Source organism: Methylobacterium sp. V23 (genome assembly GCF_002917135.1).
Classification (GTDB): Bacteria; Pseudomonadota; Alphaproteobacteria; order Rhizobiales; family Beijerinckiaceae; genus Methylobacterium.
In genome coordinates, this window is sequence record NZ_PDHT01000033.1 from 1 (window position 1) to 49,310 (window position 49,310).

General features: G+C 72.0%; 50 protein-coding genes and 1 pseudogene. 27 read left to right on the top strand and 24 right to left on the bottom strand.

The window, feature by feature from the left end:
- Positions 1 to 167 precede the first annotated feature (167 nt).
- Entirely contained in the window at positions 168 to 731 is a 564-nt protein-coding gene (locus CRT23_RS22600; RefSeq protein WP_055951411.1) for a superoxide dismutase family protein, read from the bottom strand.
- Between the two features lie 329 nt (positions 732 to 1,060).
- On the opposite strand from CRT23_RS22600, the gene CRT23_RS22605 reads away from it, so the two are divergent.
- Positions 1,061 to 1,654 carry a hypothetical protein gene (locus CRT23_RS22605; protein ID WP_103711885.1) on the top strand — a complete coding sequence of 198 codons (594 nt, stop codon included), beginning with the start codon at positions 1,061 to 1,063 and terminating at the stop codon, positions 1,652 to 1,654.
- 81 nt (positions 1,655 to 1,735) lie between these two features.
- On the opposite strand, the gene CRT23_RS22610 is transcribed toward CRT23_RS22605, so the two are convergent.
- Positions 1,736 to 1,969 carry a GcrA family cell cycle regulator gene (locus CRT23_RS22610; RefSeq protein ID WP_055951417.1) on the bottom strand — a complete coding sequence of 78 codons (234 nt, stop codon included), beginning with the start codon at positions 1,967 to 1,969 and terminating at the stop codon, positions 1,736 to 1,738.
- Positions 1,970 to 2,425: 456 nt separating this feature from the next.
- Between CRT23_RS22610 and CRT23_RS22615 the strand changes: the two genes are divergently transcribed.
- From CRT23_RS22615 to CRT23_RS22635, 6 genes are all read left to right on the top strand, one after another.
- The gene (locus CRT23_RS22615; RefSeq protein ID WP_245436492.1) at positions 2,426 to 4,078 is read left to right on the top strand and encodes an inorganic phosphate transporter; all 1,653 of its coding nucleotides are present in this window, start codon (positions 2,426 to 2,428) and stop codon (positions 4,076 to 4,078) included.
- A 257-nt stretch (positions 4,079 to 4,335) separates the two neighbouring features.
- Complete coding sequence (locus tag CRT23_RS27970; RefSeq protein WP_146056463.1) at positions 4,336 to 4,641, top strand: hypothetical protein; 306 nt, start codon at positions 4,336 to 4,338, stop codon at positions 4,639 to 4,641.
- A 169-nt stretch (positions 4,642 to 4,810) separates the two neighbouring features.
- The gene (locus tag CRT23_RS22620; protein WP_055951423.1) at positions 4,811 to 5,563 is read left to right on the top strand and encodes an ABC transporter permease; all 753 of its coding nucleotides are present in this window, start codon (positions 4,811 to 4,813) and stop codon (positions 5,561 to 5,563) included.
- Position 5,564: 1 nt separating this feature from the next.
- On the top strand, positions 5,565 to 6,323 hold the full coding sequence (locus tag CRT23_RS22625; RefSeq protein WP_103711886.1) for an ABC transporter ATP-binding protein: 759 nt from the start codon (positions 5,565 to 5,567) through the stop codon (positions 6,321 to 6,323).
- 112 nt (positions 6,324 to 6,435) lie between these two features.
- Positions 6,436 to 6,654, top strand: coding sequence for a DUF2842 domain-containing protein (locus CRT23_RS22630; protein WP_055951430.1), 219 nt, complete (start codon positions 6,436 to 6,438; stop codon positions 6,652 to 6,654).
- 123 nt (positions 6,655 to 6,777) lie between these two features.
- Positions 6,778 to 7,194: a hypothetical protein gene (locus CRT23_RS22635; protein WP_103711887.1), complete on the top strand. Its 417-nt coding sequence runs from the start codon at positions 6,778 to 6,780 to the stop codon at positions 7,192 to 7,194.
- A 50-nt stretch (positions 7,195 to 7,244) separates the two neighbouring features.
- Here the strand turns inward: CRT23_RS22635 and CRT23_RS22640 are convergent, their stop codons facing one another.
- Positions 7,245 to 8,348 carry a polysaccharide deacetylase family protein gene (locus tag CRT23_RS22640; RefSeq protein WP_103711888.1) on the bottom strand — a complete coding sequence of 368 codons (1,104 nt, stop codon included), beginning with the start codon at positions 8,346 to 8,348 and terminating at the stop codon, positions 7,245 to 7,247.
- A 191-nt stretch (positions 8,349 to 8,539) separates the two neighbouring features.
- Here CRT23_RS22640 and CRT23_RS22645 point away from each other — a divergent pair, with 191 nt between their 5' ends.
- Positions 8,540 to 9,733, top strand: a complete 1,194-nt coding sequence (locus CRT23_RS22645) for a GNAT family N-acetyltransferase (protein ID WP_055951439.1) — start codon at positions 8,540 to 8,542, stop codon at positions 9,731 to 9,733.
- Between the two features lie 82 nt (positions 9,734 to 9,815).
- Here CRT23_RS22645 and CRT23_RS22650 read toward each other — a convergent pair whose 3' ends face one another.
- Positions 9,816 to 12,182, bottom strand: a complete 2,367-nt coding sequence (locus CRT23_RS22650; protein ID WP_103711889.1) for an exopolysaccharide transport family protein — start codon at positions 12,180 to 12,182, stop codon at positions 9,816 to 9,818.
- A 186-nt stretch (positions 12,183 to 12,368) separates the two neighbouring features.
- Here CRT23_RS22650 and CRT23_RS22655 point away from each other — a divergent pair, with 186 nt between their 5' ends.
- The 3 genes from CRT23_RS22655 (at position 12,369) to CRT23_RS22665 (ending at position 16,023) form a co-directional block, all read left to right on the top strand.
- On the top strand, positions 12,369 to 12,941 hold the full coding sequence (locus CRT23_RS22655; protein WP_055951446.1) for a polysaccharide biosynthesis/export family protein: 573 nt from the start codon (positions 12,369 to 12,371) through the stop codon (positions 12,939 to 12,941).
- Between the two features lie 298 nt (positions 12,942 to 13,239).
- Positions 13,240 to 14,388: a glycosyltransferase gene (locus CRT23_RS22660; RefSeq protein ID WP_245436495.1), complete on the top strand. Its 1,149-nt coding sequence runs from the start codon at positions 13,240 to 13,242 to the stop codon at positions 14,386 to 14,388.
- Positions 14,389 to 14,496: 108 nt separating this feature from the next.
- Entirely contained in the window at positions 14,497 to 16,023 is a 1,527-nt protein-coding gene (locus CRT23_RS22665) for an undecaprenyl-phosphate glucose phosphotransferase (protein WP_103711891.1), read from the top strand.
- Positions 16,024 to 16,130: 107 nt separating this feature from the next.
- On the opposite strand, the gene CRT23_RS22670 is transcribed toward CRT23_RS22665, so the two are convergent.
- The 9 genes from CRT23_RS22670 to CRT23_RS22710 form a co-directional block, all read right to left on the bottom strand.
- On the bottom strand, positions 16,131 to 16,490 hold the full coding sequence (locus CRT23_RS22670) for a hypothetical protein (protein ID WP_055951457.1): 360 nt from the start codon (positions 16,488 to 16,490) through the stop codon (positions 16,131 to 16,133).
- A gap of 260 nt (positions 16,491 to 16,750) precedes the next feature.
- Entirely contained in the window at positions 16,751 to 19,183 is a 2,433-nt protein-coding gene (locus CRT23_RS22675; protein WP_103711892.1) for a TonB-dependent receptor, read from the bottom strand.
- Between the two features lie 264 nt (positions 19,184 to 19,447).
- On the bottom strand, positions 19,448 to 20,083 hold the full coding sequence (locus tag CRT23_RS22680) for a hypothetical protein (RefSeq protein ID WP_103711893.1): 636 nt from the start codon (positions 20,081 to 20,083) through the stop codon (positions 19,448 to 19,450).
- Positions 20,083 to 21,018 (bottom strand): ABC transporter permease, encoded by a 936-nt coding sequence (locus CRT23_RS22685; protein WP_244477274.1) that lies wholly within the window; start codon positions 21,016 to 21,018, stop codon positions 20,083 to 20,085. Before CRT23_RS22685 ends, CRT23_RS22680 begins: the two co-directional genes overlap by 1 nt.
- Positions 21,015 to 21,770 (bottom strand): ABC transporter ATP-binding protein, encoded by a 756-nt coding sequence (locus tag CRT23_RS22690; RefSeq protein WP_055951466.1) that lies wholly within the window; start codon positions 21,768 to 21,770, stop codon positions 21,015 to 21,017. The genes CRT23_RS22685 and CRT23_RS22690 overlap by 4 nt, the downstream gene beginning before the upstream one ends.
- Positions 21,767 to 22,018, bottom strand: a complete 252-nt coding sequence (locus tag CRT23_RS22695) for a hypothetical protein (protein ID WP_103711894.1) — start codon at positions 22,016 to 22,018, stop codon at positions 21,767 to 21,769. The genes CRT23_RS22690 and CRT23_RS22695 overlap by 4 nt, the downstream gene beginning before the upstream one ends.
- Positions 22,019 to 22,028: 10 nt before the next feature.
- Positions 22,029 to 22,478: a hypothetical protein gene (locus CRT23_RS22700; protein WP_103711895.1), complete on the bottom strand. Its 450-nt coding sequence runs from the start codon at positions 22,476 to 22,478 to the stop codon at positions 22,029 to 22,031.
- A gap of 102 nt (positions 22,479 to 22,580) precedes the next feature.
- The gene (locus CRT23_RS22705; RefSeq protein WP_181017434.1) at positions 22,581 to 23,591 is read right to left on the bottom strand and encodes a YVTN family beta-propeller repeat protein; all 1,011 of its coding nucleotides are present in this window, start codon (positions 23,589 to 23,591) and stop codon (positions 22,581 to 22,583) included.
- Between the two features lie 159 nt (positions 23,592 to 23,750).
- Entirely contained in the window at positions 23,751 to 24,992 is a 1,242-nt protein-coding gene (locus tag CRT23_RS22710) for an ABC transporter substrate-binding protein (protein ID WP_103711896.1), read from the bottom strand.
- A gap of 245 nt (positions 24,993 to 25,237) precedes the next feature.
- On the opposite strand from CRT23_RS22710, the gene CRT23_RS22715 reads away from it, so the two are divergent.
- The 7 genes from CRT23_RS22715 to CRT23_RS22745 all read left to right on the top strand — a co-directional run bounded on the left by CRT23_RS22715 (position 25,238) and on the right by CRT23_RS22745 (position 31,056).
- A complete protein-coding gene (locus CRT23_RS22715) occupies positions 25,238 to 25,768 on the top strand; it encodes a DUF3280 domain-containing protein (RefSeq protein WP_103711897.1) in 531 nt (176 codons plus the stop codon).
- Positions 25,769 to 25,955: 187 nt separating this feature from the next.
- Entirely contained in the window at positions 25,956 to 26,699 is a 744-nt protein-coding gene (locus CRT23_RS22720) for a (5-formylfuran-3-yl)methyl phosphate synthase (protein WP_103711898.1), read from the top strand.
- Positions 26,699 to 27,310 carry a uridylate kinase gene (locus CRT23_RS22725; RefSeq protein ID WP_103711899.1) on the top strand — a complete coding sequence of 204 codons (612 nt, stop codon included), beginning with the start codon at positions 26,699 to 26,701 and terminating at the stop codon, positions 27,308 to 27,310. Before CRT23_RS22720 ends, CRT23_RS22725 begins: the two co-directional genes overlap by 1 nt.
- A complete protein-coding gene (locus CRT23_RS22730; protein ID WP_103711900.1) occupies positions 27,307 to 28,899 on the top strand; it encodes a DUF6513 domain-containing protein in 1,593 nt (530 codons plus the stop codon). Before CRT23_RS22725 ends, CRT23_RS22730 begins: the two co-directional genes overlap by 4 nt.
- A 4-nt stretch (positions 28,900 to 28,903) precedes the next feature.
- Entirely contained in the window at positions 28,904 to 29,500 is a 597-nt protein-coding gene (locus CRT23_RS22735) for a DUF447 domain-containing protein (protein ID WP_055951487.1), read from the top strand.
- A 30-nt stretch (positions 29,501 to 29,530) separates the two neighbouring features.
- Complete coding sequence (locus tag CRT23_RS22740; protein WP_055951490.1) at positions 29,531 to 30,067, top strand: SRPBCC family protein; 537 nt, start codon at positions 29,531 to 29,533, stop codon at positions 30,065 to 30,067.
- A 74-nt stretch (positions 30,068 to 30,141) separates the two neighbouring features.
- The gene (locus CRT23_RS22745) at positions 30,142 to 31,056 is read left to right on the top strand and encodes a YncE family protein (RefSeq protein WP_103711914.1); all 915 of its coding nucleotides are present in this window, start codon (positions 30,142 to 30,144) and stop codon (positions 31,054 to 31,056) included.
- Between the two features lie 221 nt (positions 31,057 to 31,277).
- Here the strand turns inward: CRT23_RS22745 and CRT23_RS22750 are convergent, their stop codons facing one another.
- Positions 31,278 to 32,192 carry an alpha/beta hydrolase gene (locus tag CRT23_RS22750; protein WP_103711901.1) on the bottom strand — a complete coding sequence of 305 codons (915 nt, stop codon included), beginning with the start codon at positions 32,190 to 32,192 and terminating at the stop codon, positions 31,278 to 31,280.
- A gap of 128 nt (positions 32,193 to 32,320) precedes the next feature.
- Positions 32,321 to 33,241, bottom strand: a complete 921-nt coding sequence (locus CRT23_RS22755; RefSeq protein ID WP_103711902.1) for a LysR family transcriptional regulator — start codon at positions 33,239 to 33,241, stop codon at positions 32,321 to 32,323.
- Between the two features lie 102 nt (positions 33,242 to 33,343).
- On the opposite strand from CRT23_RS22755, the gene CRT23_RS22760 reads away from it, so the two are divergent.
- Positions 33,344 to 33,790, top strand: coding sequence for a cupin domain-containing protein (locus tag CRT23_RS22760; RefSeq protein ID WP_181017435.1), 447 nt, complete (start codon positions 33,344 to 33,346; stop codon positions 33,788 to 33,790).
- 187 nt (positions 33,791 to 33,977) lie between these two features.
- Here CRT23_RS22760 and CRT23_RS22765 read toward each other — a convergent pair whose 3' ends face one another.
- Positions 33,978 to 34,178, bottom strand: coding sequence for a hypothetical protein (locus tag CRT23_RS22765; protein ID WP_055951500.1), 201 nt, complete (start codon positions 34,176 to 34,178; stop codon positions 33,978 to 33,980).
- Between the two features lie 40 nt (positions 34,179 to 34,218).
- Positions 34,219 to 35,250, bottom strand: coding sequence for a hydantoinase/oxoprolinase family protein (locus tag CRT23_RS22770; RefSeq protein ID WP_103711904.1), 1,032 nt, complete (start codon positions 35,248 to 35,250; stop codon positions 34,219 to 34,221).
- Positions 35,251 to 35,318: 68 nt separating this feature from the next.
- On the opposite strand from CRT23_RS22770, the gene CRT23_RS22775 reads away from it, so the two are divergent.
- Complete coding sequence (locus tag CRT23_RS22775; RefSeq protein WP_103711905.1) at positions 35,319 to 36,002, top strand: HisA/HisF-related TIM barrel protein; 684 nt, start codon at positions 35,319 to 35,321, stop codon at positions 36,000 to 36,002.
- 246 nt (positions 36,003 to 36,248) lie between these two features.
- Here CRT23_RS22775 and fae read toward each other — a convergent pair whose 3' ends face one another.
- From fae to CRT23_RS22800, 5 genes are all read right to left on the bottom strand, one after another.
- On the bottom strand, positions 36,249 to 36,761 hold the full coding sequence (gene fae / locus CRT23_RS22780; protein ID WP_055951505.1) for a formaldehyde-activating enzyme: 513 nt from the start codon (positions 36,759 to 36,761) through the stop codon (positions 36,249 to 36,251).
- A gap of 247 nt (positions 36,762 to 37,008) precedes the next feature.
- Positions 37,009 to 37,854 (bottom strand): triphosphoribosyl-dephospho-CoA synthase, encoded by an 846-nt coding sequence (locus tag CRT23_RS22785; protein WP_103711906.1) that lies wholly within the window; start codon positions 37,852 to 37,854, stop codon positions 37,009 to 37,011.
- Positions 37,851 to 38,762 carry a RimK family alpha-L-glutamate ligase gene (locus tag CRT23_RS22790; protein WP_103711915.1) on the bottom strand — a complete coding sequence of 304 codons (912 nt, stop codon included), beginning with the start codon at positions 38,760 to 38,762 and terminating at the stop codon, positions 37,851 to 37,853. The genes CRT23_RS22785 and CRT23_RS22790 overlap by 4 nt, the downstream gene beginning before the upstream one ends.
- A 186-nt stretch (positions 38,763 to 38,948) precedes the next feature.
- Positions 38,949 to 39,935, bottom strand: a complete 987-nt coding sequence (gene mch, locus CRT23_RS22795) for a methenyltetrahydromethanopterin cyclohydrolase (RefSeq protein ID WP_103711907.1) — start codon at positions 39,933 to 39,935, stop codon at positions 38,949 to 38,951.
- Positions 39,932 to 40,801, bottom strand: a complete 870-nt coding sequence (locus CRT23_RS22800) for an ATP-grasp domain-containing protein (protein ID WP_348628885.1) — start codon at positions 40,799 to 40,801, stop codon at positions 39,932 to 39,934. The genes mch and CRT23_RS22800 overlap by 4 nt, the downstream gene beginning before the upstream one ends.
- Between CRT23_RS22800 and CRT23_RS29790 the strand changes: the two genes are divergently transcribed.
- Entirely contained in the window at positions 40,778 to 41,137 is a 360-nt protein-coding gene (locus CRT23_RS29790) for a hypothetical protein (RefSeq protein ID WP_348271584.1), read from the top strand. The genes CRT23_RS22800 and CRT23_RS29790 overlap by 24 nt on opposite strands.
- Here the strand turns inward: CRT23_RS29790 and CRT23_RS22805 are convergent.
- Positions 41,107 to 42,000 carry an NAD(P)-dependent methylenetetrahydromethanopterin dehydrogenase gene (locus CRT23_RS22805; protein WP_103711909.1) on the bottom strand — a complete coding sequence of 298 codons (894 nt, stop codon included), beginning with the start codon at positions 41,998 to 42,000 and terminating at the stop codon, positions 41,107 to 41,109. The two genes, CRT23_RS29790 and CRT23_RS22805, sit on opposite strands and share 31 nt — an antisense overlap.
- Before the next feature lie 110 nt (positions 42,001 to 42,110).
- Positions 42,111 to 43,097 (bottom strand): beta-ribofuranosylaminobenzene 5'-phosphate synthase family protein, encoded by a 987-nt coding sequence (locus tag CRT23_RS22810; RefSeq protein WP_245436494.1) that lies wholly within the window; start codon positions 43,095 to 43,097, stop codon positions 42,111 to 42,113.
- Between the two features lie 313 nt (positions 43,098 to 43,410).
- Between CRT23_RS22810 and CRT23_RS22815 the strand changes: the two genes are divergently transcribed.
- From CRT23_RS22815 to CRT23_RS22840, 6 genes and pseudogenes are all read left to right on the top strand, one after another.
- The gene (locus CRT23_RS22815; RefSeq protein ID WP_103711910.1) at positions 43,411 to 44,502 is read left to right on the top strand and encodes a formyltransferase; all 1,092 of its coding nucleotides are present in this window, start codon (positions 43,411 to 43,413) and stop codon (positions 44,500 to 44,502) included.
- Positions 44,496 to 46,139, top strand: coding sequence for a formylmethanofuran dehydrogenase subunit A (locus tag CRT23_RS22820; RefSeq protein ID WP_055951532.1), 1,644 nt, complete (start codon positions 44,496 to 44,498; stop codon positions 46,137 to 46,139). Before CRT23_RS22815 ends, CRT23_RS22820 begins: the two co-directional genes overlap by 7 nt.
- A gap of 102 nt (positions 46,140 to 46,241) precedes the next feature.
- Positions 46,242 to 47,198, top strand: a complete 957-nt coding sequence (gene fhcD, locus CRT23_RS22825) for a formylmethanofuran--tetrahydromethanopterin N-formyltransferase (RefSeq protein ID WP_055951535.1) — start codon at positions 46,242 to 46,244, stop codon at positions 47,196 to 47,198.
- A complete protein-coding gene (locus tag CRT23_RS22830) occupies positions 47,195 to 47,992 on the top strand; it encodes a formylmethanofuran dehydrogenase subunit C (protein WP_103711911.1) in 798 nt (265 codons plus the stop codon). Before fhcD ends, CRT23_RS22830 begins: the two co-directional genes overlap by 4 nt.
- 141 nt (positions 47,993 to 48,133) lie before the next feature.
- Positions 48,134 to 48,340, top strand: a complete 207-nt coding sequence (locus CRT23_RS22835) for a hypothetical protein (RefSeq protein WP_055951540.1) — start codon at positions 48,134 to 48,136, stop codon at positions 48,338 to 48,340.
- 313 nt (positions 48,341 to 48,653) lie between these two features.
- Positions 48,654 to 49,310 (top strand): annotated as a pseudogene (locus tag CRT23_RS22840) (two-component sensor histidine kinase); the annotation flags it as partial.

Genomic DNA, 49,310 nt, shown 5'->3' on the forward strand with positions numbered 1-49,310 from the left:
ACGCCATGTACGCCGAGGCCGGCCTCGACGCCGCCGGCATCCTCCAGACCGTCAAGGCCGCCCTGCCCGAACGGAAGGCGCGCGGCGCCAAGCTCGTCAGCGTCGTCCAGAAGTAGCGTCGTCCCGCACCCCGCGGAGCCCAGGGCTCCGCGGGGTCGAACCGAGGCTTACTTGATCACCGCGCAGGCGATGCGGGCGCCGGCACCGCCGATGGGCTGCGTGGTGTGATCGTCCTCGTTGGCGTGGATGATCAGGGCCGAGCCGTCGCCGTCCTTGAGAGCGCCCTCGCCGGTCAGCGGCGTCTCGCTCGACACCTCCGCGTTCACCGATCCGTCGGCATTGGCGAAGACGTTCGGCAGGTCACCCTCGTCCGGACCCTCCGGATTGAGCAGGCCGTGCTTGCTCTGGTCGTGGTTCACGTGGGCCTTCGACTTCTCGAACTTCGCGGTGTCCGAGCAATCGCCCACGGCGTGGAAGTGGATGCCGTGCCAGCCGGGGGGCAGGCCGCCGGGCTGGATCGTCACGCGCATGACCAGGGAACTCGCGCCGTCGCGGATCATGATCTTGCCGATGGGCTCGCCCTTCCCGTTCTGAATCGGGCTCTCGAAGGTCTGTGGGGCCGCGGGGGGCGCTGCCTCCGCGGGCGCCGCCGGGGCGGTCTGCGCGAGGGCCGCCTGGGCGGCGAAGGCCGTGCTGGCCGCGAGGGCAAGGACCGACGGAAGTCGTCTCATGAAATGGCTCTCCTCTCCACGCCGGGTACGCCGGTGGAGCGTCAACGAAGATGGTCGCGAGGCGCTCCACGGCAATGCCGGGCGGCCCGACCTTTCCCATGCCTGGACCGGTGAGGCCAGATGCCGGACCCCCGGGCCGGCGCGAACAGCTGTGTCCTGCGGCACCCCGATGGTTGCGGTCCGTGGACGAACTCTTAAGGTTTCGCTAAGTTTCCCGTCACGGGGCCAATCTCGGCGCCCGATTCACCAAGTCTCCGCTGGTGGATGGGCCGCAGATCTTGGCGCGGCATTAACATTGATTGCAGCGTTAGACTCGTTGGGAGGTTCCCATGACGTTCGCCGCCCCTCGCCGCCTCGGGTTCCTCGCTCTGGTGCTGGGTCTCCTGCCCGCCCTGGTCCACGCGCAGACGCCGCCGTCATCCGCATCCGGCCGGACCTGGACCGACCCACCCCCCCGGGGGACCGCCGAGTCCGCATCCCCGGTGCCCACGCCCGCGGCGACCCCGGAGGCGCCCAAGCCGTCGGCGGCGCCTGCCGAAACCCGGCGCTCGACGCATGCGGCGGTCCGGACGCCGAAGAGCGCGCGCGAGACGCGTGCGCGTGGGAATACCGAAGCCCGCGTGCGGGTCGCGCGCCCGGCGGCGTCCCCGTCGCGTCGTCCTGCCGTCCGGACGGTGGCGCGGGTCCAGGAGCACCGGGACCCCGCCGTCCGGCGCGTGACGACGCGGCCGCCGGTGATTCGCTACAGCTACGGCGTCGTCCCGGAATCGACCGGTCCGTTCGTGTACGAGGACGACCGGGCCCGCCGGATCCGCCAGGCCCAGGAGGCCGGCTACCTCGTGGTGCGGTCCCGCAGCGTCGAGTTCCCCGATGGCCGGCGCCTGCGCACCTATCGCCCCTACGAGGAGGAGAGCGAGGACTAGGACTCGCTCGGCGCCGCAAACGAAAACCCCGCCGGGGATACCGGCGGGGTTGGGGTCAGCGTGCGATCGAGGGTCTGCGGATCAGCGCAGGCGGCCGGGCCGGGCCGGCTCGAACACGATGCGGCGGTGGAAGGCGCACCAGCTCTTGCCGTCGGGCGCCGGGGCGCCGCAGCAGACGGCGCGGTCATTGGGCTCGCCGATGATGAATTTGCACACGAAGGCACCGGACTGCGCGAACGGCACCCGCAGCTCGGCGGAGGGCTCGGCGATGGCATCGGCCTCGCCGACCTGTGACATGCGGACAAGCTGGTTCATGGATCGGATGACTCGCGGACTGGCTTTCGCGGGCGGGGCCCAGCGGAGTGTGACGGATCGGGAGCGTGTCGCCTTCGGGAGGGCCTCTCCCCTGCATGGACACAGCGGGCGACCCGCGGACATGAATGGGAAGAATCGCGGACCTTGAGCAGGTCGGAAGCGCGGCCAAACCGGACGCGACAGCGTCATGATGCTGTTATATCTGGGGTTTGCCCCTCGGCAAACAAGTGCTGACGCATGCGTGTGTTGCAGCGCACAGGTTTCGGGCCGCTTGCTTAAGGGGCTCCAGGCTGCTTCGGCGGCCATTACGAATCACAGATGGGTTTCATCCCGGCCAATGCCAGGAGGCCCGTGGCTGTCATCGTCCTGAGACAGGACCGTCATACAGCCGGGATGTGCGGGGATCGTGCCGGGATCAACCCGCCGCGGCGATCGCCCTGTCGGGAGACCCCAATCATGGCCGAAATCATGGCTGATGCGATCGCCCCCGGACTTCGCCCGGCGCCGCAGGCGGAGCCGGGCCGCCGCCCCGGCCCGAACCTCGACGGCAGCATCCACGTCTCGGGACTCGTGGCCTTCGCCCTCGTCCTCCTGGGCGGCCTCGCCTATGCGGGCTACAGTCTGGTCCACGACATGAACGCGGTCGGCGAGACGCCGCTCGCGATCGGGGCCTTCGCCCTCCTGGCCCTGGCCCTCCTGATCGCCCTGGCCTTCGAGTTCGTGAACGGCTTCCACGAAACCGCCAACGCGGTGGCGACGGTGATCTACACCCACGCGCTGCCGCCGGTGGTGGCGGTGATCTGGTCCGGCGCCTTCAACTTCCTCGGCGTCATGCTGTCCTCCGGCGCGGTGGCCTACGCCATCGTCACCCTGCTGCCGGTGGAGCTGATCCTGCAGGTCGGCTCCTCTGCCGGCTACGCAATGATCTTCGCGCTGCTGATCGCCGCGATCCTGTGGAACCTCGGCACCTGGGCGCTGGGCCTGCCGAACTCCTCCTCCCACGCCCTGATCGGCTCGGTCATCGGCGTCGGCCTCGCCAACCAGCTGATGGCGCCCGAGGGCCAGGGCACCTCCGGCGTCGAGTGGGGACAGGCCGTGAAGGTGCTGGAGGGGCTGCTGTTCTCTCCCGTCCTCGGCTTCGTCCTGGCGGCCCTGCTGCTGCTGGTCATGAAGGCGGTGGTCCGGCGCCGGGACCTCTACGAGGCCCCCGCGGGTGAGGCCCCGCCCCCGCTCTGGATCCGCGGCCTCCTCATCCTCACCTGCACCCTGGTGTCGTTCTTCCACGGCGGCAACGACGGCCAGAAGGGCATGGGCCTGATCATGCTGATCCTGATCGGCGCCGCCCCCACCGCCTATGCCCTGAACCGCACCATGTCGGACGACATGACGCCGGTCTTCGTGCAGCAGTCGCGGGACGCCAGCACGGTGTTCGCCGCCCGGGCCGCGGGCGCGGCCCGTCCCGATGCGGCGGCTGCCCGCGGGCAGGTCAGCGAGGCCCTGCGCACCAAGGCGCTGAACACCCCCGCCGTCTACGCGGCGCTGGCAGCCCTCTCGGACGACATCGCCGCCTCGGTGCAGCGCCACGGTACGATCCGCCAGGTGCCGGCCGCCGCGACCCCCAACCTGCGCAACGACATGTACCTCGCCGCCGACGCGGTGCGGCTGCTGCCGGCCGCCGGCGCCGGCTTCCCGGAGGCCGAGGCCAAGACCCTCAAGGCCTACGAGGGCCTGCTCAACGACGGCACCCGCTACATCCCCACCTGGGTGAAGGTCTGCGTCGCCCTCGCCCTCGGCCTCGGCACCATGGTGGGCTGGAAGCGGATCGTCGTCACGGTGGGCGAGCGGATCGGCAAGACCCACCTCACCTACGCCCAGGGCGCCTCGGCCGAGATGGTGGCCGCCGGCACCATCGGGCTGGCCGAGCTCTACGGCCTGCCCGTCTCCACCACCCATATCCTGTCGAGCGGCGTCGCCGGCACCATGGCGGCCAACGGCTCGGGCCTGCAGGTCGCCACCGTGCGCAACATGGCGCTCGCCTGGGTGCTGACTCTGCCGGCGGCCATCACCCTGGCGGGCGGATTGTTCTTCATCCTGCGGCACCTGTTCTGAGGACAGGTGCGTCCCGCCCTCCCGGTCGCGCGGCGGGCGGATGGATGGGAGGGGCGGATGCCCGTCGGGCGATGGAAGCGGGCGATGGAAGCGGGCGATGGAAGCGGGCGATGGAAGCGGGCGGAGGGCTCGTCCCCCCTCCGGCGCCGCCTCCCGCGTGGCCGGAGCCGGCAAGTCCCGGCTTTCTTGAGGTCGCGCCGCGCTGCGTGTAGGTCGGGGACAGGCTCGATCCGGTTCGGACGGCCGCCAGGGACTCCATGCGCGTCTTCGTCACCGACACCGCCGGCCTGATCGGCGACCCTCTCGCACGGCCCCTCCTCGCGGCGGACCACCCGGTCACGGACCCTGACGGCGTCAGCGGCGATGGCGGCGTCGCCCGCATGCGCGCGCGCCGCGTCGGCACGTCCGGTCCGTCCGATGCCGTGGGAACGCCTGCGGGGCGTCACCGCCTGGTCGCCTCCGCCGGCTCGGCCCCCGGCGGCACCCCGCCCGGCCGTTCCCGCGCGTTCGACCCCCTCCTCGCGAGGCCGCCGACCCGCGACGCCGCCCCTTGCGGGGCCTGAATGCCCTCACCCGTCCTGCCCGCGTTCCCCCCGCCTGCGTTCCCCGCGCGTCCGCTCCGCCCGGCGCCGCGATGCCGCCACAAGCCACGAGCCCGATGACCCCCAGACCTCTTCCGCCGCGGCGCCGCCCCCGCTCCGGTCCGATCCGCCGCCGTCCGGGGCACTGGCCATGATGGCCCTGCGCTCCACCGCCCTGGCGGCGGCCGGGCTCCTCGCCTTCCTGCTGTTCTGGGAGGCGATGCCGCGCCTCGGCCTGATCAACCCGGCCTTCCTGCCGCCGCCGAGCACGATCCCGGCCGCCTTCCTCAACGAGGTGCGCCTCGGCGTCTGGGGCGAGGCGGTGCTGTCGAGCCTCAGCCACTACGTGACCGGCCTCTGCGTCGGTGCGGGGGCGGGCATCGCGCTCGGTCTCCTCAGCGGCATGTTCCGCGGGTTCGAAGCGGCGACCGCCTGGATCGTGCGCCTGCTGCGGCCGATTCCCGGTCTGGCCTGGGTGCCGTTCGCCATCATCTGGTTCGGCGTCCAGCCGGAGGCCGCCGTCTTCATCATCGCCATCGGCGTGTTCTGGATCGTGTTCTTCGCGACGCAGGGGGCGGTGCGCGGCGTCGACCGCGACCTGATCGAGGTGGCCCAGGCCTTCGGCTTCGGCTCGCCCTGGTCCCGGCTCACCAAGATCCTGCTCCCGGCCGCGACCCCGGGCATCCTCGTGGGCCTGCGCACGGCCCTGGGCCAGGCCTGGATGGCGGTGGTGGCCGCCGAGATCTTCGGCGTGCCCGGCGTCGGCGCCCGGATGATGCAGGCCTCGAGCCTGCTCTCCACCGACATCGTCGTCGTCTACATGCTCACCATGGCCGCCCTCTACGGCCTGTTCGACACGGCCTTCGTCGCCCTCCAGGGGTGGCTCCTACGGTGGCGCGCCTGAGATGTCCGACCCGATCATTTCCATCGCGGGCCTGAGCCTCGCCTACGAGCGCGCCGGCACCCGGACCGTCATCCTGCAGGACCTCGACCTCGACGTGGCCCGCGGCGAGTTCCTCGTCATCGTCGGCGAATCCGGTGTCGGCAAGTCCACGGTCCTGCGGGTGCTGATCGGGCTGGCCGAGCCGAGCGCCGGCACCGTGCGCCTCCAGGCCCGCCCCGACTGCCGCACGCCCATGGCCCTGGTCTTCCAGGATGCGCGGCTGCTGCCCTGGCGCCGGGTCATCGCCAACGTGGCCTTCGGGCTCGAGGGCCGCGGCCTGTCCAAGGCCGAGCGCCTGGCCAAGGCGCAGGCGATGCTCGACCTCGTGGGACTCGGCGATCTCGGCCAGCGCTGGCCGCACCAGCTCTCCGGCGGCCAGCGCCAACGCGTCGCCATCGCCCGGGCGCTCGCCGTCGACCCGGACGTGCTCCTCATGGACGAGCCGTTCTCGGCGCTCGACAGCTTCACCCGCGAGGGGCTGCAGGACGAATTGCAGCGCATCCAGGCGGCGACGGGCAAGACCATCCTGTTCGTCACCCACGACATCGACGAGGCCGTGACTCTCGCCGACCGGGTCGTTGTGCTCGCCGGCAGCCCCGGCCGGCTGGCGGCCGAGATGCCCGTGACGGTGCCCCGGCCCCGCCGCCGCCGCGACGCCGCCCTGCAGGAGGCGGCCCGGCAATTGCGGATGGAGCTGTCGAACCGCTCGGCGGAGCTCTGAGGCGACGGGGCGAACGCCGGGTGCGAAAAGGGTCGCGGGCGCGGCCGTTGCCATCGGTCGCCCGGCGCTCTACCCCGCTGGGAGACACCCGTTCGCTTCGAGGATCAGGCCGATGCGCCGCCGCACCCGCTCGCTGATCGGCACGATCGTGATGCTGGCCTTCATCATCATCTACGCGCCGCTGGCCATGGCGCTGGCTGACAGCCGGATCTCCGAGACCCCGGCGCCCGTGCAGGCGGTGCTCTATGCCCTGCTCGGCATCGCCTGGATCTTCCCGCTGATGCCGCTGATCAGCTGGATGGGCAGGAACGACGCCGAGGATCGGGGCTGAGGGCGCGGGAACCGGGGAGAACCCCCGGGCTGGCCAGAAAACGTCGTCCGGCGTCGGGTTTTCGCCGCACTCGCGCGCCAGACACGCGCCGTGTCATTCGTTAAAAGGCCGTCGTCCCGCTCAATGCCACGCCTGTGCACGCCCTCGCTTCTGCTCGGCCTCGCGATCCTGTCGGCCCTCCCCCTCCTGGCGGTGCGTCCGGCGCAGGCGCAAGGGGCGCCCCGCTCGGTCTCCGATTGTGAGCGCCTGAAGAACGACCTCGCCTACAACCAGTGCCTCGCCATGTTCGGCCCGGCCGCCAAGAACGTCGCTAGCGGCGTGTCCGCCGGTGCCGCCACGGCCTCGGCCGAGGTCGCGAACGCGCTGGCGGCGATCCCCCAGAGCCTCGCCGCGAGCGCCGCGGCGACGGGGGCGGCAATCGCCTCCATCGGTCATCGCACGCGGCGCGGGCGCCATGCCCGCCACGGCCGTCAGAGCGCCAGCTTCGCCATCGCGGGCGGCGAGAGCCGTTCCTATCGCCGCCATCGCCGTCGGCGCTGAGCGCGCCGCCGGCGACAACGGTGCGCCGCCCTCTGCGCCGGCGCCGCGCGTCAGGCGACGTTGAGCCGGCGGCCCCGGTTCCAGGCCAGGAACGGCACCCCCGAGAGCAGGGCCGAGAGCGCGGCCTCCGTCTGGTGGTGGCCGTTCACCGAGACCCGCGGCAGCGCGTGCAGGTGGTCGGCATGGGCCGCGAAGAGATGGCCCGGCCGGGTCGTCACCGCCGTGGCGAAGCCGAGTTCGCGGGCGAGGGCGAAGTCGCGCGGGCCGGCCGAGGTCGGATCGCCCACCGGGTAGGACAGGTGCGGGACCGGACGGCCGAGCTCGGCCGCGATCCGCGCCCGCCCCTCCGCGATCTCCCGGCGCGCCACCGCCGCGTCGTGCTTGGCCAGCATCGGGTGGCTGATCGTGTGGGCGCCGAAGGTGACGAGCGGATCGCGGCCGAGGCTCCGCAACTCGGACCAGGACAGGCAGAGCCCGCCGGCCATGCACCCCGGGGCCAGGCCGGCCTCGACACAGAGATCGGCGATGACCGCGAGGAGCCGCGCCTCCGGGCCTGACCGCAGCTGGCGGTAGACCCGGTCGAAGGCCGCCGATTTCTCGCGTGCCTGGCGTGCCGGCAGGTCGAGCCCCGCCTCGGGCACCCGGACCCGGTCGAGGCGGCGGATCGCCTCCTCCAGCTCGAGCCACCACAGGCGCCCCTGCCCGCTCGCGAAGTCGCTGGTGACGAACAGCGTCCAGGGCGCTCCGTGCCGCCGCAGGATCGGGGCCGCGTGCTCGGCATTGTCGCGGTAGCCGTCGTCGAAGGTGAGCACCACGAAGGGACGCCCGCCCGCGGCGAGGCGCGCCGGCAGGGCGTCGAGGCCGATGATCTCGAAGCCGCGCCGGCGCACCAGCGCCAGGGTCCGGTCGAGGAAATCCGGGGTGATCGCCAGGAGCCCGTTGGGGTCGTATGAGTCCGGCCGGTCGGGGCGGACGTGGTGGAAGGTCAGGATCAGTCCGCGCCCGCGCGCCACCGGCCCGAGCCAGAGGTCCGCCCGGCTCGCCGCGATGGCCCGGAAGCCGGCCGCGAACAGGCGGTGACGTCGGCTCAAGGGGGGCGGAGGGGCGGGCCGCGGGGCAGCAGGCTGGGGCGCGGCGGTCTCAGGAGCGGACATGTTGAATCCGTTTCGGCGTCGCCGCAGGGGACCACGCCAACCGGCAAGGTTTCGTTACCCACGCGCGCAGACAGGGGCAGCGTGTCGCCCCGTCGTCACCGCCGGGTTAAGGGCTGCGGGGTCAGGGTCGGCCCAGCAGTCCGGCGGATCCCGATCCGCCGGTCCCCGAGATTGATGGCAAGGATGATGGGATGGCCGTTCTCGCCCATGAACTGACCGGAGCCGGAGCGATGCGCGCGCGGGTGCGGCACGGCCTCGCCGCGGAGGTCTTCCCCGATCTGGCCGCCGCCGAGGCCCTGTGGCGGTCCCTGGAGGCCGATCCGGCCGTCCTGGCCACGCCCTACCAGCGCTTCGACTGGGTCGCAGCCTTCGCCCGGACCGCGCCGGGCGCGGACCTGCGGATCGTGGTCCTGCGCGACGCCGCCGGGCGTCCCCGCGTGCTCCTCCCCCTCGTGGTCGCCCGCGAGGGCGGGGCGACCGTGGCCCGGGTCGTGGGCGAGAAGCACGCCAACTACCACATGCCGCTCTTCGCCTCGCGCGAGGCGGCCGCGATGCCGCCGGAGGACCTCGCCGAGGCCCTGCACCGGTTCGGCCGGGACGCCGGGATCGACGTCTTCGCCCTCTCGCACCAGCCCCGCTTCTGGGACGGCGCGGCCAATCCCCTGCATCACCGGGCCGAGCCCGCCCCGAGCGACGCCTACGGGCTGATCCTCGGTCCCGATCCGGAGTCGACGCTGAAGCGCGTCTTCAGCAGCGATGCCCGCAAGAAGCTGCGCGCCAAGGAGCGCAAGCTGGTGGAGGCTTTCGGTCCCGTGGCCTGCCGGCGCGCCGAGACCCCCGAGGATGCCGAGCGCGTCCTCGCCGCCTTCTACGTCCAGAAGGCCGCGCGCTTCGCCGCCATGGGTCTCGCCGACCCCTATGCCGATCCGGCGGTGCGGGACTTCCTCGCCCGGGCGGCCTCCCCAGCGGGCGGGTCGGCGATCGAGGTGACGTCCCTCGTCGCCACCGAGACCGGGCGCATCTTCGCGGTCTTCGCCGGGGCGGTCGACGCCCAGCGCTACAGCGGCATGTTCACCGCCTTCGACGCCGACCCGGCGGTGAGCCGCTCGAGCCCCGGCGACATCCTGCTGCACCACCTCATCGGCGACCAGACGGCCCGGGGCCGGCGGACCTTCGACCTCGGCGTCGGCGAGGCCCGCTACAAGAGCAGCATCTGCGACGAGACCATCGCGCTCGGCGAGGTCGTCCTGCCGGTGACCCTGCGCGGCCAGGCCTTCGCCCTCCGGACCCGCGCGGTCGCCCGCCTCAAGCGCCGCATCAAGCGCGACCCGCGCCTGATGGCCCTGGTGACGCGCCTGCGCCGGCGCCGGGCGGTGGCGGAGTAGCGGTCCCGCCGAACGCGCGGCACCGCCCTTCCGCGGATGCGGGGGCGGTACCGGGTGGTTCGACGATCGGGGGTGGCCGGGTTCAGGCGGCCGAGAGGCGCAGGGGCATCGCCTCCTCGGCGAAGGCGGGCGCCTCGGGGGCCAGGGCCGCGGCGGCCTGATCCTGGGCCACCAGGATCTGGCCGGCGCCGGACGCCTCGGCCAGGGCGTAGAGGTCGAGGAGGTCGGCATCCTCGGGGTCGCGGTCCGAGGCGATGATCGCCGTATCCATCTGGCTGCCCGCCACCGCCAGGATGTCGCGGGCGGTGCGGGCCTGCGGCGTGCCGAGGCGGCACACCACCCAGTCATAGGCCTGGGCCAGGGCGTCGAGGGTGATCGCCAGGGCCTGCGGCTCCTCGGCCAGGACCGCCGCGTCGACGAAGCCCCGCGGAATCGCATGCAGGCGCGAGCCGGGGATCGACTGGATCACGTCGAGGAAGGCGGCCTCGCCGGCCACCAGGTCGGTGAGGCCGACATCGTCCGCACCGCAGGCGGGGCCGTTGAGATCGAGCACCACGACGCTCGCGCCGGTCGCGAGGCTGCTGCCGAGGCTGACGGCGAGGCCCGCCTCCCGGTGCCTGGCCGGCACGGCCTCGATCACCAGGACGGCGCGGCCGGCGCCGGACCGGGCCGGACCCGCGCCGGTGCGCAGGCGGGCGATGAGCGGGTCGAGGGCGTAGGCACCCGCATCGGTGGCGGTTTCGGCGGAAATCTCGGCAGAGGTCGCGACTGAAGTGTCGGCGGGGGTCTGGACGGCCTCGGTCCGTGCCGGGGCGAGGGTCGGCCGGGTGGGCGCCGCCTCGGCCGTCGGAGCCGCGCCGGCGGCCATCAGCGGGGCGGCGTCGGAGCTGCCGGCCTGCGCCGTGGCGCTGGCGCCCTGCCGCGCCAGGGCGAGGGAGGCTTCGGGGAAGGCGAAGGGCTGGCGGCCATAGGCGGGGCGCTCCGCCTCCGCCTCGGACTCCTCCTCGCGCCGGCGGCGGCGGCCCGGGCCGTCGGGATCGCCGAGGAGGTGGTGGGCGATGACGCCGCCCATGGAGAACAGCAGGCCGAGCACCGCCGCCAGGAGGACGATCGGCAGCTTCTTCGGGAAGGACGGCGTCTCGGGAGTGATGGCGCGCGAGACCACGCGGGCATCGGCCGGGGCGGCGCTCTCGGCGTCGCGGGCCGAGGCCTCGCGGTAGCGGGCGAGGTAGGATTCGAGCTGCTCGCGCTGGGCCTTCGCCTCGCGCTCCAGGGCACGCAGCTGGACCTCGCTGGAATTGCCCTTCGAGACCACCTCGCGCTGCGCGTCCACCGCCGCACCCAGGCTCTCGACCCGGGCCTCGGCGATGCGGGCATCGTTCTCCAGGGTGCGGACCACGCGCTCGGCGGTGGCTTTGATCTGGGCGTCGAGGTCGGAGATCTGCGCGGTCAGTTCCTTGATGCGCGGATGGGCGGACAGGAGGGTCCGGGATTCCAGGGCGAGCTGGTTGCGCAGGGTGATGCGCTGCTCGACGGTGCGCCGGATGATCTCGTTGTTGGCGACGTCCGGGATCTCGAAGGCGCGGCCGTCCTTGATCATCTCCTTGATCAGCCTGGCGCGTCCGGCGAGGTCGGCCTTGGCGGTGCGGGCCTGGGAGAGCTGGGTCGAGAGCTCGCCGAGCTGCTGGGCGCCGAGGGGCTGGCCGCTGGCGCCGCCGGTGGCGATCAGCCCATGGCTGGCGCGATAGGTCTCGACCTTGGCCTCGGCCTCGGCCACGCGGGTGCGCAACGTCTCGATGTTGCCGCCGAGCCAGGTCGAGGCGTAGCGGGCGGTGTCGGTCTTGGCCGCGTCGAGGGAGGCGATGTAGAGCTCGGCGATGGTGTTGGCCGCCTGGGCCGCGAGGTGCGCGTCCTTCGAGCGGAACTCCACCGTGAGGATGCGCGACTTGCCGGCCGGGTAGACGGTCAGGCGGTCGAAGTAGGTCTCCAGCATCCGCTCCTCGGGCGGACGCTCCATCGGGTTCTTGGCCAGCCCGATCATCATCAGGGCGCGCTGGAGCGGGCCGAAGCCGGCGACGCCGGGATCGAACTCCGCATTGCCCGCCAGGGACAGCCGGCGGATCGCCTCGCGGGCGAGATCCCGCGACATCACCACCTGCACCTGGCTCGCCACCGCCTGCTCGTCGATGGGCTGGGGCTGCTCGCCACGTTCCTGGGCGGTGCGGGTGTAGGGCGTGTCGCGGCTCTCCAGCAGGATCTTCGCCTCGCCGGTGTAGCGCGGCGAGACCACCTGCACGAAGGCAATGGCGCCGATGGTGACCAGGGCGGTCGGAACGACGATCCAGCGCCAGGACCGGCGTAGCACGCCTGCGAGCTGAGACAGCCCCAAGCCCTCGCTACCGGCAGGGGACGCATCGCGCGTGGGCTCGAACAGCGAAGAGCGGGGCATGGCTCGATCTTTACGCAAGGCAAGGATGTCGACCGCGAAGAGGCCGGCTTTCCACGACTAGACCGGCTTAAGGTTGACCGGACGTTAAGAACCGCGCGTTTCGTGCGGGCCGGTGCGGGACGTCAGTCTTCGTTAACCATATCAGCTTAGGGCTGGAGTCGAATTCTCCTCACGACGGCAGTAGTGATGAACCGGCGATCACTCCTCTTAGCTCTTACGTCGAGCCTGGCGCTCGGCGGCTGCCTGCGCCCGGATTTCCGGACCGATCAGCTCGACACGACGGGCACCGGCTCCATCGGTGCACGCTACACCCTCTCCGCCGGCGACCGCCTCCGGGTCATCGTCTTCGGCCAGGACAACCTCTCCAACATCTACGCGGTCGACGGGGCCGGCAACATCGCCATGCCGCTCATCGGTCTCGTGAAGGTCGGCGGCCAGCCCACCAGCCAGGCCGCGCGGACGATCGAGGCCAAGCTCTCGGCCGGCTTCGTGCGCGAGCCCCACGTCACCGTGGAGGTGGACGCCTACCGGCCGTTCTACATCCTCGGCGAGGTCACCACCTCGGGCCAATACCCCTACGTCAACGGCATGGCGGTGGAGACCGCGGTGGCCATCGCCGCCGGCTTCGGTCCCCGCGCCGCCCGCGACTACGCCGTGCTCACCCGCGAGGGCCGGGACGGCCTGGTCTCCGGCATCGTGCCGATGACCTACCCGGTGCGCCCCGGTGACACCATCGTGATCAAGGAACGCTTCTTCTGAGAGCCCGCCTCCCGGCCGCAGCCGGATGCGAACGATGCTGCCGGGGCGGTTAGGACTCGCCTAACCGACTCGAGAACTATTCCGCTGATCCGGGCCTTCGCACGCCGCGGCGCGAGCCCGGCCTTAACGGTCCACGCACCGGTGGCGCGCCAAGGTCTCCCGACGGACGAGCGGCCGGGCCGCTCGCGCTACGGTGCGTGGAGCAGCTGTCGTGAACGCGTTCCCTCTCGGTCAGTCCGGTGCCAGCGGCCCGGGCGCGGCCCTCAGCGCCGCCTCGGGCGGCCTCCCCGCCCAGCGCATCCTGCACGTGTTCCGCGCGCCCGTGGGCGGGCTGTTCCGGCACGTGGTCGATCTCGCCCGCCTGCAGGCCTCGGCGGGCCACCAGGTCGGCCTCGTCTGCGACGCCTCCACCGGCGGCGAGCGCGCCGCCCAGGCCCTGGCCGAGCTCGCGCCCTGCCTCGCCCTCGGCATCACCCGCCTGCCGATGCGGCGCAACCCGCATCCCTCCGACTTGGCGGCGCTTCGCACCATCGCCCGGCGCGCCGCGGCGGTGGGGGCCACCGTCCTGCACGGGCACGGGGCCAAGGGCGGCGTCTACGCCCGCATGGCCGTGGTGCCCGGCCCCGCGCCGATCCGCGCCTATACGCCCCACGGGGGCAGCTACAACTACAAGCCCGGCACCCTGCGCCACCGGTTCTACATGGGCCTCGAGCGCCTGATGGGCCTGCGCACCGACGTCTTCCTGTTCGAGAGCGAGTACGTCGCCGGGCGCCACCGGGCCTATGCGGGGGACCCGCGCCGCATCACCCGCATCGTCCATAACGGGATCAGCGAGGCGGAATTCGCCCCCGTCGTGCCGGCCGCGGAGCGGGTCGACCTCGTCTATATCGGCGAGTTGCGCGACGCCAAGGGCGTGCCCTTCCTCCTCGACGCGCTCCTGCGCCTGCGCGCCGCGGGCCGCCCCCTGCGGCTGCTCATGGTGGGCTCCGGCCCCGATTCCGCCGTCCTGGCCGATCGCGTCGTGGCGATGGGCCTCGGCGAGGCGGTGTCCTTCGAGCCGCCGCAGGCGATCCGCCCGGTGCTGGCCCGGGGCCGGCTCATGGTGGTGCCCTCGCTGGCCGAGTCCCTGCCCTACGTGGTGCTGGAGGCGGCCGCCGCGTGCCAGCCCCTCGTCGCCACCAATGTCGGGGGCATCCCGGAAATCTTCGGGGCCGCGGCCTCCGACCTGGTGCCGCCCCGCGACGGGCAGGCCCTGGCCGAGGCCATCGCGCGGGTCCTCGACGAGGATCCCGAGGCGTCCCGCCAGCGCTTCGAGACCCTGGCGGCCTCGGTCCGGGCCCGCTTCTCCATGACCCGCATGGGCTCCGACGTGCTCTCCGGATACGCCGCGGCCCTGCGCGCCCGGGTTCCCGGCGCCGGCCATGCCGTCGCACCCACGGCTCCGTGATTCCCCGTCGCGGACCCCCGGCCCCGTGACGTCCGTTTCCCCGTCCCGATCCGACCCCCAGCCCCGCTCCCCGTTTCCAAGACGCGTATCCGAGCCCGGAAATCAGCCATGAGCGCCTTCGATGTCCGTGACCTGCTGGAGGCCGCGGGCCGCTTCGGACCCCAGTCCGAGGGTGGTCCGGCCGCGGCGCTGCCGCCCGCCGAGGCGCGGCTGCACCCGGCCGCCCCGAAGCTGCTCTCGCCCGTGGTGCTGGCCGGCTGCGTCCGGATCGGGGAGTTCGCCCTGATCGCCGGGATCGGGATCGCCATTCAGCGCCTGCAGCTCGCCGGGATCGTGCCGCTGTCGCCGCGCTACCTCGCCGCCGCCCTCGGCCTGGCCGCCCTGGCCGTCTGCCTGCTCCAGGCCGCGGGGGCCTACCGCATGGCGGCCTTCCGCACCCTGCGCGGCTCCGCGCTGCGGCTGGTGGGCGCCTGGTCGCTGGCCTTCCTCCTGGTGGCCACCGCCATGGTGTTCGCCAAGATCGCCGACCACTATTCCCGGGTCTGGATGGCCAGCGTGTTCGCCGCCGGCCTCGCCGCCCTCCTGACCGGGCGCTTCGCCCTGGCGCGGTTCATCACCGCCCAGAAGCAGCGCGGCCATTTCGACCGCCGCACCGCCATCGTCGGCGGCGGCCCGGTCGCCGAGGACCTGATCCGCGCCCTCGACGCGGAATCGGAGTCCGGCGTGCGCATCGTCGGCGTGTTCGACGACCGCGGCGACATGCGCTCCGACACGGTGGTGGCGGGATACCCGAAGCTCGGGACCGTGAGCGACCTCGTCGCCTATGCCCGCACCACCCGCCTCGACCTCATCATCTTCACGATCCCGATCGCCGCCGAGGACCGCATCCTGCAGATGCTGGCCAAGCTCTGGGTCCTGCCGATCGACATCCGGCTCTCGGCCCAGGCCTCGAAGCTGCGCCTGCGCCCGCGGGCCTATTCCTATCTCGGCGCGGTGCCGGTGCTCGACATCTTCGACAAGCCGATGGCCGACTGGGACATCGTCGCCAAGAGCATCTTCGACCGGGTGGTCGGCTGCGCGATGCTGGTGGCCCTGGCGCCCATGATGCTGGCGGTCGCCCTGGCGGTGCGCCTGACCTCCACCGGGCCGGTGCTGTTCCGGCAGAAGCGCTACGGCTTCAACAACGAGCTGATCGAGGTCTACAAGTTCCGCTCGATGTACGTGAACCAGAGCGATGCCGGCGCCGCCCGGCTGGTGACCCGGGACGATCCGCGCGTCACGCCCGTGGGCCGCTTCATCCGCAAGACCTCGCTGGACGAGCTGCCGCAGCTCTTCAACGTCATCAAGGGCGAGCTCTCCCTGGTGGGCCCGCGGCCGCACGCCCTCCAGGCCAAGGCCGCCAACACCCTCTACGACCAGGTGGTGGACGGCTACTTCGCCCGGCACAAGGTCAAGCCCGGCATCACCGGCTGGGCCCAGGTCAACGGCTGGCGCGGCGAGACCGACACCAGCGACAAGATCCAGAAGCGCGTCGAGCACGACCTGCACTACATCGAGAACTGGTCGATCCTGTTCGACGTGAAGATCATGCTGGCGACCCCGGTCTCGCTGTTCCGAACCAAGAACGCCTATTGAGGAACGCCCGCCGACGCGGCGGGTCCACCGCTCCCGAAACGCGACAAGGGCCGCCCCCCGGGGGGGAGCGGCCCTTGTGCCGTTCAGAGGATCGGGGCGGAGACGGCCTACGGCAGGGCGCCGGCCTTCTTCTTGGCCTCGGTCATCGTGTCCTCGCAGCCCTTCATGTCGCCGGCCTTGTCCTGGGCGCGGGCCTTCGTGATCAGGTCGCGGGCCTCGGCGACGCCGCCGGCGCTGGCCTTGGCAGACGGATCCGTCGGCTTCACGTTCGGCGCCTTGTCGAGGGCCTTGTCCGAGTGGGACGAGGTCGGGCCGCCGGGCGGCTCCTTGCCCGTGACCTGCTCGGCGCCGGCGCTGTCGAGGCGGCGCTCGATCGTGGCGATCTGCTCCGAGCAGGACGAGGCGAAGGCGGGTCCGGCCGCACCGAGCAGGATGAGGGCGGCGGGCAGGACGGTGGTGATCCGCATGGATGGGCTCTCCGGGGTAGGGTGGGCACGCAGGTCCGCGGCCCGGGTCGGGGTGTCGCGAGAGAAGCGCCGGCCGGCGGACAGAGTTCCTTTCCGGATCGCCCTCGCCTGGAGGCCCAAGCGTCGCAGGGTGCGGGGTGCGTCGCAGGGTGCGGGGTGCATCGCAGGGGGCGGGCCGCGACGCGGACCCGGCAATGCGAAGGGGCGCGGATCGTTGCCGATCCGCGCCCCCGCTCGTCCGCCCGACCCGGTCTGTCGGGCTACCAGGTCACGCGGACGCCGCCATAGGCCGAGAGCGGCTGCACCAGGGTCGTGGTGCGCGGATCGTTGATCACGAAGTTGCCCGCCACCTGTCCGGTCTCGGCGAAGGTGCCGAAGTTGGCATAGCGGTTGTTGAACAGGTTCGTGACCAGGGCGAAAACCTGCACGTTCGGGCTGATCTGGATGCTCGTGTTCAGGTTGGCGGTGAAGTAGGCCGGCAGCTTGCGGTTGATGTTCGACTCGTCGCCGCGGAAGTAGGACGACGAGAACGCCTGGAAGTTCATGCCGAAGGTCCAGATCGGCGTGATCAGGTAGTTGAACCCGGCCTTGAACTGGTGGTTCGGGATCAGCGGGACGTTGTTGCCGCGCCGGACGTTGATCAGGCCGTCATCGGCGAGCGGGTTGTTCGGGGAGGACAGCTCGCCCTCGAACTGGAAGGTGGCGTCGATGAGGGCGTAGTTGCCGTAGAGGCTCAGGCGCTCGCCGACATACTCGCCCGAGACCTCGATGCCCTGGCGCTGGGTCGCCGGCACGTTGACGAAGTAGCCGCGGGCGGCGTTGCCCGGCACCGCGACCTGCAGGATGTCGTTGCGCAGGTCGGTGCGGAAGGCGCCGATCTTGTAGTTGAACAGGCCGTTCTCGTAGAAGTTCGGCACCGTGCCGCGGAAGCCGACCTCGTAGGTCTGGCCGGTGACCTGCTTGAGCGGCGGATCGGCCACCAGCGAGTTCGGCAGCAGGCAGGGCCGGTCGGGATTGGCGCAGGCGAGCTCGAGGGGCGTCGGGGCGCGGTTCGACTCGGAATAGCCGCCGTAGAGGTTCAGCCAGGGGAAGAAGCGGTAGGTCGCTCCCACCACCGGGTTCACCTTGGTGAAGTAGTGCGTCCCCGTCACGTCCGGCGAGAAGCCGGTCTGGTCCTGGGTCGCGATGCGGGCGAAGTTCAGGCGCGCACCGGCGGTGAGCGACAGGGCGTCGGTGACGTCGAAGGTGTCGAGGGCGTAGAGGCCCATGTAGAGGTTCGAGCCGGTGACGTTGCTCGGCGCGATGCCGAGGGCCGCCGCCGTGCGGAGCGCCTCGGTGCCGAGGCCCGGGATCGTGCCGTAGTTCGGGTTCAGCGGATTCGTGGTGACGCTGAGGTCCGGATTGATCACCCCGAGGGAGCTCGACGACTTGTAGGTGTAGTTGGCCGCATCGATGCTGCCGCCGACCACGAAGGTGTTGTTGTGGCCGAAGACCTGGTCGCGGTTGGCCGCCTGCAGGGTGCCGCCGTAGCCGGTGGCCTCGGTGCGGATCGTGTCGAGGGTGCCGTAGGGCACGCCCGCCGTGAAGGGGATGCGCTGGCCCTGGCGGCCCAGGATGGTGAACTGGTCGCGGAAGGCGCGGTCGCTGAGGCCGCCCCGCTCGAAACCGTCATCCTCGAAGCAGAGGAAGCCGCGGTTGCTGGAGCGCGTGCTGCACTGCTCGAAATTGCCGTCGTTGCCGTCGATCACGAACTGGCTGAGGCGGCGGACATAGGCGTTGCCCTGCAGGTCCCAGGTCGGCGAGATCGCGACCTTGCCGGTGACCTGGATCTGGCCCTGCTCGGTGGAGATCGTCTGGGGCGAGGTGAAGATCGCCCGCTCGTCGGCGCGGGTGAAGTCCACCGGCGTGGCGGCGGCGGCACCGAAGAAGGTCTTGGCGCCCGACGCGATGATGTGGAACTCGGAATCGAGGGTCTTGTGGCCGAGATCCGCATAGACGCGGCCGATCTCGGAGGGCGACTTGATGCGCCAGCCCTCGTCGCGCAGGCCCTCGCCGGCGAAGTAGATGCTCCAGGGGCCGATGACCTCGCCGTATTGCAGCGAGCCCAGGATGCGCCCGTTGGAGCCGCCGCTGACGGTGATCTCCTTGCCCTGCCAGGTGAAGCCGTTCTTCATCTCGATGTTGACCGCGCCGCCGAGGGCGTTGAGGCCGAAGACCGGGTTGCCGGTGACGATGTCGATCCGGTTGATCGCCACCGAGGGGATCAGGTCCCAGTTCACCACGTCGCCGAAGGCTTCGTTGATGCGCACGCCGTTCTGGTAGACCGCGAGGCCCTGCGGCGCGCCCTGGAGCGGCGAGGCGTCGAAGCCGCGATAGGTCAGGGTCTGGCGGAAGCTGTTGCCCTGCCCGTCCGACAGGTTCACGCCCGGCGTCTTGCGCGCCAGGGTGAAGGTCGGGTCGAGGGTGGCGCGGTCCTGCGCGAAGTCGGCCGCCGTCACGGTCTCGACGGTGTTGGGGATCTTGTAGAGCGATTGGCCGCCGCCGCCGCCCGTGGCGCCGACCGGGGTGGTCGCGACCACGTCGAGCTCGCTCAGCGTCACCGATTGCTGGCCGCCGGCGCCCTGCGCCAGCACGGCGCTCGGCAGCAAGGCCACCGACAGCAGCAAGCTGCTCCGCAGTGTCCGCTTCGTCATCCCCAGTCCCCCAAGATCGTCTTCGTGTGCCTGCCCCTTGGTCGGGGCTTCGAAGACAGTCTTGCGAGGATCGGCTGCTGAGAACAATCGCGCGCCGCGCGGATTCAGCGCTTTTGCGCGGTCCCGGCTTCGTTGGTCACATGGCGTGGCGCAACGGACACGATTTTTCTTACGATTTCAAAGGTTTGGGGAGAGTTCAGCAAGTCGCCCGGGAGGAAGTGGCAAGCGGTCCGGGCCCGCCAGGGCCCCGGACCGGCCGCCGCGTCAGAGGCGGGCCTGGATCTTGCGGGCGATCTCGCCGAGACGCTGCTCCAGCAGGGTCGGGACCTCGCAGACATAGGTCAGCGACTGGCTGCGTTCCTGGAAGATGCGCCGGTCCCAGGTGAACTTGGTCTCCAGCTCCGAGGCGTCCTTGGGGATGTCGCGGGCGTCCTGGACGCTCGGGGAATCCTTGGTGGCGCTGATCTGGTCGGCTTCGTCGCGGATACGCTCGGCCATGCGGCGCTGGCCCTGGGCGTAGCGACCGATGCCGGCGATGACCTTGTTGCGCTCGCCGTTGATCACCTCGAAGACGCCGGCGAAGACCCGGGTGAGGCGCTTCTCCTTGTCGGCACCGGCCTTGGCGGCGAAGTCCTCGAGCAGCGGATCGACCTCGGACAGGGGCGTGCGCCGCGAGGCGATCTTCTGGGCCAGGGCCGCGGCCTCGAAGTCGTCGCCCCAGGGGCCGGCCGCCTCGAGGTCCGGCCCGGTCCAGACCGTGCCCGGGCTCAGGGTCGAGACCTTGCGCTGGACGCAGGGCCAGTCCGGGTCGGATTTCGGCTGGGCGAGGACCGGGCCTGCACCGAGGCCCAGGAGGGCGAGGCCCGCGAGGGTGCGGAGGGGGAGCGTGCGAGAAATCATCAGGAATTGTCTCCGGCCGGGCCGCCGCGCCGGGCCATGATGCCACGGCCCGGATCGTAGGCGACGACGGCGAGGGTGAAGAAGGCGAGCGTGGTCCCCACGACCACCGCGCAGGCGATTGGCTCGAACTGCCCGTAGAGGGCGAAGCGCACGAGCTGCACGGCGTGGGAGAAGGGATTGAGCTGGCAGATCCAGTACAGGGTCTCGGAGGATTCGCGGATGCGCCAGAGCGGGTAGAGCGCCGAGGAGGCGAAGAACATCGGAAAGATCACGAAGTTCATCACGCTGGCGAAGTTCTCCAACTGCTTGACCATGGAGGAGAGCAGCAGGCCGATCGCGCCGAGCATCAGCCCCGAGGCGATGAAGGCCGGCAGCGCCGCCACGTAGCCGATGGCCGGGATGTCGAGTTCCCAGAACCACGCGATGGCCAGGAAGGCGTAGGCCTGCACCACCGAGACGGTGACGCCGGCGATCAGCTTGGCGAGCAGCAGGAGCCAGCGCGGATAGGGGCTCGTCAGCAGCACCTTCATCGAGCCGACCTCGCGGTCGTAGACCATCGAGAGCGAGGATTGCATGCCGTTGAAGAGCTGGATCATCACCGCGAGGCCCGGCACCACGTAGACCTCGTAGAGCACGTAGGTCTGGTAGGGCGGCTCGATCGAGACGCCGAGCGTGTTGCGGAAGCCCGCCGCGAAGATGAACAGCCAGACCAGCGGCCGGACCAGGGCCGAGAAGAAGCGCTCCTTCTGGTTGAAGAAGCGCAGCAGCTCCCGGCGCACGATGCCGCCGAGGCAGATGAGGTAGCCGACGGCGTCGAGGCGCCCGAGATGCGGCACCGGCGCCTCCGCCGGCGCGACGGCCGGGGGCGGGGTCGTCGCGGTGGCGCGGGCAGCGGGGCTCGGAGTCATGGCGATGGGATCCGTGGGCGTGCTCATGCGGCCTGCCGCGCGGGTTCGGCGACGAGGCGGCGGAAGGCCGCCTCCAGGGTCTCGTCGCCCTGCGCGATGGAGCCGGCGGTGCCGCGGGCGACGATGCGGCCCCGGTGCAGCACGACCGCGTCGTCGCCGGCGTCGATCTCCTCGAAGATGTGGGTGGCCCAGAGCACCGACAATCCCTCCTCCCGCACCAGGGCGCGGACGATGGCGACGATGTCGGCGCGCGATTCGAGGTCGAGGCCGACGGTGGGCTCGTCGAGGAGGAGGAGCCGGGGCTCGTGCACCAGGGAGCGGGCGATCTCGATGCGCCGGGACTGGCCGCCCGAGAGGGTCCGCACCTTGTCGTCGCGCCGATCGCTCAAGCCCACGCGGTCGAGCAGCGCAGTGATCCGCGCCTTGGCGGCCTTGCGGGCGATGCCGTGCAGGCTGGCGTGGTAGAGCAGGTTCTGCGCGACGGTGAGGTCGGTGTCGAGGGTGCGGGCCTGGAACACCACGCCGAGGCGGGCGAGGGCCCGGCTCGGTTCCCGGTCCAGGGCATGGCCGAGGATCGAGACCTGGCCGTCCTGGTTCGAATACAGCCGGGTGATCACCGAGAACAGGGTCGTCTTGCCGGCCCCGTTCGGCCCGAGCAGGGCGGTGAAGTGTCCGCGCGCGACGCTCAGGGAAACGTCGGACAGGGCCGCCCGCGCGCCGAAGCGGTGGCTGACATGGGCCACATCGAGGGCGGGGCTCGCGCGCTCTCCGGAACTCATGGCTTCAAGGCCCGCGCGGCGTCGCCGACCGCGTCCAGGCACTCGTCGAATTCGCCCTCCCCCATCTCGCGCTCGGCCACCCGCAGGGCCTTCCTGAGCTTGGGCTGGACCGCCTCCGGGGCGGGCTTGGCGAGTTCGGCCTGGATCATCGCGATGCCCTCCACGCAGGCGGCCTTGTCGTCCGCCAGGGCGGCGACGCTCCCGAGGGCGAGGAGGACGGAGAGGGCGAGTACCGGGGGCGCGCGCATCACGGGGGTCCTACTTCACGGTGAACTTGCCGGTCATGCCCTTGGATTCGAGGCCATGGACCGACCAGGGATACTCGCCGGGCCGGATGGCCACGAACTCGATCGCGATCTCGCCCGGATCGTCGAATTCGAAATGGTCCGGCGGGCCGCTGCCGTGGATCTCCAGGTGCTGAATCACGATCTGGTTGAACCAGATGTTGCGGAAGAACTCGGTGGCGTAGAACTTGTACTCCTGCCGGCCCTTGGCGACGATCCGCAGGCGGTAGGCCTTGCCGGATTCGAGCTCGATCTCCTTGTTCTCCACGACGAAGTCGTTGCCCTCCTCGTTGCCGAGGACGAGGTCGGGCAGGTTCTGGCGCTTCTTCGTCAGGTCGAGGGCCTGGGCCGACGCGATCCAGGCGGGGCCGCCGGCGAGGATCGCCGCCAGGGCGAGGGCGGTGCGCCGCATCGTCCGCTTCATGTGTTGTCCTCACGTTTGCCGCCCCGGGGCGGTGCCGCCTTGAGGCGGTCGTTGCTGGCGCTCTGGCGCTGGCCCCTCCCCGCGGAGGGAGGGGCCCGTGCCCTAGTTCGGCGAGACCGTGACCCCCCAGGGCAGAAGCCCCACGGGGATGCTCTTCACCACCTTCTCGGCCGCCACGTCCACGACCGAGATGTCGTTCGAGGAGCCGTTGGTGGAGAACAGCAGCTTCTGGTCCGGGGTGAAGGCGAGCTGCCAGACGCGCTGGCCCACGGGGAGGTACTTCTCCACGGCGTAGGACTTGGCGTCGATCACCGCGATGCGGTTGGCCGGGCCGAGCGCCACGAAGGCTTTGCTGCCGTCCTTGGTGATGCGGATGCCCACGGGCTGGATCGCCTCGTCGTTCACGCTGGGGATCTTGAAGGTGATCTTCTTGATGACCCGGCGCGCGGCGACGTCGATGACGCTGATGGTGCCGCCGACTTCGGCCGAGACCCAGAGATACTTCCCGTCCGCCGTGAACTCGGCGAAGCGCGGGCGGGCATCGACCAGCACGTTGTCGATCACCGCGAAGGTCGTGGTGTCGATGAAGTGGGCCATGTTGGTGGTCTCGGAGGTGTTCACCAGGATCTTGCCATCCGGCGACAGGCCCATGCCCTCGGGCTCGACGCCCACCGGCACCTCGGCCATGACCTTGTTCTTCTCGATGTCAATGACGGTGACCTGGCTGTCGTCCTCGTTGGCGACGTAGAGCAGGTTGCCCTGGGGGCCGAGGATGAACTGCTCCGGGTCTGGCCCCGAGCGCAGGGAGCGCACGACCTTGCCGGTGCCGGTGTCGAGCACGTCGATGCGGTCGTCGTCGCTGGCGCAGACGAACAGCTCCTTGCCGTCCCGGCTGGTGGTGACGCCGCGCGGGCGGCGGCCGACCTTCCAGGTCCCGGTCACCGCCATCGTCTCGGTGTCGATGACGCTGACCGAGTTGCCCTTCTCGTTGGTGACGTAGACCGTGTAGGCCTGCGCCGGGCTGGCCAGCGAGAAGCCGGCCAGGACGGTGCCGGCCAGCAGCGCCAGGCCCAGTACCGATCCGGACACGTGTGCCCTGTCGCCGCGGCTCATGGGGTTCCTCCTCGGGGCCATCGCTGTCTCGTGCGCGATTGATTGGGCGTTACTATAGTGCAGCCCCGTCTCACGGGGAGCGCGGGACCGCAAGCGGGCGGGAGACCGTGTTGCCGCAGGCGGCCCGGCGGATCCGGGCCTCGCGCGAACGTGACGGGATCAGTCGGGGAACTTGCAGGTCGTCTCCGGCAGGTCGATGCCGAGGGTGTCGAGGGGCGTGCGCTGGTGCGTGAAGCCCTGCTCGGGCGCCACCGAGACCATGGCCTTGGGCTGCACCACGATGATGGGCTGGCGCAGCTGGTGGTCCCAGGGGCGGTAGCTGAGGGAGACGCCCTTGTAGGCCGGCAGGCTGAAACCCGGGTCGGCGAAGTAGGGCGCGAGCACCGCCGGGTCGGCGGTCTTCTTCTGGGTCGCCGCCTCGCCCACCGAGCGCACCGCCGCCCAGGCCTGGTAGTCGAGGGGCCGCATCAGCCGCCCCGCCTGCCGCCGGAAGCGGTTCTGCGCCTGGGCCGCGCCCCAGGTCTCCAGCATCGGGTGCCAGGTGGTGGCGATCAGCCCCTGCGTGCCGGCCACGGGGCGCGGGTCAACGGTGCGGAACGGAACGTAGTCGCCCCAGTCGCCGGCCTCGTCGGCCACCACCGCGATGTCGTAGTCGAGCCCCCGGGTGAACACCATCGCCTCGGACCGGGTCGGGGTGTCGCCCCGCGCCTTGGCCAGGGGGCCGAAGGTCCAGGGCTTCTCGGCGTTGATCTTCAGGGCGAATTTCCGGGCGGCGTTCTTGAACGCGTCGGCGTAGAGGCGGTCGTTCTCCCCCGGTCCGACGATGAGGAACATCTTGCGCCAGCGCATCAGCGTGAAGAACTGCGCCAGGGCATCCGTCTGCATCGCCCGGCTCGGCAGGACGTGGAAGACGTTGCGGCGGCAATCGGCCCCGCGCAGGCGGTCGTCGGGGGCGGCGATGTTGAAGATCGTGACGCCCTGCCCCTTCAGCGCATCCGCGATGGCGAGGAGTTCGGCCGCCGGCAGCGCTACCACGAGGTAGCGGATGCCCCGCCCCGCGAGGTCCCGGGCCGCCGTCACCCCATCCTTGTCCCCCGCCTTGTCCCCCGCGAGGGCGACCTCGTCGAGGACGTAGGTCTGCTTGGTGAAGCGACCGGTGTTGTTGTTGTCCTTGACCGCCATCCGGGCGCCGGCGACGCCCTCGTCCTCCGGCACCGCCTCGGCGTCGTAGGAGGAGGGCGCGGGCTCGGGCCGGTAGATCAGGCCGATATGCGTCTCGCTCGGAGCGATCCCCGGCGCGGCGGGAGGCGTGGCCGGCTCCTGTGCCGAGGCCGGGGCGAGGCCGCACAGCCCGAGGCTGAGGGCGAGCGGGGCGAAGAGGAGGCGTGCGGGGCTGAGCATGTGGCCGGGAGGCTAACAACATTGCGCCGCCGCGCTCAATCGCGGATTGCTAAGCGGTTCTTAAGGGCGCCCCGCCGAAACCTTGCGCCGACCTCGCGACGGCGCGGCGGCATTTGCGCGCCGGGCCGTTTCCGGGCAGATCTCGCGGAACTGAGGCGCCGGCGGGATCACACGGGCGCCCGGCGCGTTCCCGTGATCCGTTCCCGCGGTCCTCCCGTCCCCGCCCCCAGCGGAGAGCTTCGCCCATGGCCCCGTCCCCGATCCGCGCCGCGCGCGGGCTCGCCCTCGCCGCCCTCCTCGCCACCGGCGTTCTCGCGGGCCCCGCCCAGGCCGCGCCGGAGAAGGCCGCGATCTTCGGGGTCGAGCTGTTCGATCCCGGCGTGGTCGGCGGTCGTAAGGCCCGGCCGGACGAGGTGCGGCGCCTCGGCCTCGTCACCGACGAGCTGCGCAAGGCCCTGGCCGACAGCGTCGAGCCCGTGGATGTCGCCCCCCAGGCGGCCGAGATCGCCAAGCAGGCGCCCCTCTACAAGTGCGACGGCTGCGCCGCGACCATCGCCAAGACCCTCGGGGCCGACCTCGCGGTCAGCGGCTACGTCGAGAAGGGCTCCAACCAGATCTTCAACCTCACCGTCACCATCGCGGAGGCCGCCACCGGCAAGGTCATCCGGGGCGGCCGGGTGGTGATCCGCGCCGACACCGACGACACCTGGGCCCATGCCATGCGCTGGGTGGTGAAGAACCGCCTCCTCACCGAGCCCTTGCCGAACCGTTCCTGACCGGGCGGCGTTTCGAGAGACGGGGATTTCCCTTATCCCCGCCCATGCGCTAGGTCCGCGTTCAGGCCGGAAGCGCCAGCTTGAGGCCGAACTTGCCCCGGCCGCGCCACCCTGGGCGCGGCGCTTCCCGACCCGGGCGTCGTCGATGGCCTCCTCCCGAGGCCCCGAGCAACCGAAACCCGCGCTGATGTCCGTGCCCCGCGTGTCCCGATCCTTCGATCTCCGGTCCTTCGACGCCGACGCGCCGGCGCCGCGGCTCCTCGTGAGCGTGCGGAACGCGGACGAGGCGGACCTCGCGACCCACGCGGGCGCCGACCTCGTCGATGCCAAGGACCCCGAGCGCGGGGCGCTGGGGGCCCTCCCCGCCGCGACCGTCCGCGCCATCGTGGCGCAGGTGGGCGGCCGCACCCTCGCCAGCGCCGTGGCGGGCGAGCCGGACCGCGCGGCCCTGGTTCCCGCCATCGCCGCCATGGTGGCCACCGGCATCGACGTGGTGAAGGTGGCCGTGGGGGACGCCGTGTCGGCGGACGACCTCGCCCGGGCCGCCGAGGCGGCCTCCGGACGCCTGATCGCCGTGCTGTTCGCGGAGGCCGGCGATGCCGCCGCCCTCGTGCCGCGCCTGCGCCGGGCCGGCTTCCTCGGCGCGATGATCGACACCGCGGGCAAGGACGGGCGCCGGCTCACCGACCACCTGTCCCTGCCGGCGCTGGCGGCGTTCACCCGCGCCTGCCGCGATCACGGCCTGGTCTCGGGCCTCGCCGGCTCCCTGGCCCTCTCCGACATCGCCGTCCTGGCCCCCCTCGGGCCGCATTACCTCGGCTTCCGCGGCGGCCTCTGCGGCGCCGGCGACCGGCGTCAGGCCCTCGATCCCGTCCGGGTGGCGGAGGCCGTGCGCCTGATCCGCGCCTCGGCCCGGCGGGACGCCGCCTGATGCGGAAACCGGCCGCCCCGATCGTGGTGAAGCTCGGCGGCAGCCTCGTCGCCGACGCGCCCCGCCTGCGAACCTGGCTCGCGCACCTCGCCGACGGTGCCGCGGGGCCCTGCGTCGTCGTCCCCGGGGGCGGGCCCCTCGCCGAGGCGGTGCGCACATCCCAGGCGGCCCTCGGCTTCTCCGACGCCCTCGCCCACCGCCTCGCCCTCGACGCCATGGGCCGCATGGCCGAGATCTTCTCGGCGCTCGAGCCGCGCCTCGTAGCCGCCCGCGCGCCGGAGGCCCTCGCGGCCCTCCTGGCGTCCGGGCTGGTCCCGGTCTGGGACCCGGCCGATCTGAAGGCCGGCCACCCGGACATCCCCGAGACCTGGGACGTCACCTCCGACAGCCTCGCCCTCTGGCTCGCCGCCGCGATCGGCGCGTCGCGCTGCTGCCTGGTGAAGTCCGCCGAGCGGCCGGCAGGGACGACGGACTGGGCGGATCTCGCCGCGAGCGGCCTCGTCGACGCGGCCTTCCCGGTTTTCGCGGCCCGCTATGCCGGGCCCATCGCCATCCTGGGTCCCGGCGCGGCCTGTCCGCCCGCGGCCGCCCCCGAAAGGGCCGCCGCATGAGCGCGCCCGAGCACCTCGTCTTCATCACCGGCCGCATGGCCAAGGCGCGCCTGGAAAAGGTCGCCGCCACCCTGCCGCCGGAGCGCTACGCCTGGAGCATCGCCGATGCCGGCGTGAAGGTCGCTGCGCTGATGACGGAGGAGATCATCCGCCGCCGGGTGACGATTCCGGACGGCGCCAGCCGCATCATCCTGCCCGGGCGCTGCCGGGCCAACCCGGAGGCGCTGGCGGCGCATTTCGGCCTGCCGGTGGAGCGCGGCCCCGACGAGATCGTCGACCTGCCGGCCTATCTCGGGCTCGCCGGGCGCACGGTCGATCTCTCCCGCCACGACCTGCGCATCTTCTCCGAGATTGTCGACGCCTCGAAGATGACGCCCGAGCAGATCCTGGCGAAGGGCCTCGACCTCGCCCGGCGCGGGGCCGACGTGATCGATCTTGGCGGCCTGCCGGACACCGATTTCCCGCATCTCGAGGCGTGCGTGCGGCTGCTCAAGGGCGCCGGGCTCAAGGTCAGCGTCGATTCGTTCTCCCTCGACGAGCTGACCCGGGGCGCCCGGGCGGGGGCCGACTACCTGCTCAGTCTCAACGAGCAGACCCTCGACCTCGCCTTCGAGACCGACGCCGTGCCGGTCCTGGTGCCGGTGCGTCCCGACGACCTGGCCTCCCTCGATCGCGCCATCGAGCGCATGGAGAAGGCGGGGCGGCCCTACATGGCCGACCCGATCCTGGAGCCGATCCATTTCGGCTTCGTCGAGTCGATCGCCCGCTACCACGAGACCCGGCGGCGCTGGCCCGGCATCGAGATGATGATGGGCACCGGCAACCTCACCGAGCTCACCGAGGCCGACAGCCTCGGCGTCACCGCCCTCCTGGTCGGGATGTGCTCGGAGCTCGCCATCCGCAACGTGCTCATCGTCCAGGTCTCGAACCACACCCGCCGGACGGTGGAGGAACACGACGCCGCCCGCCGGGTGATGTTCGCGGCCCGGGCCGATTCGGCCCTGCCCAAGGGCTACGGCCGCGCCCTGCTGGCGCTCCACGACAAGCGGCCCTACGTGCAGACCCCGGACGAGATCGCGGTGCAGGCGGCCGAGGTGAAGGACCCGAACTACCGCATCGCCGTGGCGGAGGACGGAATCCACGTCTTCAACCGCGACATCCACGCGATCGGCACCGACGCGATGGCGTTCTTTCCCGACCTCCAGAGGACCGGCACCGTGGGCAGCGACGGCGCCCACGCCTTCTATCTCGGCGGCGAGCTGACCAAGGCCGAGACCGCCTGGCGGCTGGGCAAGCGCTACGTCCAGGACGAAGCCCTGGCCTGGGGGGCGGCCGCCGACGCCGCGGTGGAGGACACCACGGCCTTCAAGAAGGCCGGGCACACGAAGCATTCCGGCCCAGCCGGCGCCGAGATCGCGGCCCGCGACGCCACGCCGCCCGAGGCCGGGGCGGTCGCGCCCGAGACGACGGGACCGGGCGAGGCCGGGGCCGGCGACGCGGTGTCGGAGACCCCCCCGGAGGGCGGCGGCCGCATCGTCTGCGGCAAGTTCGTGCCCGACGCGACGCGCGCCGCGACGGGAAAGGCGTGACCCCATGCCCCTGATCCTCGAGACCGTCGTCACCACCACCGACCGCGCCGGCGCGCTGCACCTGGTGCCGTTCGGGCTGATCCAGGACGGCGCGGACTGGATCCTGGCGCCGTTCCGGCCCTCCCCCACCATCCGCAACCTTGCCGACAACCCGGTCTTCGCCGCCTCCAGCCCCAGCGACGTGCGGGTGATCGCCGGGGCCGTCACCGGGCGGCGCGACTGGGCGACAGTGCCCTGCGCGCGGATCCCCGGCCGGCGCCTCGCCGAGAGCTTCGGCCATGCCGAGTTCGAGGTCGCCGCCGTCGAGGACGATCCCGTGCGACCTCGCTACCGGGGACGGATGGTCCACGCGGCGGCACACGTGCCGTTCTTCGGCTACAACCGGGCGCAGGCGGCGGTGCTGGAGGCGGCGATCCTCTCCACCCGGCTGCACATGCTGGAGCCTGACAAGATCCTGACCGAGATGCGCTACCACGCCATCGCGATCGCCAAGACCGCCGGGCCCGCCGAGCGCGAGGCCTGGGACTGGATCGAGGACAAGGTGGCCGCGGCCCTCGGCCGCGACGACCGCATCCTCGAGCGTTCCCCCCCAGCACCCTAGAACGTGCTTTCCCGAGGAGACGAAGACCCGATGAAGTTTCTCACTCTGACGACCGTGGCGGCCTTCGCCCTGGTGTCGTTCGGCGCCCAGGCGCACGGCCCGACCCGCAAGAAGGTCGAGGAGACCGTCGAGATCAACGCGGCCCCGGACAAGGTCTGGGCCGTGATCGGCAATTTCCAGGACATGAGCTGGCTGCCGCCGGTCGAAAAGACCGAGGGCAAGGGCGGCAACGAGATCAAGGCCACCCGCACGCTGACGCTCAAGGGCGGCGCCACGGTGGATGAGGAACTGTACAAGTACTCCGCCGAGAAGATGAGCTACTCGTACCGGATCACCAAGGTCGACGTGAAGACCCTGCCGGTGAACGACTATTCCTCCACCATCAAGGTCGAGGATGCCGGCGGCGGCAAGTCCAAGGTGGCCTGGGACGGCGCGTTCTACCGCGGCTACATGAACAACGATCCGCCGCCCGAGCTGAACGACGAGGCCTCGCAGAAGGCCGTGCGCGGCCTCTACCGCACCGGCCTCGACGCCCTGAAGGCCAAGCTCGAGAAGAGCGGTTCTTGATCGCATCGCGAACGGGGACGGGCCGGCGCTTCGCCGGCCCCTTCCGCTCCGGCGTCCCGGGGTTTGGCCTCCCCCTGCTCGGCCTGCTGCTGCTCGGCGCGCCGGCCCGGGCCGATGAGGCCCTGGTCACCGCGCAGGGCGCCAACACCCTGGCGATCGTCGATCTCGAGGCCGGCAGCGTCGCCGCCCAGATCCCGATCGACGGCGCGCCCGCCGGCATCGCCCTCTCTCCCGACCGCCGCACGGCCTTCGTCACCCGCCCCGAGGGGCCGGGCCTCGCCGTGGTCGATCTCGACACCCGTACCGTGACGGGCACCCTCGCCCTGCCCGGCGGCCCCCTCGGCATCGCGGTCAATCCGAAATCCGGCGCCGTCTACGTCGCCGACTGGTACGGCAGCCGCATCTTCGTCGTCTCGCCGGACGGTGCGCGCCTCGACACCGAGATCCAGGTCGGCGCCTCGCCCTCCGGCATCGCCGTGACCCCCGACGGCGCCACCCTGCTGGTGGCGAACCGCGAGGGGGATTCGGTCTCGGTGGTGGACGTCGCCACGGCCCGGGAACTCCAGAAGATCCCGGTCGGCCAGCATCCGTTCGGCATCACCCTCGATGCCGAGGGGGCCCGCGCCTACACGGCCAACGTGACCTCGAACGACGTCTCGGTGATCGACGTGCCCGGCCGGCACGAAATCGGCCGGGTGACCACGGGCGAGCGGCCCTACGTCATCGCCCTCGCGGGTCCGCGCGGCTTCGTCACCGACCAGTATTCGGGCACCGTCACGGTGTTCAACCTGAAGACCCTCACCAACGTCGCGGCAATCGAGGTGGGCGATCACCCGGAGGGCATCGCCGCCTCTCGCGACGGCCGCACCCTGACGGTGGCGAACTGGGGCTCGAACACCCTGAGCCTGATCGACGCGACCACCCTGAAAGTGACGGGCGAGATCAAGGTCCCGGACGGGCCGCGGTCCTTCGGGGATTTCCTGCGGTGAGGGTCGGAGGCTGGGTACGCCGCGCGTGAAGGGCCGGCGCGTGTCGCGCGCGGACCCGGGCCTTTCGCCCCGGAGCGGACGTCCCGCCCGCGACCCGACCGCGCCGTTCGGCCCCGACGCCACCTGTCCGATCGCGGCCGTCGATGCTTCTGCCCGGGTCCTCCGCGTATGGCCTCGTCCACGTGAGGTCGGTGCCGATCGCACGGACCGGGACTCCGCCCTCAACGGGCTCGGGCGTTCCTCTGCGTTTCGACGCCAGGGCTATCGAGGAAGGCGATGATGCTGTCAGCGACCGCCTGAGGAGCCTCGCGGGCGGGGAAATGGCCGACACCGTCCAGAACGACCCGCTGGTAGCCGTTCGCGAAAGAGCGCGCTTGGCCTTCCGACTCCCCCGGCGGGTCGCATCGATCCGCACCGCCCTGGATCATGAGCGTGGGCACCTGGAGGAGGTCCGTCGCGTCGACCACGTCGCGCAGGGACGTGTAGCGCGGGTCCAGTTCCTCCGGCTTCCAGCGGCTCCGATAGCCATGGAGCGTGATGGCGACCCAGTCCGGATTGCGGAAACTGCCCGCCACGGCCGCGAACACCGCGTCGTCGAACCAATCCGTCGGTCCCCACGTGTCCCACTGGATGCGCGCGAAGCGTTCCGGATCGTCCCGAACCGCCGCCGCGCCCGCGTCGGTCGTCATGAACCACTGGTACCACCAGCGTCGGCTCTGCTCGAACGACGGCGTGGCGAAGCGCCCGCGCGGCGCATAACCGATCGCAAGCGACGTGATCGAGGACACCCGCTCCGGCGCGAGCGCCGCCAGGATGTAGGCCGCCCGGCCGCCCCAGTCGTGGCCGCAAACCGCGCAGCGGTTCCAGCCGAGCGCGTCCATCAGATCGAGAGCGTCCCGGGCGATCGCCACGCCGGTCCCGTCGCGGGGGGATTGGTCAGCAAGAAAGCGTGTCGGCCCGAAGCCGCGAAGCCAGGGGGCGACCCAGCGATAGCCTTTCTGCTCCAAGAGCGGGGCGACGCCGCGCCAGCCGGTGGCATCGTCCGGCCATCCGTGCAGGAGCAGAACCGGTCGACCGTCCCGAGGGCCTCCGCTCTCGAAAGCGATGTCGAGGAGTTCGGTCTGGATATGGTCCACCGCAATGCTCCGTCTTCCGCACGAGTGAATTGCCCCGGCAGCGGCCGACCGCCGGACGCAGGCATCGTCCAGGCATCCCGCGGATCAGGGCTGCGAGAAACCCCCGGCGCCGACGATGTCCGTGCCCGTCACCCCGGTGTGCCGCCGAAATCGGGATGACCGGCGAAGGCGGCCGCCAACAGGGTCACAAAGCTGCGCACCTTGCTGGCGATATTGCGGTTGGCCGGGTAGGCGGCGTGCACCGGGATGACCGGCAGATTCCAGTCTGTCAGAACCGGGACGAGCGCGCCCGCGCGGATTGCCGGACCGACCACGAAGGCGGGCTCCAGCGCGATGCCCGCCCCGGCCAGGGCGGCGGCCAGCAGCGTCGGCCCGTTGTTGCACTCCAGAAGGGGCCGGATCGGGAAGTCGGCCACCGCACCGTCCCGCTCGAACCGCCACTTGCGGCCCCAGCGCAGCGCGGAGAAATGAAGGCAGGCATGGGTCGCGAGGTCCTGCGGGGTCGCCGGCGGGCCACGGCGGGCGAGATAGGCCGGAGATGCGCAGGCGATCAACGGGGACGTACCGATCTGCCGCGTGACCAGCGTCGGCTCGACCGCAAGCGCACCGCGGATCGCCAGGTCGAAACCCTCCCCGATCAGGTCCACGGCATCGGTGGACAGCTGAAGGTCGATCGACACGGCCGGGTTCTCGGCGAGGAAGCGCGCGACCACCGGGGCGACATGATCGGGGCCGAGGTCCGGAGGGGCTGCGATCCGCAGGCGGCCGACCGCCTCGGTCTGGAAGGCCGTCGCCGCTTGCCCGGCAGCCCGCACACGATCCTGGATGTCGGCGAGCGCCTCCCGGTAGACCGTCCCGGCTTCCGTCAGCCGCACGGCGCGCGTGGAGCGTTGCAGCAGCTGGACGCCCAACCGCGTCTCCAAGGCGCGGATCTGCGCACCGACCGCGGAACGCCCCATCTCGAGGTCGTCGGCTGCCGCCGTGAAGCTTGCGCGCTCGGCGACGGCAAGGAACGCCATGATCCCGGCCAATGGATCGGTGGTCTTCATATGTCCACCCATGCGCCAACCGATGTACGATCATCGAGCTTATCGCGGCGGATCGCAATCGGTAGCTCTGGGGAACCCCAACCCGACCGACAGGACGTTCGCATGGCCGCTGCCCTCTGGTTTACCACCGCCCGCCTGACCATCCATCTGTCGCAGACCGACAATGCCGATGGGCTTACGCTGATCGAGCACCACATGGCGCAGGGCTTTGCCGTGCCGCTGCATGTCCATCAGGACGAGGATGAAAGCTTCTACATCCTGCAGGGCGAGGTCCGCATGCAGATCGCCGACGAGGTTCGTCGGCTGACACCGGGCGACGCGATCACGGTCCCGGGTGGAACGCCGCACTCGTTCCGGGTCGTCTCGCCCGAAGCGCGCTTCCTGTCGATGACGACGGGTGGGTTCGAGGCGATGATCCGCAGCCTGGCCCGGCCGGCGGAAACAGAAGGCTTGCCGCCCCAAGCCGAGCCGACCGACGCGGAGGTCGCGGCGCTGGTCGCGGCCTGTGCTGCGCACGGCATCGCGTTTCAGGGACCTGCGGTCGCGTGAAGCGCCGGGTGGCGGCTCGTGCGGATCGCCTTTCCGGAAGCCGCCAGTCTGGACGCCACGCCACCCGGACGGAGCGCATCCTCGACCAAGCTGCCGCGAGGCGGACCTTTCGAGGGGCTCGGAAGGGGCGCAAGCGGACGGAACCGCGCTGTCGGGCTCCGGCCACGCGAGCCTGCGCCCGCTGCCCTCACGCCGCCGCGGGCGGCTCCGGAGATTCGGGCTCCTCCGGCGAGTTCAGGATGTCCTCGAGTTCGTCCACCAGCATGTCGATCTGGTCCGACGTCGCCAGCACCCGCAGGGTCTGGCCGGATTCGGTGGCGAGGGCCAGCTCGATGCCGCCGCCGGAACGGCTGGCGAGGATGCGGGCGAGTTTCTGCGGCGTGCTCATGCGCGGGGTCTCTCTCCAGGAACTCGGGTGGGCCAGGATTTCAGGTGGGATCGGCCGCCAGCAGCGCCACGGCGACGGCGGGGCCGCAGGTGGAGGCCCAGTCGGCCCCGGCCTCGGCGAGGTGGCCGGCGATGAGGTCGGTGAAGGCGTGGGCCGGCCGGCCGAGGCGCGCGGCCAGGCGTTCGGCCAGGAAGCGGCCGGCGCCGCACACCACCACGGGCGCTCCGTCGGGCAAGGCCTGGCGGGACAGCACCAGGGCGGCCGCATCGTGCAGAAGCCGGAGCTGCCGTTCGGCGAAATGGGCCGCCAGGGCGCGCCACTCGGCGGCGCTGCCCTCGTCGCGGTCGCGCCCGACGATGCGGGCGAGGCGGGTCTCGCTCTCGGGGATCGACTTGCCCTTGAGGTCGACGCTGTGCTGCTGGTCGGCGCCCTCCGGCAGGTCGCCGAGGATGCGGTGGATGTCGGCGGCCGTGGCGAAGGTCTCGGCCATCAGCCCGGTGCGCCGGCCCCGGAACGGGGCGTGGTCGGCCAGCGCCACGAGATGCGAGCGCACCACGCCGGTATAGACGAGTTCCCCCGTCTCCAGGCGCTCGGCGTCGCTGTAGCCGGCCGCCACCGGCGCCCCGGCCGCGATCGGGATCAGGTCGGCCGTGGTGGAGCCGATATCGACGAGGAGCCCGTCGGCGACGTGGCGGCCGATCAGGGCCGCGGTGGCGTGCCAGTTCGCCGAGGCGATGTCGCCGGCCTGCGCGGCGGCGGCTTCGGGGGCGAGCAGGCCGGAACGGCCGCCATAGATCCGCACCCGGCCGCTGAGATGAGCCTCGGCCCAGGCGGAGATCTGCCGCACACCGTCGGTGCGGCCGGCGAAGCAGTCGGTGAGTTCCCCCGTCATGGTGACGACGTGGTCGGCCGTGTCCCGCGCCCAGTCGGGCAGCTGCGCCAGGGTTTCGTCGAGGGCGGGCAGCCCGCGCCAGAGGCGGCAGGGCACCTGGACCACGGCGACCACGCGGCGATCGCGGACCAGGGCGGCCTTGACATGGACCCCGCCGAGATCCCAGCCGATCACCGGCATGTCAGGAAATGCGGCGGGAGATCCGGATGGTGGTGTCACGGGCGGGCCTGAACGCGGGAGGAAGCCGAATGGCGGACGAATTCGAGATCATTCCGGTGCTCGACCTGCGCCACGGAGCCGTGGTGCGGGCGCGGGCCGGCGACCGCGCCTCCTATGCCCCGATCGTCACGCCCTTGGCAAAGGGGTCGGCGCCGGCGGACGTGGCCCGCGGGCTCCTGGCGGCGGTGGCGGCGCGGATCCTCTACGTGGCGGACCTCGACGCGATCGTCGACGGGGCGGCCCCCGATCGGGCGAGCCTCGCCGCCATCGCGGAGGCCTGTCCCGGCACCACCCTGTGGGTCGATGCGGGATTCGCCGATGCGGCCGGGGTCGAGGCCTTCCTCGAGACCGGGCTCGGCCGGCCGGTGATCGGCAGCGAGAGCCAGGCGGATGCCGGACTCGTGCGCGCCCTGGGCGCACGGGCGGTGTTCTCCCTCGACACGCGGGAGGGCGAGCGCCTCGGGCCTTCCAGCCTGCACGACACGCCGGCGCACTGGCCGCCCGACGTCATCGTGATGACCCTCGGGCGGATCGGCGTCGGGGCCGGTCCGGATCTCGACCGTCTGGCGGCGGTGGCGGCGGCGAGCCCGGCGACCCGCCTCTACGCGGCGGGCGGGGTGCGGGGCCCGGCGGATGTGGAGGTCCTGCGCCGCCGCGGCGTGGCCGGCGCCCTGGTGGCCTCGGCCATCCATGACGGGCCGCTGCGCGGCTGAGGGGTTGCCCAAAAGAGAGGGGCGGCCCGAAGGCCGCCGGGTATCCAACGAAGAGGGGCGGCCCGAAGGCCGCCGGGTATCCAAACGAAGAGGGGCGGCTCGAAGGCCGCCGGGTATCCAAACGAAGAGGGGCGGCCCGAAGGCCGCCCCGTGTCGTGTTCATCGTCCGAGGAAGATGGAAGCCAGTCGCTGGAGCAGGCCCCGCGGTGCGGGCGGAGGCGCGCTCTGCCCAGGACTGCCCCCGATCTAAGCGTTCGACGCGAAGGGGTGCGAAGCGGAGTTGCGCTGCTCGGTGACGACGGCGGCGGTGGGCTCGCCCTTGACGGCGCGCTCGATGGAGAGCTTCACGGCGTCGTAGTTGTACTTCTGGATCTTGGCGTCGTCGGCCGCTTCCCAGTGGATGAACACGCCGACCAGGATGAACAGGTCGTCGGCCTCGTCGGCGGGGATGATGCCCTCAGCCACGCAATCCTGAACGGCCTTGGCGACGCCGTGCTGGGCGGGGCCGAACATCTGGACGGCCTGACGGGCGTCGTTGATGGTGACCTTGTTGAACATCAGGGTGTTCGGCTTGCAGGGCAGGTTCGGCGCGATGACCGCGAGCAGGCTGGTGAAGCCGTGCTTGTTGTTCACGAGGCCGTTGCAGAACGCAGCTTCGGCCGGCGAACCGCGCGGTCCGATGATGAGATCGATGTGGGCGACCTCGTTGCCATCACCGACGAGGGCCTCGCCGACCATAACCTTGTTGATCTTCGCCATGTGGGGTTTCTCCCAAAGTCTTGAAAAGACGTGGCCACTCCCGAGCTCAGGGGGCGGCCGGCAGCTATCCTTGTTCACGGCGTCCAGTCCATCGAGGGACCAGACCGGTTAGCCCGGATCGCGGCGCGGACCCTACTCTGGGGCCTTGCCGGGAACAACCCTGCGCGGGCCGGTCGGCCTGGCAATTTATTCATCGGTGGATGGAACCTTCGTTTGAAGCCCCGAAAACCTGTCCAATGGGCCGGGATCAGGCCTCGGCCCGGAGAAGACGGTCGAGGAACAGCGTCGCCACCGTGAAGTCCGCGCTGGTGCCCGGATTGAGCCGCTCCGCCTTCCAGGCGCGGTCCCGGTCGAGCAGGGCGTCCACCGGGGCCGCGCCGAGGTCGAGGGCCAGCAGCGCCTCGGCCTCGGCGCGCAGGGCCTCCGCGCGGTCGGGGCCGTGCTTGCGTGCCACGTGGCTGTCGGGCACCCGGGCGAGATAGGCGAGATACACGGCGGTAGTGCACCAGGGGGGGCTGAGATCCCGCGCCCGGGCCGCCGCCAGGGCCGGCAGGCCGATCGCGAACAGGTCGGCGAAACCCGTCCCGTAGGCCCGCGCGATGGCGTCGCGCGGGGCGGCCTCCGCCATGGCGGCCCGGAGCGAGGCGGGGCCTTGTGGATCGGGACCCTGCGAATCGGTGACGTCGTGGCGCTCGGCCCGGCCGAGGCCGCCGGGATTGGCCCGCCGGATCGCCGCGAAGACGTCGCGGGCATCGGCTGCGTTAAAGCCGTCGAGAACGGTGGCGAGGGCTGCGCGCAGCGGACCGGCCGTCTCCGCCGCCCGGGCGAGGGGCGCGCACAGGAGCACGATGCCCAGGTTGGTGTTCTGGCCGACGCGGTCCATCGTCGCCGTGACGGCCCGGAGCACGCGCCGGCCCACCGGCGCACCCGCCTCGGCCAGGGCCGGGGCCGAGACCTCGGCGCTCGTCACGAAATCCGCCACCGCCATGCGGTGGCCGTCGGCGAAGGCGTGGACGTTGCCGGGCTTCAGGGCGTCGAGTTCGTCGAGGCAGCTCGCCCGGTAGGCGGCGGCGACGGCCCCGGGCGCGATCATCCGAGGGCCGCGACGAGGCGGGGCGGACGGGCGGCCCGCACGGCGTTGAGGAAGCCGCGGGCGACCGCGAGGGCGATGTCGACCTCGGTCACCTGCTGCAGCCCGGACCAGGCCGGCATCGAGTTCACCTCTAGCACGAGGTAGCCCCCCTGCCCGTCCTCGACGAGGTCGATGCCGGAATAGTCGACGCCCACCGCCGCGGCGGCCCGCTCGGCGAGCTCGGCCGCGGCGGGCGGCATCGCCCAGGCCAGGGGCCGGCCCCCGCGATGGACGTTGGTGATCCAGCCGTCGCCCTCGCGGATCATGCCCGCGATGGCGCGGCCCTCGCAGACGAAGACCCGGTAGTCGCGCCAGAGACCGTCGCTGCGGGCGATGTAGCGCTGGAGATAGTAGACCCGCGACACCGCCTCCTCGTCCGGCAGGTCCTCCGAGCGCTCGATCAGCTGGAGGCCCTCGCCCTGCGAGCCGAAGAGCGGCTTGAGCACCAGGGGACGCCCGGGGTGGGCCTCCCGGGCCACGACCTCGGCGGCGGCGTCCCGCTTCGAGAGCACGAAGGTCTCCGGGGTGGGCAGGCCGGCCCGGTCGATGAGCAGGCTCGTCATCGCCTTGTCGACGGAGCGCTCGATCGCGCTCGGGGAATTCCACACGGTCGTGCCGCTGGCCACCAGGGCGTGCAGCACGCCCAGGCGCATGGTGGTGGCCTCGAAGGTGCCGCCCGCGATGGTGCGCAGCAGGACGCCGTCCGGCAGGGTCTCGAAGCCCGGCACCCGCAGGGGCTCGGGACCCCCCGTCACCACCGCGACGTCGGCCATCGAGAACAGCACCGGCGCGGCGCCGAGCTGTTCGAGGGCGGCCCGCAGGCGCGCCTTGTGCCAGTTGCCGTTGTCGGCCGCGAGCCCGATCCGCATTGTTCTCTGCCAACCTCGACGTCGATCGCTTCTTCCTGCCGCGGGAGAAGGTGGCCTTCCGCGGGAGAAGATGGCCCGCCAAGCGGGTCGGATGAGGGGAGCGCCCGTGTCGGGGAGGTTCCCCCTCCCCCACCTGCTCCGCAGGCCCCCTCCCCCGCGCCGGGGGGAGGGGTCACGACCGGCGCCTTACCGGAACGACGCCTCGACCAGCTCCGGCATCAGCTTGCCACCGCGGAAGCTCTTGCCGGTGGTGACGGAGGTGACGATGACCTCGGCGGGGCTGAAGAGCGCGCCGTCGATCTTGTAGAAGTCGCCGTTCACCCGGGCGAAGATGTCGGCGAAGGGCGCGCCGTGATCGGCCGAGTTCGACGACGGGACCTGCTCGGCGAGCTGCTGGGCGTCGGCGTCGTCGGCCTCCACGAAGAGCTGCACGCGGCCGCCGTAGATGATGGCGTCGTTGGTGCGGCCCATGGCCTGGATGAAGTCCGGGTGCTGGGGCGAGAGCGGGGCGGAGCCGATGCCGTCGACGATTTTGTGCAGGTCGAAGCCGACGGTGTGGGCCTTGTGCAGGGCGACCTCGAGGACGCGGGCGACGACCTGGGTCGAGCCGGCCAGGCTCTGGGTCGGGGCGTAGATGAAGGTCAGCTGCTCGGGCGCCAGGCCGGTGGCATCGGACACCTTGGCGATGACGGAGGCCGGCGGGCCGCCGGCCGCCTCGAGCACCAGGGCGGTCTGGGTCGCGCTGTCCTTGTAGCCGAGCTCGCCGTAGAGGTCCTCCACCACCGCGACGGCGCGGCCGGGGCCGGAGCCGAGGGCGAAGAAGCCGGAATCCCCGGTCTCGTCGGCCAGCGACCAGCCGGCATACTGGCTGCCGAGGCAGGCGATGACCGGATCGGCGGCGTGCACGATCACCGAGTAGGGCCAGGACGTGATCGGGCCCGACGGCGCGATCGAGACGGTGCCGAGGCCGCCGAGGCAGATCTCGGCGATGCGGCGCCCGGCCTCGATGGAGCCGCGCACGCTCGCGCCGGCATCGACCATGCGGGCGCCGTGCTCGGTGGTCACGGAGAGGCGCAGGGCCTCGGCATCGGCGACCAGCCGCTCCACCAGGGGGGCGGTCAGGGCGTTGACGCTCGGAAACGGAAATTTCGCGCCGCTCGGGCTGGTGGTCATGGGTGTCCCTCCGTCAGGGCGAGCAAGGTCCGCACTTCGGCGGCCCGGCCTCGCAACATCGCTCTCGTGGCGGCCGAGTCCGGCCCTGTGGCGAACAGGGTGCACAGCGGTGCGTGGCGCGCCACCATGGTGCCGGGTCTTGGGCGGTCGCGCACGAAATCCGGCCAGGAGATCGGCGGCATCGGCGCGTAGCCGCTGGCCGCGTAGCAGATTTCCGTCGCCGCCGCATCCATTGGTGCGGGTTCGGCCTCGGGCAGTTGGCCGAGGCTCGCCGCGATGTGCTGGGCGAGGAGGGGCGTCGGGCGCCGGTCGAGCACGTCGAGGGTGGCGCCCGGGCGCGGGTTGATTTCGGTAAGCCACCAATCCGGCCCGTCCACGAGGCAGTCGGCGCTGGCGAGCCCCGTGAGCCCGGTCGCCCGGGCGAGGCGCCCGATCCCGGCCGCGATCGCTGCCGCGTAGTCGGGTGCGAGCACCGGCGGCTCCCGGCGCGCCCGCTCCAGGGCGCCGGCATACCGGAAGGGCTGGAGGGGGGACGGGGCGCTCCACTGCTCGGTGACGCCCACTAGGCGGATCGCGGCACCGTCGGCCAGGATCGCCAGGGACACGGCGCGTCCCGGCACCCGGGCCTGAAAATAGGCTCCCGCCGGCGCGGGCCCGCCCGGCGCGCCGCGGATATGCGTGCCGCCCGACCCCCCTGCCCGCTTGAGGAGCCAGGCGGCCCGATCGGGCACCGGATCGCGGGTGACGGCCGGGTGCGGGACACCCTGCGCGCGGCAGAGCGCCGCGAAGGCGAAGGGGTCCTTCAGGGTGGCCACGCAATCCGGGCCGGCGCCGAGGAGGCGGTGGCGCTGCGCGATGGCCCGCATCAGGTCGGGGGCGGCCTCGAAGCCGCTGCCGAGGACGAGGCCGAGGGGCGTGCCCGCTGCCTCGGCCGCGAGGGAATCGAGCGCAGCGAGGACGGCGTCGCCGCCGAGGCGTCCGGCCCCGAACCGCCCGTCGGCCTGGCGATAGCCCGCGGCCAGGGCCCGGGTGTCGGCATCGCCGAACAGGTCGAGGACGAGGGGCGCCAGGCCGGCGCGCCGCGCCGCCTGGGCCAGGGCGCGGCCGGACTGGGCGGCGATGAGGAGGGGCCGGCCGGCGGGGGCCGGTGCCGCCCCCGAGGGGCCGGCCGTCAGCCCGCCACCTCGACCGCCAGGGTGTAGGCGTCGCGGAAGTCGAGGCAGAGCGGCGCGTCGGTTTCCAGCATCCGCCGGAACAGGCGGGATTCGGTCTGATACTTCACGTTGCCCACCGCGAGGGCGCCGATGCCGACGCCCCGGCCCGTCGGCAGGGGCACGTCGATGGCGTTGACGTCGATGCCGGCGATGCCGGCGGGCGGCACGGCGTTGACGTCCGAGGCTACGAGGAGCTTCGGGGCGGATTCGAGATCCTCGGCGGTGAGGATCGGGATGCCGGCCGGGCCGGCCGAGAGGATGACGTCGGCGTTGACGATGGCGGCGCGCCGGGCGGCCACGGTGGAGCCGTCCACCGCCTCGACCTCGACGTCGAAGCGCCAGCGCATGGTGTTCGAGATCTTGCTGACGCGCTCCTCGCCGTCATGACCGACGAGGACGGCCTTGGCGCCGTGGAGTGCGCCGATCACCGCGGCGACGTAGGCGACGACGCCGGCACCGCCGAAGATGACGATGCGCTTGCCCTCGAGGCCGGTGTCGAACTTCGCCTTCAGGGCGCGGGTCACCTCGGCCACCATGGCGGCGCCGGTGGTGAAGGAGCCGGCCGGATCGGCGAAGATGTGGTTGGCGAAGGGAGGCACCAGGGCCTTCCTGGCCCGGTCCACCATGTCGAGGGCGTCCTCGGCGTTCTTGCCGCCGATGAAGATCCCGGTGCGCACGCCATCCTGGGGCGCGCGCGAGAAGATCGAATCCTGGACCAGCGTCGTCACGTCGGCGAGCGTCGCATTCGTGTAGGTGGCGACGGTTTCGAAGCCCGCATCCACGGCCATGTTCACGTCGAACGGGCTCATGTGCTTCAGGGGCGTGATCATGTGGAGGATCGAGCGGGCCATCGTCGGACTCCCTTCGTGCTGTGACGCGGCCCGATCGTGCGCGGAGGCGTCGAATTGTCAAAGCCCGCCGCGGTCGGGTGGGCCGAAGCTGGGCTCTACAGGGATTCGTCTTAAAGCGCGGTGACCGACGCGCCGGTGTTGCGTCCCCGGGCGATCAGGAACTTCAGGGGGCCCGGCCGCTCCAGCATGCCCACGAGGGCGCGGGCTTCGGCCTCCGAGGGCACCAGGGCGAAGCCGGTGGGCCCCCAGGAGCTCTGGCCGTAGCCGGCGAGTCCGAAGTCGGCCACGGCGGCGAGCGCCTCGGCCACGGCGGGGCTGGCGAAGCGCCCGCCCTGGTGGGGCGCGAAGTGGTCGCCGATGAGCTGCTGGATCCGGGTGATGCCGGCGCCGAACCCGTCCGGCTCGGCCGTGACCGCCGCGGGCAGCACCTGCATCAGCACGATGCGGCAGATCTCGGCCGCCTGCGCCTCCGGGAAGCGCGGCAGTTCGCGGAAGGCCGCGACTTCGCGGGTGCCGTGCACGCCGGTCATCCCGGTGTCGAGGATCAGCACCACGCGCCAGGCCTCCGGATAGGCCAGCCGGGCGATCACCGGCGGCGGGTTTCCGTCGGGATCGCGGCCGCCATCGACGATGAGGCCCCCGTGCGTGAAGGCCGCGAGGCCGACCCCCGAGCGGTTTCCCCGGTCGAGGGCGTTGGCGAAGTCCTCCGGCGCGAAGGGCCGCCCGGCGAGGCCCGCCAGGGCGGCCGCCACGCTGAGCGCCAGCTGGGTGCCTGAGCCGAAGCCCGCATGGGCGGGAATCGCCGATTCGATCGTGAGCGCGGCGTGTCCGGCGATGCCGAGATGGCCCGCGGCCGCCAGCGCGTAGGCGGCGGCCCGGCGTGCCTCCGGCCCGGTCACGTCGAGGCGCTCGGCCGGCCGGGCGGTCAGGGTCATGGCGGGGGCGTCGAGGGCGAGGCCGATGCTGCCGAAGCGCCGCCCGAGGCCGCCATGCAGATCGAGGAAGCCGAAATGCAGGCGGGCGGGCGCGTGCACGCGAAGGCCGGTGCCGGGTCCGCCCGGACCGCTCGGGATCCGCATCAGGTCGATCCCCTCCATCGCGCCCCGTCCTCCCCGCTCTAAACAGCCCCGTGCCCCGGCGGGCCGCCGATGCCGCGCCGCCGGCTTCTCCCACGGAGCGCCGACCCGTCGCAAGCGCGTCGGGCAAATCTCCGGCCGCCGTGTCGGGCGCCGCCGTGTCGGGGTCCCGATTCGCATCGCGCGGTTCAGGGGGGTGGCCTGCGAGGGGGGTTGCCTGGGGGGCGGCGCCGATGCAAACGTGCCGGCCCAACGACATGGACTGGCTCAGTCCCGCCGCGCGCGACGCCGAACACGGTGCGCGCCGGGCCCTCGATTTTCCAAGGTGCAACGCATGGCGGCCTGGGTGAAGGGTGGTGCGACGGATGCGGACGCGGCGGTGGAGGCCGCCGCCACGCTCCTCGCTTCAGCGCAGAATGCTGTCCTGGCGGGCCTCTGCGCCGAGTTGAGCGCGGTGCGCGCGGCCTATCATCTCGCCGACGCCATCGGGGCCTCCGTCGACCCCGTGGCCGGTCCGAGCCTCTACGCCGAGCTCGGTCCCTTGAGCCGCACCGGCGCCATGACGACGACGCCCGCCGAGGCCGTCGGCCGGGCCGACGCGGTCCTCATCGTCGGCAACGTCCCGTGGGATCGTCCGATCGTGCAGGACATTGCCGGCGCGCAGGCGACCCGGGGCCGCGCCGCCGGCTCCGAGCGGGTGATCCTGTCGCTGGGTGGACCGCGCAACGGCGCCACCCGGCACGTGGCCTACCCGGCCGAGGCCGGCGGCCTCGCGGTCTCGATCGCGCACCTGCGCGCCTTCCTGAAGGGCAATCTCGGCGGCGAGGCGGCCTATGCCGATCTCGCCCGGCGGCTCAGCACCGCCCAGTACGGCGTCGTTCTCTACGACCCGGCCGAGACCGGCGAGCTCGGCGTCGAGATGCTCCAGGGCATGATCAAGGACCTCAACGAGGTCACGCGCTTCTTCGGCCTGCCCCTGTCCGACCCCTTCCAGGGCCGCGCCCTCCTGCAACTCGCCGCCTGGACCACCGGCCAGGCGCCCCGGGTCGGCTTCGGCCGGCACGTGCCCGAGCACGATCCCTGGCGCTTCGACAGCGCCCGCCAGATCGCCGCCGGCGAGGCCGACGCCGCCCTCTGGCTCGCCTCCCTCCCCGCCCCCCGTCCCGACTGGCTCGGCACCCTGCCGAGCGTCGCCATCGTGGGCGTCGGCAGCCCCGAGGCCGGCGGCGACGTCGCCGACGTGGTCTTCGCCGTGGGCGTACCGGGCGAGACCGCCGGCGGTAGCCTGTGGGACGAGCGCCGGGCCGCGATCACCTACGCGCCGGCTTCCGGCGCGACGGCCGAGCTGAGCGCGGCCGGCATCCTGACCGCCATCCAAGATCGTATCCAACAACGCCTCGGGCAGAAGAAGGGCGCCGCATGCTGATCCGGATTCACGGAGGCCGGGTCGTCGACCCGACGGCCGGCCGCGACGCGGTCGGCGAGGTCTGGATCGAGAACGGCCGCGTGGTGGCCGCCTCCGAGCGCGCGCCCGACCGGACCATCGACGCCACCGGCTGCGTGGTGATGGCCGGTGGCGTCGAGGTGCACTCGCACATCGCCGGCGGCAACGTGGTGATGAGCCGGCTGCTCCTGCCCGAGCTCTACGCCAGCGAGGCCGCCCCCGAGGGCCATCCCTTCGCCCATGCGGGCGGCTCGGCCGCCTGGATCGGCGCGAACTACGCGCGGATGGGCTACACCCTGGCGGTCGAGCCCGCGATGCCGCCCGCCAACGCGCTGGCCACCCAGCTCGAGCTCGCCGACATCCCGCTCCTGGACCGCGGCGCCCTGACGGTGATGGGCAACGACGACCACCTGCTCCAGCTCCTGCGGGCGCGCGAGGGCAAGGCGGCGGTGCGCGACCTCGTCGCCCTCTCGGTGGCGACCTCGCGGGGCCTCGGCGTCAAGTGCATCAACGCGGGCGGCGCCTCGGCCTTCAAGGACGGGATGCTGAAGCTCAGCCTCGACGACGAGATCCCGGTCTACGGCCTCTCCACCCGCAAGATTATGGGGGCGCTCCTCGACGCGGTCGAGGAGATCGGCGTGCCGCACCCGCTGCACGTCCACTGCAACAACCTCGGCATCCCGGGCGCCGACGAGTCCTTCGTGGACACCCTGGAGGCGGCGGAAGGGCGGCGCATCCACTTCGCCCATGCCCAGTTCTACGGCTACGGCGTCGCCGATCCCGAGAACCCCCTGACCGGCGGCTTCCGCTCGGCGGCGGAGCGCATCACGGAGGCCATGGAGGCGCACCCGAACGCGACCTACGACGTCGGCCAGGTCGCCTTCGGCCAGACCGTGACGATCTCGCTCGACATCCTGCGCCAGTTCGCGGGCCGCAAGGGCGCCAACCCGAAGAAGTGGATCCTCACCGCGGGCGACGCGGAGGGCGGCGGCGTAGTGCCGTTCCTCTACAAGCCGCGCGGACCGGTGAGCTCCCTGCAATGGGCGATCGGCCTCGAGCTGATGCTCCTGTCCAAGGAGCCGGAGCGCACCATCCTGACCACCGACCACCCGAACGGCGGTCCCTTCACCGACTATCCGCGGATCATCCACTTCCTGATGGACAAGGAGGAGCGGGACCGCGAGATCGCCGGCCTGCACAAGGTCATCGCCGAGCGCTCCGGCCTCTGCGCCATCGAGCGCGAGTACAGCTTCTCGGAGATCGCCCAGCTGACCCGCTCGGGGCCCGCCAAGCTCCTCGGCCTCGCCGATCGCGGCCACCTGCGCGAGGGCGCCCGGGCCGACGTCGCGGTCTATCGCGACGACCCGGATCGCACCGCGATGTTCGCCCGCGCCAAGCTGGTGCTCAAGGACGGCGAGACCATCGTGGAGGACGGCGAGGTCGTGGCCTGGCGCTCGGGCCGCACCCTGGAGCTCGCCGTCGAGTCCGACAAGGCGATGGTGGCCCGCTCCGAGACCTACCTGCAGGACCGCTTCGGCACCGGCCTCAAGAGCTTCGCGGTGCCCGACGAGGCCTTCCCGAAGCCGGATGTGTTCGCGGAGGTCGCATGTCGGACCTGAAGAACATGTCGGACCTGAAGAACATGTCGGGCCTGAAGAACGTGTCGGGCCCGAGAAACATGCCGGCTGTGGACGGGCGTCGCGTAGGGATGGGTGACTGAGATGACGGACCTCACCCTCAACGGCATCCCGGTGATCGATACCTTCGCGGAGGCGTTCGACGTCGCCGGAACGGCGATCATCATCACCAACGACACCCCCAAATGGGCGATGATCGCCGCCACCGTGATGACCGGCTTCGCCACTTCGGTGATCGGCTGCGGCGCCGAGGCCGGGATCGACTGTGAGCTCTCCCCGGAGGAGACCCCGGACGGGCGCCCCGGCGTGCGCGTGCTGCTGTTCGGCTTCGAGCCGAACGGCCTCAAGGACCAGCTCCTCAAGCGGGTCGGCCAGTGCATCCTGACCTGCCCGGGCACCGCCTGCTACGCGGGCGTCGACGGGCCGACGAAGATCAAGCTCGGCGGCGCGATCCGCTACTTCGGCGACGGCTTCGCCGTGGCCAAGCGCCTGACCGACCCGGTGACCGGCAAGGCCCGGCGCTACTGGCGCATCCCCGTCATGGACGGTGAGTTCCTGTGCGAGGACTTCGTCCGCGCGGTGGACGGGGCCGTCGGCGGCGGCAACCTGCTGTTCCTCGGGCGCAAGCACGCCGACACCCTCAAGGTCGCCGAGATCGCGGTCGAGGCCGCCCGCGCGGTGCCGGGCGCGATCCTGCCCTTCCCGGGCGGCATCGTCCGCTCCGGCTCGAAGGTGGGCGCCCGCACCAAGGGCATGATGGCGTCGACCAACGACGCCTACTGCCCGACCCTGAAGGGCCGGGCCGGCACCGAGCTCTCGGCCGAGGTCGGCGTCGTGCTGGAGATCGTGATCGACGCGCTGACCTCCGACGGCGTCGCGGAGTCGATGCGCGCCGCCCTGCACGCGGCCACCGAGGCCGGGGCCGCCCACGGCCTCGTGGCCGTCACGGCCGGCAATTACGGCGGCAATCTCGGCCGCCACCATTATCACCTGAAGAACCTGCTCTCGAAGGAGCCGGGCAGCGAGGCTGGAGCGGCATGAGCACCCTCACCCTGCGCCAGGAGCCGCCGGAGCGGCTCGATCTCCTGCACGTCACCCCGCTGTCCCTGCGCGGCCTCAGCGAGGCCGAGGCGGCCAGGCTCCCCGTCGGCACCGGCCGGCGCGGCCTGACGCTGGGCGACTGCTTCACCCTCGCCCTCGACGGCTCGGACGAGCTCGTCATCGAGGGGGGCTCGTCGCGCCTCGACCGGGTCGGCGCCGCGCTCAGCGGCGGCCGCATCCGGGTGGTCGGCGATGTCGGCCAGCGCCTCGGCGCGGGCATGCAGTCGGGCTCCGTCACCGTCACGGGGTCGGCCGGTCCCTTCGCGGGCTCGGGCGCCACCGGCGGCACGATCACGATCGAGGGCGATGCCGGCGATCACGCGGGCGGCGCGGTCTACGCCGCCAAGGCAGGCCTCGACGGCGCCACCCTGGTGATCCACGGCGCCGCCGGGGACTATCTCGGCGACCGCATGCGCCGCGGCCTGATCCTGGTGGGCCGGGCCGGCGCCTATGCGGGCGCGCGGATGATCGCCGGCACCATCGCGGCCATGCACCTCGGCGACCATCCGGGCTTCGGCATGCGCCGGGGCACCATCCTGGCCGGCGGCGTCGGCGCGTTGAGCCCGAGCTTCGTCGAGACGGGCACGCACGATCTCGTGTTCCTGCGCCTCCTGGCCCGCTCGCTCCGGCCCCTGAGCCCGGCCCATGCCGACCTCGCGGCCGGGGCGCTCACGCGCTACTCGGGCGACCTCGCGACCCTGGGCAAGGGCGAAGTGTGGGTGGCGGCGGCCTGAGGCCGGCCCCGCCCGCGCGGGCCCGGAGGATCCGTCCCCCGGGCTTGCACAATCCTACCGATCGGACGACCATCGTCGGCCGCGGGGCGGCACCATAGTGCCGGATGCCCCGCGCCAGTCCCGCGCGAACCCGGCGTCCCCATGCTCATCCTGCTCTCGATCTGCCTCCTGTCGCAGCCCTCGCAATGCCGCGAGGACAAGATCGACCTCTCCTACGAGGCGCGCAGCCCCTTCATCTGCCTGCGCAATTCCCAGAGTGCCATCGCCAAGTGGCAGGAGGAGCACCCGGAATGGCACGTCACCCGGTGGCGCTGCGCCGTCCGGGGCAGCCAGCCGCGCGATCTCTGAGGGTCGGCGCCGGGCGTGGAACGACGCTGTGCTTGCGGCCGGGGCGGCCCAAAGCCTAGAGATCCTGACGGCTCCCCGGTGACGCCAAGATCGCCCGAGCCGTCGGACAGATCAGACGCGCACGCAGGGCCGGTGGTCCGCGGGGATGTCTGGCGGCGGGATCGGGAAGAACTGGCAAGACCATGCTGGCCACGTCAAACCGGATGCGACGGCGCGCCTCGGATCGCCTGATCACGCCGCATGCCGGTTTCGGGCGGCCGGCAGTCATCGTGGCGGCAGTCATCACGGCGGCAATGACCACGGCGGCAAATCCATGCGCTCGCTGAAGGTCCGGTTCGCGCTGCTCCTCGGCGCCACCGCGCTCCTCGTCGTCCTGGCCGCCCTCGGGGTCCAGGCCTCGATCAGCGCGGCCGAGCGCACCATCGACCGGACGCTCGCCGCCCAGGGACGGCTCGAACTCCTCGTCGAATTGTCGGGGCGCATGACCCAGTACGGCCTGGCCGCCCTGGAGGCGGTGAGCAACCCGGACGCGCAGCCGGAAGGCCTGGCGGTGGCGCGCACCAACGTCGACCGCGCCCTGGTGGCGGTGGACGAGGCCCTGGGGCGTTCCATCGCCTCGAGCGACGACCCCCTCGACCGCACCCAGTACGCCGCCCGTACCCGGCCCCTGGCACAGCTGCGCGCCGCCCGCGCGGTCCTCGACCGGCAGGTGACGCAGGTGCTGCGGCAGTCCGAGGACGAGTCGCGCAAGGCGGCGATCCGGGGGGCCCTGAACGGCTTCGGCGCCATGACGGGGCAGCCCCTGTCCTTCCTGATCGAGGTGGAGCGGCGCTCGATGATCGCCGGCTCCGACGCAGCGCGCGCGCTCTCCAGCACCCTGCGGGTCGCCTCGCTGGCCGCGGTGGCGGGGGCGCTCGCCATCGTGCTCCTGCTCTACCGGGCGGTGACCCGTCCGGTGCTGGCCCGGATC

Coding starts and splice junctions, on each gene's coding strand:
- CRT23_RS22760 (WP_181017435.1), top strand. CDS start 33,344: ATGGCCGCTGCCCTCTGGTTTACCACCGCCCGCCTGACCATCCATCTG.
- CRT23_RS22820 (WP_055951532.1), top strand. CDS start 44,496: ATGCTGATCCGGATTCACGGAGGCCGGGTCGTCGACCCGACGGCCGGC.
- CRT23_RS22800 (WP_348628885.1), bottom strand. CDS start 40,801: ATGCGGGCCATCGCGCAGCGCCACCGCCTCCTCGGCGCCGGCCCGGAT.
- CRT23_RS22720 (WP_103711898.1), top strand. CDS start 25,956: ATGTCCGTGCCCCGCGTGTCCCGATCCTTCGATCTCCGGTCCTTCGAC.
- CRT23_RS22790 (WP_103711915.1), bottom strand. CDS start 38,762: ATGCGGATCGGGCTCGCGGCCGACAACGGCAACTGGCACAAGGCGCGC.
- CRT23_RS22785 (WP_103711906.1), bottom strand. CDS start 37,854: ATGATCGCGCCCGGGGCCGTCGCCGCCGCCTACCGGGCGAGCTGCCTC.
- CRT23_RS22700 (WP_103711895.1), bottom strand. CDS start 22,478: ATGAAGCGGACGATGCGGCGCACCGCCCTCGCCCTGGCGGCGATCCTC.
- CRT23_RS22735 (WP_055951487.1), top strand. CDS start 28,904: ATGCCCCTGATCCTCGAGACCGTCGTCACCACCACCGACCGCGCCGGC.
- CRT23_RS22655 (WP_055951446.1), top strand. CDS start 12,369: ATGAACCGGCGATCACTCCTCTTAGCTCTTACGTCGAGCCTGGCGCTC.
- fae (WP_055951505.1), bottom strand. CDS start 36,761: ATGGCGAAGATCAACAAGGTTATGGTCGGCGAGGCCCTCGTCGGTGAT.
- CRT23_RS22835 (WP_055951540.1), top strand. CDS start 48,134: ATGCTCATCCTGCTCTCGATCTGCCTCCTGTCGCAGCCCTCGCAATGC.
- CRT23_RS22690 (WP_055951466.1), bottom strand. CDS start 21,770: ATGAGTTCCGGAGAGCGCGCGAGCCCCGCCCTCGATGTGGCCCATGTC.
- CRT23_RS22665 (WP_103711891.1), top strand. CDS start 14,497: ATGAGCGCCTTCGATGTCCGTGACCTGCTGGAGGCCGCGGGCCGCTTC.
- CRT23_RS22805 (WP_103711909.1), bottom strand. CDS start 42,000: ATGGCCCGCTCGATCCTCCACATGATCACGCCCCTGAAGCACATGAGC.
- CRT23_RS22775 (WP_103711905.1), top strand. CDS start 35,319: ATGGCGGACGAATTCGAGATCATTCCGGTGCTCGACCTGCGCCACGGA.
- CRT23_RS22695 (WP_103711894.1), bottom strand. CDS start 22,018: ATGCGCGCGCCCCCGGTACTCGCCCTCTCCGTCCTCCTCGCCCTCGGG.
- CRT23_RS22630 (WP_055951430.1), top strand. CDS start 6,436: ATGCGCCGCCGCACCCGCTCGCTGATCGGCACGATCGTGATGCTGGCC.
- CRT23_RS22675 (WP_103711892.1), bottom strand. CDS start 19,183: ATGACGAAGCGGACACTGCGGAGCAGCTTGCTGCTGTCGGTGGCCTTG.
- CRT23_RS22765 (WP_055951500.1), bottom strand. CDS start 34,178: ATGAGCACGCCGCAGAAACTCGCCCGCATCCTCGCCAGCCGTTCCGGC.
- CRT23_RS22625 (WP_103711886.1), top strand. CDS start 5,565: ATGTCCGACCCGATCATTTCCATCGCGGGCCTGAGCCTCGCCTACGAG.
- fhcD (WP_055951535.1), top strand. CDS start 46,242: ATGACGGACCTCACCCTCAACGGCATCCCGGTGATCGATACCTTCGCG.
- CRT23_RS22645 (WP_055951439.1), top strand. CDS start 8,540: ATGGCCGTTCTCGCCCATGAACTGACCGGAGCCGGAGCGATGCGCGCG.
- CRT23_RS22670 (WP_055951457.1), bottom strand. CDS start 16,490: ATGCGGATCACCACCGTCCTGCCCGCCGCCCTCATCCTGCTCGGTGCG.
- CRT23_RS22725 (WP_103711899.1), top strand. CDS start 26,699: ATGCGGAAACCGGCCGCCCCGATCGTGGTGAAGCTCGGCGGCAGCCTC.
- CRT23_RS22600 (WP_055951411.1), bottom strand. CDS start 731: ATGAGACGACTTCCGTCGGTCCTTGCCCTCGCGGCCAGCACGGCCTTC.
- CRT23_RS22620 (WP_055951423.1), top strand. CDS start 4,811: ATGATGGCCCTGCGCTCCACCGCCCTGGCGGCGGCCGGGCTCCTCGCC.
- CRT23_RS22730 (WP_103711900.1), top strand. CDS start 27,307: ATGAGCGCGCCCGAGCACCTCGTCTTCATCACCGGCCGCATGGCCAAG.
- CRT23_RS22710 (WP_103711896.1), bottom strand. CDS start 24,992: ATGCTCAGCCCCGCACGCCTCCTCTTCGCCCCGCTCGCCCTCAGCCTC.
- CRT23_RS22615 (WP_245436492.1), top strand. CDS start 2,426: ATGGCCGAAATCATGGCTGATGCGATCGCCCCCGGACTTCGCCCGGCG.
- CRT23_RS22810 (WP_245436494.1), bottom strand. CDS start 43,097: ATGGAGGGGATCGACCTGATGCGGATCCCGAGCGGTCCGGGCGGACCC.
- CRT23_RS22705 (WP_181017434.1), bottom strand. CDS start 23,591: ATGAGCCGCGGCGACAGGGCACACGTGTCCGGATCGGTACTGGGCCTG.
- CRT23_RS22770 (WP_103711904.1), bottom strand. CDS start 35,250: ATGCCGGTGATCGGCTGGGATCTCGGCGGGGTCCATGTCAAGGCCGCC.
- CRT23_RS22680 (WP_103711893.1), bottom strand. CDS start 20,083: ATGATTTCTCGCACGCTCCCCCTCCGCACCCTCGCGGGCCTCGCCCTC.
- CRT23_RS22635 (WP_103711887.1), top strand. CDS start 6,778: ATGCCACGCCTGTGCACGCCCTCGCTTCTGCTCGGCCTCGCGATCCTG.
- CRT23_RS22715 (WP_103711897.1), top strand. CDS start 25,238: ATGGCCCCGTCCCCGATCCGCGCCGCGCGCGGGCTCGCCCTCGCCGCC.
- CRT23_RS22830 (WP_103711911.1), top strand. CDS start 47,195: ATGAGCACCCTCACCCTGCGCCAGGAGCCGCCGGAGCGGCTCGATCTC.
- CRT23_RS22650 (WP_103711889.1), bottom strand. CDS start 12,182: ATGCCCCGCTCTTCGCTGTTCGAGCCCACGCGCGATGCGTCCCCTGCC.
- CRT23_RS22685 (WP_244477274.1), bottom strand. CDS start 21,018: ATGAGCACGCCCACGGATCCCATCGCCATGACTCCGAGCCCCGCTGCC.
- CRT23_RS22755 (WP_103711902.1), bottom strand. CDS start 33,241: ATGAAGACCACCGATCCATTGGCCGGGATCATGGCGTTCCTTGCCGTC.
- CRT23_RS22815 (WP_103711910.1), top strand. CDS start 43,411: ATGGCGGCCTGGGTGAAGGGTGGTGCGACGGATGCGGACGCGGCGGTG.
- CRT23_RS22640 (WP_103711888.1), bottom strand. CDS start 8,348: ATGTCCGCTCCTGAGACCGCCGCGCCCCAGCCTGCTGCCCCGCGGCCC.
- mch (WP_103711907.1), bottom strand. CDS start 39,935: ATGACCACCAGCCCGAGCGGCGCGAAATTTCCGTTTCCGAGCGTCAAC.
- CRT23_RS22610 (WP_055951417.1), bottom strand. CDS start 1,969: ATGAACCAGCTTGTCCGCATGTCACAGGTCGGCGAGGCCGATGCCATC.
- CRT23_RS27970 (WP_146056463.1), top strand. CDS start 4,336: ATGCGCGTCTTCGTCACCGACACCGCCGGCCTGATCGGCGACCCTCTC.
- CRT23_RS22740 (WP_055951490.1), top strand. CDS start 29,531: ATGAAGTTTCTCACTCTGACGACCGTGGCGGCCTTCGCCCTGGTGTCG.
- CRT23_RS22605 (WP_103711885.1), top strand. CDS start 1,061: ATGACGTTCGCCGCCCCTCGCCGCCTCGGGTTCCTCGCTCTGGTGCTG.